The sequence below is a fragment of the Corynebacterium mucifaciens genome (genome assembly GCF_012396315.1).
Classification (GTDB): Bacteria; Actinomycetota; Actinomycetes; order Mycobacteriales; family Mycobacteriaceae; genus Corynebacterium; species Corynebacterium mucifaciens.
The window spans coordinates 110491-165479 of sequence record NZ_JAAXPF010000001.1 but is presented as its reverse complement, the minus strand read 5'-3'; the positions used below and the strand labels follow the sequence as shown (position 1 = coordinate 165479).

At 66.0% G+C, this 54989-nt stretch carries 60 protein-coding genes and 1 tRNA gene (2 of these 61 only partly in view); 36 read left to right on the top strand and 25 right to left on the bottom strand.

Translation table 11 applies throughout. The annotated features are described in order from the left end of the window. Window positions 1-252: the start of a 4-hydroxy-3-methylbut-2-enyl diphosphate reductase gene (locus HF989_RS00870; RefSeq protein ID WP_168683488.1), read on the bottom strand. 726 nt of this gene lie to the left of the window's left edge; the window shows 252 of its 978 coding nt (coding positions 1-252); it begins with the start codon at window positions 250-252; its stop codon lies off the left edge, out of view. Window positions 253-366: 114 nt separating this feature from the next. Here HF989_RS00870 and xseA point away from each other — a divergent pair, with 114 nt between their 5' ends. Further along, window positions 367-1632: an exodeoxyribonuclease VII large subunit gene (gene xseA / locus HF989_RS00865; RefSeq protein ID WP_168683487.1), complete on the top strand. Its 1266-nt coding sequence runs from the start codon at window positions 367-369 to the stop codon at window positions 1630-1632. A gap of 11 nt (window positions 1633-1643) precedes the next feature. Beyond that, window positions 1644-1928, top strand: coding sequence for an exodeoxyribonuclease VII small subunit (locus HF989_RS00860; RefSeq protein WP_168683486.1), 285 nt, complete (start codon window positions 1644-1646; stop codon window positions 1926-1928). Here the strand turns inward: HF989_RS00860 and HF989_RS00855 are convergent. Further along, window positions 1897-2475 carry a DUF4245 family protein gene (locus tag HF989_RS00855; protein ID WP_168683485.1) on the bottom strand — a complete coding sequence of 193 codons (579 nt, stop codon included), beginning with the start codon at window positions 2473-2475 and terminating at the stop codon, window positions 1897-1899. The genes HF989_RS00860 and HF989_RS00855 overlap by 32 nt on opposite strands. Before the next feature lie 120 nt (window positions 2476-2595). Between HF989_RS00855 and glpX the strand changes: the two genes are divergently transcribed. After that, window positions 2596-3606, top strand: coding sequence for a class II fructose-bisphosphatase (gene glpX / locus HF989_RS00850; protein ID WP_168683484.1), 1011 nt, complete (start codon window positions 2596-2598; stop codon window positions 3604-3606). On the opposite strand, the gene HF989_RS00845 is transcribed toward glpX, so the two are convergent. Further along, a complete protein-coding gene (locus tag HF989_RS00845; RefSeq protein ID WP_168683483.1) occupies window positions 3603-4277 on the bottom strand; it encodes a CPBP family intramembrane glutamic endopeptidase in 675 nt (224 codons plus the stop codon). The two genes, glpX and HF989_RS00845, sit on opposite strands and share 4 nt — an antisense overlap. 104 nt (window positions 4278-4381) lie before the next feature. On the opposite strand from HF989_RS00845, the gene HF989_RS00840 reads away from it, so the two are divergent. Genes HF989_RS00840 through HF989_RS00825 form a run of 4 tightly spaced genes read left to right on the top strand, consistent with a single transcriptional unit; the run spans window position 4382 to window position 8539 of the window. After that, complete coding sequence (locus HF989_RS00840) at window positions 4382-5782, top strand: class II fumarate hydratase (RefSeq protein WP_168683482.1); 1401 nt, start codon at window positions 4382-4384, stop codon at window positions 5780-5782. Window positions 5783-5834: 52 nt separating this feature from the next. Beyond that, entirely contained in the window at window positions 5835-6338 is a 504-nt protein-coding gene (locus tag HF989_RS00835; protein WP_168683481.1) for a hypothetical protein, read from the top strand. 27 nt (window positions 6339-6365) lie between these two features. After that, window positions 6366-6974: a TetR/AcrR family transcriptional regulator gene (locus tag HF989_RS00830; RefSeq protein ID WP_343033502.1), complete on the top strand. Its 609-nt coding sequence runs from the start codon at window positions 6366-6368 to the stop codon at window positions 6972-6974. Then, the gene (locus HF989_RS00825) at window positions 6968-8539 is read left to right on the top strand and encodes an MDR family MFS transporter (protein ID WP_168683479.1); all 1572 of its coding nucleotides are present in this window, start codon (window positions 6968-6970) and stop codon (window positions 8537-8539) included. The genes HF989_RS00830 and HF989_RS00825 overlap by 7 nt, the downstream gene beginning before the upstream one ends. On the opposite strand, the gene HF989_RS00820 is transcribed toward HF989_RS00825, so the two are convergent. The 3 genes from HF989_RS00820 to HF989_RS00810 all read right to left on the bottom strand — a co-directional run bounded on the left by HF989_RS00820 (window position 8536) and on the right by HF989_RS00810 (window position 10372). Beyond that, window positions 8536-9066 carry a GNAT family N-acetyltransferase gene (locus tag HF989_RS00820; RefSeq protein WP_168683478.1) on the bottom strand — a complete coding sequence of 177 codons (531 nt, stop codon included), beginning with the start codon at window positions 9064-9066 and terminating at the stop codon, window positions 8536-8538. The two genes, HF989_RS00825 and HF989_RS00820, sit on opposite strands and share 4 nt — an antisense overlap. Before the next feature lie 92 nt (window positions 9067-9158). Further along, a complete protein-coding gene (locus HF989_RS00815) occupies window positions 9159-9737 on the bottom strand; it encodes an LGFP repeat-containing protein (protein WP_168683477.1) in 579 nt (192 codons plus the stop codon). Window positions 9738-9790: 53 nt separating this feature from the next. Continuing rightward, a complete protein-coding gene (locus tag HF989_RS00810; protein ID WP_168683476.1) occupies window positions 9791-10372 on the bottom strand; it encodes a LysR substrate-binding domain-containing protein in 582 nt (193 codons plus the stop codon). Between the two features lie 24 nt (window positions 10373-10396). Here HF989_RS00810 and HF989_RS00805 point away from each other — a divergent pair, with 24 nt between their 5' ends. Then, window positions 10397-10792: a DUF5997 family protein gene (locus tag HF989_RS00805; protein WP_168683475.1), complete on the top strand. Its 396-nt coding sequence runs from the start codon at window positions 10397-10399 to the stop codon at window positions 10790-10792. On the opposite strand, the gene glyA is transcribed toward HF989_RS00805, so the two are convergent. Next, window positions 10789-12081: a serine hydroxymethyltransferase gene (glyA, locus tag HF989_RS00800; RefSeq protein ID WP_343033501.1), complete on the bottom strand. Its 1293-nt coding sequence runs from the start codon at window positions 12079-12081 to the stop codon at window positions 10789-10791. The two genes, HF989_RS00805 and glyA, sit on opposite strands and share 4 nt — an antisense overlap. A 114-nt stretch (window positions 12082-12195) precedes the next feature. Here glyA and coaA point away from each other — a divergent pair, with 114 nt between their 5' ends. Continuing rightward, window positions 12196-13119, top strand: coding sequence for a type I pantothenate kinase (coaA, locus tag HF989_RS00795; RefSeq protein WP_168683473.1), 924 nt, complete (start codon window positions 12196-12198; stop codon window positions 13117-13119). Here the strand turns inward: coaA and HF989_RS00790 are convergent, their stop codons facing one another. The 3 genes from HF989_RS00790 to mca are packed head-to-tail and all read right to left on the bottom strand — an operon-like array spanning window position 13120 to window position 15090. Next, window positions 13120-13917, bottom strand: coding sequence for an isoprenyl transferase (locus tag HF989_RS00790; protein ID WP_210728911.1), 798 nt, complete (start codon window positions 13915-13917; stop codon window positions 13120-13122). After that, window positions 13918-14217 (bottom strand): hypothetical protein, encoded by a 300-nt coding sequence (locus HF989_RS00785; RefSeq protein ID WP_168683471.1) that lies wholly within the window; start codon window positions 14215-14217, stop codon window positions 13918-13920. It lies immediately after the preceding gene. Then, window positions 14218-15090 carry a mycothiol conjugate amidase Mca gene (gene mca / locus HF989_RS00780; protein ID WP_168683470.1) on the bottom strand — a complete coding sequence of 291 codons (873 nt, stop codon included), beginning with the start codon at window positions 15088-15090 and terminating at the stop codon, window positions 14218-14220. A 97-nt stretch (window positions 15091-15187) separates the two neighbouring features. On the opposite strand from mca, the gene HF989_RS00775 reads away from it, so the two are divergent. The 3 genes from HF989_RS00775 (at window position 15188) to HF989_RS00765 (ending at window position 16849) form a co-directional block, all read left to right on the top strand. Then, entirely contained in the window at window positions 15188-15652 is a 465-nt protein-coding gene (locus HF989_RS00775; RefSeq protein ID WP_288864577.1) for a DUF4307 domain-containing protein, read from the top strand. Between the two features lie 106 nt (window positions 15653-15758). After that, complete coding sequence (gene greA, locus HF989_RS00770) at window positions 15759-16280, top strand: transcription elongation factor GreA (protein ID WP_038610754.1); 522 nt, start codon at window positions 15759-15761, stop codon at window positions 16278-16280. Between the two features lie 38 nt (window positions 16281-16318). Then, window positions 16319-16849: a hypothetical protein gene (locus HF989_RS00765; RefSeq protein ID WP_168683469.1), complete on the top strand. Its 531-nt coding sequence runs from the start codon at window positions 16319-16321 to the stop codon at window positions 16847-16849. Window positions 16850-16912: 63 nt separating this feature from the next. On the opposite strand, the gene HF989_RS00760 is transcribed toward HF989_RS00765, so the two are convergent. Further along, the gene (locus HF989_RS00760; RefSeq protein ID WP_168683468.1) at window positions 16913-17728 is read right to left on the bottom strand and encodes a Bax inhibitor-1/YccA family membrane protein; all 816 of its coding nucleotides are present in this window, start codon (window positions 17726-17728) and stop codon (window positions 16913-16915) included. A gap of 173 nt (window positions 17729-17901) precedes the next feature. Here HF989_RS00760 and HF989_RS00755 point away from each other — a divergent pair, with 173 nt between their 5' ends. Next, entirely contained in the window at window positions 17902-18828 is a 927-nt protein-coding gene (locus tag HF989_RS00755; protein WP_168683467.1) for a suppressor of fused domain protein, read from the top strand. A 22-nt stretch (window positions 18829-18850) separates the two neighbouring features. Here HF989_RS00755 and HF989_RS00750 read toward each other — a convergent pair whose 3' ends face one another. Further along, on the bottom strand, window positions 18851-19315 hold the full coding sequence (locus HF989_RS00750) for an S-ribosylhomocysteine lyase (protein ID WP_168683466.1): 465 nt from the start codon (window positions 19313-19315) through the stop codon (window positions 18851-18853). Between the two features lie 29 nt (window positions 19316-19344). Between HF989_RS00750 and HF989_RS00745 the strand changes: the two genes are divergently transcribed. Genes HF989_RS00745 through HF989_RS00715 form a run of 7 tightly spaced genes read left to right on the top strand, consistent with a single transcriptional unit; the run spans window position 19345 to window position 24424 of the window. After that, entirely contained in the window at window positions 19345-20724 is a 1380-nt protein-coding gene (locus tag HF989_RS00745) for an FAD-binding domain-containing protein (RefSeq protein ID WP_168683465.1), read from the top strand. 28 nt (window positions 20725-20752) lie between these two features. Continuing rightward, a complete protein-coding gene (locus HF989_RS00740) occupies window positions 20753-21559 on the top strand; it encodes an ATP-binding cassette domain-containing protein (protein ID WP_168683675.1) in 807 nt (268 codons plus the stop codon). Then, entirely contained in the window at window positions 21556-22200 is a 645-nt protein-coding gene (locus HF989_RS00735; protein ID WP_168683464.1) for an ABC transporter permease subunit, read from the top strand. Before HF989_RS00740 ends, HF989_RS00735 begins: the two co-directional genes overlap by 4 nt. 1 nt (window position 22201) lies before the next feature. Further along, window positions 22202-22879: an ABC transporter permease gene (locus HF989_RS00730; protein ID WP_168683463.1), complete on the top strand. Its 678-nt coding sequence runs from the start codon at window positions 22202-22204 to the stop codon at window positions 22877-22879. A gap of 11 nt (window positions 22880-22890) precedes the next feature. Next, complete coding sequence (locus HF989_RS00725; protein ID WP_168683462.1) at window positions 22891-23817, top strand: ABC transporter substrate-binding protein; 927 nt, start codon at window positions 22891-22893, stop codon at window positions 23815-23817. Further along, on the top strand, window positions 23814-24170 hold the full coding sequence (locus tag HF989_RS00720; RefSeq protein ID WP_168683461.1) for a DoxX family protein: 357 nt from the start codon (window positions 23814-23816) through the stop codon (window positions 24168-24170). Before HF989_RS00725 ends, HF989_RS00720 begins: the two co-directional genes overlap by 4 nt. 23 nt (window positions 24171-24193) lie before the next feature. Continuing rightward, window positions 24194-24424: a DUF3253 domain-containing protein gene (locus HF989_RS00715; protein ID WP_343033500.1), complete on the top strand. Its 231-nt coding sequence runs from the start codon at window positions 24194-24196 to the stop codon at window positions 24422-24424. On the opposite strand, the gene HF989_RS00710 is transcribed toward HF989_RS00715, so the two are convergent. Both HF989_RS00710 and HF989_RS00705 read right to left on the bottom strand, forming a co-directional pair. Then, window positions 24425-24498, bottom strand: a tRNA-Leu gene (locus HF989_RS00710). 102 nt (window positions 24499-24600) lie between these two features. Next, window positions 24601-25755 (bottom strand): NAD(P)H-binding protein, encoded by a 1155-nt coding sequence (locus HF989_RS00705; protein ID WP_168683459.1) that lies wholly within the window; start codon window positions 25753-25755, stop codon window positions 24601-24603. A 51-nt stretch (window positions 25756-25806) separates the two neighbouring features. Here HF989_RS00705 and HF989_RS00700 point away from each other — a divergent pair, with 51 nt between their 5' ends. Further along, a complete protein-coding gene (locus tag HF989_RS00700; protein ID WP_168683458.1) occupies window positions 25807-26427 on the top strand; it encodes a CPBP family intramembrane glutamic endopeptidase in 621 nt (206 codons plus the stop codon). A 131-nt stretch (window positions 26428-26558) separates the two neighbouring features. On the opposite strand, the gene mfd is transcribed toward HF989_RS00700, so the two are convergent. Together mfd and HF989_RS00690 are read right to left on the bottom strand one after the other, a co-directional pair. Next, the gene (mfd, locus tag HF989_RS00695; RefSeq protein WP_168683457.1) at window positions 26559-30191 is read right to left on the bottom strand and encodes a transcription-repair coupling factor; all 3633 of its coding nucleotides are present in this window, start codon (window positions 30189-30191) and stop codon (window positions 26559-26561) included. Window positions 30192-30197: 6 nt separating this feature from the next. After that, a complete protein-coding gene (locus HF989_RS00690; RefSeq protein ID WP_168683456.1) occupies window positions 30198-30872 on the bottom strand; it encodes a TetR/AcrR family transcriptional regulator in 675 nt (224 codons plus the stop codon). A 169-nt stretch (window positions 30873-31041) separates the two neighbouring features. Here HF989_RS00690 and HF989_RS00685 point away from each other — a divergent pair, with 169 nt between their 5' ends. Both HF989_RS00685 and HF989_RS00680 read left to right on the top strand, forming a co-directional pair. Further along, window positions 31042-31686, top strand: coding sequence for a DUF3558 family protein (locus tag HF989_RS00685; RefSeq protein ID WP_168683455.1), 645 nt, complete (start codon window positions 31042-31044; stop codon window positions 31684-31686). A 195-nt stretch (window positions 31687-31881) separates the two neighbouring features. Further along, window positions 31882-33729: a hypothetical protein gene (locus HF989_RS00680; RefSeq protein ID WP_168683454.1), complete on the top strand. Its 1848-nt coding sequence runs from the start codon at window positions 31882-31884 to the stop codon at window positions 33727-33729. A gap of 45 nt (window positions 33730-33774) precedes the next feature. Here the strand turns inward: HF989_RS00680 and HF989_RS00675 are convergent, their stop codons facing one another. After that, on the bottom strand, window positions 33775-35259 hold the full coding sequence (locus HF989_RS00675) for a multicopper oxidase family protein (RefSeq protein ID WP_168683453.1): 1485 nt from the start codon (window positions 35257-35259) through the stop codon (window positions 33775-33777). Window positions 35260-35315: 56 nt separating this feature from the next. On the opposite strand from HF989_RS00675, the gene HF989_RS00670 reads away from it, so the two are divergent. The 10 genes from HF989_RS00670 (at window position 35316) to HF989_RS00625 (ending at window position 45438) form a co-directional block, all read left to right on the top strand. Next, the gene (locus HF989_RS00670; protein WP_168683452.1) at window positions 35316-36533 is read left to right on the top strand and encodes an MFS transporter; all 1218 of its coding nucleotides are present in this window, start codon (window positions 35316-35318) and stop codon (window positions 36531-36533) included. Window positions 36534-36581: 48 nt separating this feature from the next. Next, window positions 36582-38033, top strand: coding sequence for a bifunctional UDP-N-acetylglucosamine diphosphorylase/glucosamine-1-phosphate N-acetyltransferase GlmU (glmU, locus tag HF989_RS00665; RefSeq protein ID WP_168683451.1), 1452 nt, complete (start codon window positions 36582-36584; stop codon window positions 38031-38033). Window positions 38034-38036: 3 nt separating this feature from the next. Continuing rightward, window positions 38037-39014 (top strand): ribose-phosphate diphosphokinase, encoded by a 978-nt coding sequence (locus HF989_RS00660; protein WP_168683450.1) that lies wholly within the window; start codon window positions 38037-38039, stop codon window positions 39012-39014. A gap of 69 nt (window positions 39015-39083) precedes the next feature. Beyond that, window positions 39084-39530, top strand: a complete 447-nt coding sequence (locus tag HF989_RS00655; protein WP_168683449.1) for a hotdog fold thioesterase — start codon at window positions 39084-39086, stop codon at window positions 39528-39530. Between the two features lies 1 nt (window position 39531). Beyond that, window positions 39532-40872 carry an amino acid permease gene (locus HF989_RS00650; protein ID WP_343033499.1) on the top strand — a complete coding sequence of 447 codons (1341 nt, stop codon included), beginning with the start codon at window positions 39532-39534 and terminating at the stop codon, window positions 40870-40872. Then, the gene (gene hisC, locus HF989_RS00645) at window positions 40869-41885 is read left to right on the top strand and encodes a histidinol-phosphate transaminase (RefSeq protein WP_168683448.1); all 1017 of its coding nucleotides are present in this window, start codon (window positions 40869-40871) and stop codon (window positions 41883-41885) included. Before HF989_RS00650 ends, hisC begins: the two co-directional genes overlap by 4 nt. Beyond that, window positions 41875-43209: an MFS transporter gene (locus HF989_RS00640; protein WP_168683447.1), complete on the top strand. Its 1335-nt coding sequence runs from the start codon at window positions 41875-41877 to the stop codon at window positions 43207-43209. Before hisC ends, HF989_RS00640 begins: the two co-directional genes overlap by 11 nt. A 132-nt stretch (window positions 43210-43341) precedes the next feature. Beyond that, on the top strand, window positions 43342-44013 hold the full coding sequence (locus tag HF989_RS00635; RefSeq protein ID WP_168683446.1) for a 50S ribosomal protein L25/general stress protein Ctc: 672 nt from the start codon (window positions 43342-43344) through the stop codon (window positions 44011-44013). A 73-nt stretch (window positions 44014-44086) separates the two neighbouring features. Then, the gene (gene pth / locus HF989_RS00630) at window positions 44087-44638 is read left to right on the top strand and encodes an aminoacyl-tRNA hydrolase (protein WP_168683445.1); all 552 of its coding nucleotides are present in this window, start codon (window positions 44087-44089) and stop codon (window positions 44636-44638) included. Between the two features lie 5 nt (window positions 44639-44643). Further along, entirely contained in the window at window positions 44644-45438 is a 795-nt protein-coding gene (locus tag HF989_RS00625) for a fumarylacetoacetate hydrolase family protein (RefSeq protein ID WP_168683444.1), read from the top strand. A gap of 12 nt (window positions 45439-45450) precedes the next feature. On the opposite strand, the gene HF989_RS00620 is transcribed toward HF989_RS00625, so the two are convergent. Further along, on the bottom strand, window positions 45451-46341 hold the full coding sequence (locus tag HF989_RS00620; protein WP_246233725.1) for an NAD(P)H-dependent flavin oxidoreductase: 891 nt from the start codon (window positions 46339-46341) through the stop codon (window positions 45451-45453). Between HF989_RS00620 and pth (HF989_RS00615) the strand changes: the two genes are divergently transcribed. Further along, complete coding sequence (pth, locus tag HF989_RS00615; RefSeq protein WP_210728879.1) at window positions 46340-46918, top strand: aminoacyl-tRNA hydrolase; 579 nt, start codon at window positions 46340-46342, stop codon at window positions 46916-46918. The two genes, HF989_RS00620 and pth (HF989_RS00615), sit on opposite strands and share 2 nt — an antisense overlap. On the opposite strand, the gene HF989_RS00610 is transcribed toward pth (HF989_RS00615), so the two are convergent. After that, entirely contained in the window at window positions 46915-47454 is a 540-nt protein-coding gene (locus HF989_RS00610; protein WP_168683441.1) for an NADPH-dependent FMN reductase, read from the bottom strand. The genes pth (HF989_RS00615) and HF989_RS00610 overlap by 4 nt on opposite strands. Before the next feature lie 47 nt (window positions 47455-47501). On the opposite strand from HF989_RS00610, the gene HF989_RS00605 reads away from it, so the two are divergent. After that, a complete protein-coding gene (locus tag HF989_RS00605) occupies window positions 47502-49142 on the top strand; it encodes a peptide chain release factor 3 (protein WP_168683440.1) in 1641 nt (546 codons plus the stop codon). Here the strand turns inward: HF989_RS00605 and HF989_RS00600 are convergent. From HF989_RS00600 to HF989_RS00580, 5 genes are all read right to left on the bottom strand, one after another. After that, the gene (locus tag HF989_RS00600; protein WP_168683439.1) at window positions 49139-50017 is read right to left on the bottom strand and encodes a patatin-like phospholipase family protein; all 879 of its coding nucleotides are present in this window, start codon (window positions 50015-50017) and stop codon (window positions 49139-49141) included. The genes HF989_RS00605 and HF989_RS00600 overlap by 4 nt on opposite strands. Further along, window positions 50014-50697, bottom strand: coding sequence for a dethiobiotin synthase (bioD, locus tag HF989_RS00595; protein ID WP_168683438.1), 684 nt, complete (start codon window positions 50695-50697; stop codon window positions 50014-50016). Before bioD ends, HF989_RS00600 begins: the two co-directional genes overlap by 4 nt. After that, window positions 50694-51971 carry an adenosylmethionine--8-amino-7-oxononanoate transaminase gene (locus HF989_RS00590; protein WP_168683437.1) on the bottom strand — a complete coding sequence of 426 codons (1278 nt, stop codon included), beginning with the start codon at window positions 51969-51971 and terminating at the stop codon, window positions 50694-50696. Before HF989_RS00590 ends, bioD begins: the two co-directional genes overlap by 4 nt. Before the next feature lie 61 nt (window positions 51972-52032). Beyond that, entirely contained in the window at window positions 52033-52917 is an 885-nt protein-coding gene (locus HF989_RS00585) for an SDR family oxidoreductase (RefSeq protein WP_168683436.1), read from the bottom strand. A gap of 27 nt (window positions 52918-52944) precedes the next feature. After that, complete coding sequence (locus HF989_RS00580; protein ID WP_168683435.1) at window positions 52945-54054, bottom strand: YihY/virulence factor BrkB family protein; 1110 nt, start codon at window positions 54052-54054, stop codon at window positions 52945-52947. Between the two features lie 27 nt (window positions 54055-54081). On the opposite strand from HF989_RS00580, the gene HF989_RS00575 reads away from it, so the two are divergent. Beyond that, entirely contained in the window at window positions 54082-54474 is a 393-nt protein-coding gene (locus tag HF989_RS00575; protein WP_168683434.1) for a hypothetical protein, read from the top strand. Here HF989_RS00575 and HF989_RS00570 read toward each other — a convergent pair. After that, window positions 54471-54989, bottom strand: the final stretch of a protein-coding gene (locus HF989_RS00570; RefSeq protein WP_168683433.1) for a DASS family sodium-coupled anion symporter. The gene runs 987 nt beyond the window's last position; only the last 519 of its 1506 coding nucleotides appear in the window; its start codon lies beyond the right edge, outside the window; its stop codon occupies window positions 54471-54473. The genes HF989_RS00575 and HF989_RS00570 overlap by 4 nt on opposite strands.

The following is a 54989-nucleotide window of genomic DNA, read 5'->3' as shown; positions in this document are numbered from 1 at the left end:
CGCCGGCGAGACGCCGTGAGCGGAGAAGACAAGGTGCGCGCCTTCCGGCACTTCATCGGTTTCGTCGACGAAGATCACGCCACGCTCCTGTAGCGTTTCAACGACGTACTTGTTGTGCACAATCTCCTTACGCACGTACACAGGGGCGCCGTATTTTTCCAGGGCCTTCTCTACCGTCTCCACCGCGCGGTCGACGCCGGCGCAGTAACCGCGGGGGGATGCGAGGAGGACTTTTTTACCCTGATCTGTCATGGAACCAACACTAACCAATCAGCGTCAAAAACAATAGGCGGGCGATGTCGGCCCGCCAGGTAACGTTGCTGTGGCAAACGGGTCAGCACAACGGGTCGAAGAAAGGAGCGCACGGTGGCGGAAGCATCGGATTCGCGCAACGCGCCGTCCAAGAGTTCGCCGGAGTCTCCGTGGTCGGTGTCCAAGCTCAACACCTCGGTGAAGGGCTGGATTGATCGCCTCGGGTGGCTCTGGATTGAAGGCCAGCTCACCCAGGTCAACACGAAGCCCTCGTGGAGGTTCTCCTACCTCACGTTGCGCGACACGCAGGAGCAGGCCAGCGTTCAACTCACCGCAGAGACGTCGCTGCTTACCGGGATGCAGGTGCCGCTCAAGGACGGTGACCGCGTTGTCGTCCTCGGCAAACCGTCCTTCTACCCCGGCCGCGGCACGTTTTCCATGCGGGTGTCGGAGATTAGGCACGTTGGCGCGGGCGAGTTGCTGGCCCGCATCGAGGCCCTGCGCAAGCAACTCGCGTCCGAGGGGTTGTTCGATCCGGCTCGGAAGCAGCCGCTTCCCTACCTGCCCACCAAGGTGGGACTGATTACCGGCCGAGGTTCCGCCGCAGAGCGCGACGTCGTCACGGTGGCGCAGGGGCGCTGGCCGGAGGTGCAGTTCGAGATCATCAACACCCCGGTCCAAGGCCCAACCACCGTCCCCGCGGTCATCGAGGCCCTCGGGGAGCTCGACGCGGACCCGGATGTCGACGTGATCATCATCGCCCGCGGCGGCGGCTCGGTGGAGGATCTGCTGCCGTTTTCAGAGGAAGCGCTGCAGCGCGCCGTCGCGGATGCCCGCACCCCTGTCATCTCCGCCATCGGCCACGAGCCGGACAACCCAGTGCTGGACAACGTCGCCGATGTCCGCGCCGCAACCCCCACCGACGCCGCCAAGCGCGCTGTCCCCGACGTTGCGCAGGAGCGGATGCTTATCGACGAAGCCCGGGGCCGGATGGCCGCCGCCCTGCGCGGGTGGGTCCGCAGGGAGCGCGATGCCCTGGCGTCGTTGCGCTCGCGCCCGTCGCTCGCGGACCCGATGATGGCCATCAATCGCCACCGCGAGGAGGTGGACCGCGCCGCGGTTTCGATCCGGCGCGATATTTCCCACCTCCTCCAGCGCGAGTCACAGCACGTCCGCGGGTTGCGCGCCCAGGTGTCCGCCCTCGGCCCGTCGGCAACGCTAGCCCGCGGCTACGCGGTGGTGCAGGTGTTGCCCCGCGACGGTTCCGAGCCCGAAGTTGTGACCTCCATCGATCAAACCCCGCCCGGGTCGCAGCTGCGCATCCGCGTCAGCGACGGCTCCATCACCGCCGCCGCCATGTCCACCACGCAAGCAGATTAAGGAAAGCCCACATGAGCGAAAACACTTTCGGATCCGGCCAGGCCAACGAGAACGCATTGCCGGACCCATCCACCCTCTCCTACGAGCAGGCGCGCGACGAGCTCGTTGAAACCGTGAAGATCCTCGAGCTGGGGCAGATGAGCCTCGATGAATCGCTGAAATACTGGGAACGCGGCGAGGCGCTGGCTAAGCGGTGCGAGGTGCTTTTGGACGGCGCTTCGCGCCGCGTCGAAGACGCCATCAGCTCCCGGCAGGGCACCGCCGCTACTGGTCAGGGTGCTGAATCGGAGCAGTAGCGAGCGCGGTAGCGATCAATTCCTCGAACTCCCGGTCTTCACCGGCACCCGTGAGGACGAACCGGGCGTCGCCTGCATCGACCACCCATAAATCCCGCACGTCCTGCTCCTCGGAGGCGAACACTTCAACCGGGTGCCCGTCCACGTCGACGGTGCGATCCAGCGTGCGAGGCTTCGAATCCGCGTTCTCGATGGCAGCCTCGGCGTCAAGCCCCGTCTGGGTGAGCTGGATAAAGCCCCGGTCCGGTGTCACCCAACCCACCACTGGCGCGGGCTGGCCGGCGAGCATAGAGCGGCGCGCCGAGTTGGTGATCCACCCCTCCGGCATCTCCGGGTAACGCACCGGAAAGTCCACCGCGCGGGACTCCAGATCGAGGAAGGTTTCCGCGTCCACTTCCTGCACCGGCCCCTGCTCGGGTGCGCCGGGGTTGAAGGAGCACAGCCCGGTGGCGCCGACTGCCACTAGCATCAGCACGACGATGAGGACGGCGTTGATCGCAATGTCTCGTCCGTCCTGGAAAATGCGGGGTTTCTTATCGCTTGCCACGCGCTTCAGTATTGCACGCAGGGCCCCTCCCCCTTAAAAGGTGGAAATATCAACCTCTTTGCGCAGCGGAAGTGACACAATAGGGGGGTCATTTTTATCGCCACAGGAGGATCTTCTTCGATGACTGCACCGTCTGACCTTTACCCCGACCGCAACCTCGCCATGGAGCTGGTGCGCGTCACCGAGGCCGCCGCACTGGCCTCCGGCCGCTGGGTGGGACGCGGCCAGAAGAACGAGGGCGATGGCGCGGCAGTCAACGCGATGCGCAAGATGATCAACTCGGTGGAAATGGACGGCGTGATCGTCATCGGTGAGGGCGAAAAGGACGAGGCCCCGATGCTGTTCAACGGCGAGCGAGTGGGCAACGGCCAAGGCGCGGCGGTGGATCTCGCGGTGGACCCGGTCGACGGCACCCGCCTCATGGCTGAGGGCCGCCCGAACGCGATCTCCGTAATCGCGGCAGCCGACCGGGGCTCCATGTTCAACCCCCAGGATGCCTTTTACATGAACAAGATCGCCGTGGGCCCGGAAGCCGCCGGCACCATCGACATCACCGCCCCGGTCGCCGCGAACATCGAGGCCGTGGCGAAGGCGAAGGGCATCCGCACCTCGGACGTGACCGTGGTGGTGCTCGACCGCCCGCGCCACAACCAGCTTGTGGACGACATCCGTGACGCTGGCGCCAAGGTTCGTTTCATCATGGACGGCGACGTCGCCGGGGCCATCGCAGCTGCGCGGGATGTCAGCTCCATCGACATTGCTATGGGTATCGGCGGCACCCCGGAGGGCGTCGTCACGGCGTGCGCGCTGAAGTGCCTCGGCGGTGAGATCCAGGGCATGCTCGCCCCGCAGGACGACCGGGAGCGCGAGAAGGTGCTGGCGGCCGGCCACGATCTCGACCGCGTGCTGGGCATCAACGACCTTGTCACGTCCGACAACTGCTACTTCGCCGCCACCGGCGTGACCAACGGCGACATGCTGCGCGGCGTGACCTACCGCAAGTCGGGCGCGACCACCCGCTCGCTGGTCATGCGCTCCAAGTCCGGCACCGTGCGCTTCGTGGAATCCCAGCACCAGCTGGCGAAGCTGCAGGACTACTCAGTGGTGGACTACTCCGACCCGAACGACTAAATCGCGCCCACAACGACAACCTGCACGAGCAGGTTGTTGCAAAAGTGCAAAATGAGCCCGGCCCACAACGACTTATGCCAGCGAGTTGAAAGTGCCAGGGCTATGCCCATGAGTCCCGTATACAGCATCGCCGGCGGGGCGATGTGCGCGAGACCGAACAGAATCGCGCTGCCGATGACGCTCACGGCAGCGGGGGCGACCGTGTCCAGGTAGCCCATCACGAGGCGCCGAAACACGATCTCCTCAAGGAACGGCCCCACCGCGAGGTAGGCAATAAGGGTGAGAACGACGCCGAGGTTGGAGCCGTCGTTGGACGCCGTCTCCGCCGCTGGCTCTAGCCCGAGCAGCGGGCCGATGAGCGCGGCCCCGGCACCCGCGAACAGTACTGCGACTGGGAACTCCCACAGCAAGTGCCACCCCTTCGCACCCAGCCGGTCAAACCCAAGGGGGATCCCGCGCCGCTTGAGGTAGCGCAGCAAGATAATGGTGGGCACTGCCAGCGCCACGAGAATCAACAACGGGAAGAGCGTGAGCAACACCGCGCGCGGGACTTCGAGGCGCAGCAGCGCGAACGCTTGCGCGATGAGCAACCCGTCGGCCACCACCAGCGACGCGCACCCGACCAGAGCGTCCCTCAAAGTGGGGGCTTTACGGGCGCTGTGTTCGGTCATTTCGTCTCCTCGTCGTGTCTGGTTCGTGCATAATCGTCCAATGGACAGGCACGCGCGCACCTTGCAGTGTGGGGCGTGCACGAGATAGTTGCAAAGGACACATGATGGCTGATCAGGAATACCGCATCGAACATGACACCATGGGCGAAGTTAAGGTGCCCGTCGACGCCCTCTGGCGCGCGCAGACGCAGCGCGCGGTGGAGAATTTCCCCATCTCCGGCCGCGGTCTGGAGGCGCAGCAGATCCGCGCGCTCGGCTTGCTCAAGGCGGCCTGCGCGCAGGTGAACAAAGACCTCGGCAACCTGGACGCCGAGAAGGCCGACGCCATCATCGCGGCGGCGAAGGAGATCGCGGACGGCAAGCACGACGACCAGTTCCCGATCGACGTGTTCCAGACCGGCTCCGGCACCTCCTCAAACATGAACACCAACGAGGTCATCGCCTCCATTGCCAAGGCCAACGGTGTTGAGGTCCACCCCAACGACCACGTCAACATGGGCCAGTCCTCCAACGACACCTTCCCCACCGCGACCCATGTCGCCGCGACCGAGGCCGCCGCGAACGACCTCATCCCGGCCCTGAAGGTGCTCCAGGATTCGCTGGCAACCAAGGCCCGTCAGTGGCACGAGGTGGTCAAGTCCGGCCGCACCCACCTCATGGACGCCACCCCGGTCACGCTTGGCCAGGAGTTCTCCGGCTACGCCCGCCAGATTGAGCTCGGCATCGAGCGCGTGGAGGGCACGCTGAACCGCCTCGGCGAGCTCGCCATCGGCGGCACCGCGGTCGGCACCGGCATCAACACCCCGGCCGAGTTTGGCGGCAAGGTCACCGAGGAGCTGAAGAAGCTCACCGGCGTCGAGCAGCTTTCCGAGGCCAAGAACCACTTTGAGGCGCAGGCCAACCGCGACGGCCTCGTGGAATTCTCCGGCGCGATGCGTTCCGTCGCCGTGTCGCTGTACAAGATCGCCAACGACATCCGCTTGATGGGTTCCGGCCCGCTCGCCGGGTTTGCCGAGATCCACCTGCCGGACCTGCAGCCGGGCTCGTCCATCATGCCGGGCAAGGTCAACCCGGTGCTGTGTGAGACCGCGACGCAGGTTTCCGCGCAGGTCATCGGCAACGACGCCGCCGTTGCGTTTGGCGGCACCCAGGGCCAGTTCGAGCTCAACGTGTTCATCCCGATGATGGCGCGCAACGTACTGGAGTCGTCCCGCCTGCTGGCCAACACGGCCCGCCAGTTCGCCACCAAGCTGGTGGACGGTATCGAGCCGGACGAGGAGCGCATGCGCACCCTCGCCGAGTCCTCCCCGTCGATCGTCACCCCGTTGAACTCCGCGATCGGCTACGAAAACGCCGCGAAGATTGCTAAGCACGCGGTCAAGGAGGGCATCACCATCCGTCAGGCCACCATCGACCTGGGCTTCGTGGACGGCGAAAAGCTCACCGAGGAGGAGCTGGACAAGCGCCTCGACGTGCTCTCCATGGCGAACACCGATCGAAACTAGACCGGAACTAGAATCTGCCCCCAGCACATCACTTCGAGCTGGGGGCTTTCTCATGCCTGATTCTTTCTCCGAGCTGCGCACCGCTGGCGGCCCGAACAAGCCGTGGGTTATCGGCGGGGTGCTTGCGCTCATCACCGCCATCATCGGCATCGCGCTCGCGGCCGCGTACTGGTACACCAACCCCCGCCCGACGCCGACCAACGACGTTCCCGCCACCGTGACGGTGACCGCACAGCCTCAGCTGCCTATCGACGATCCTTCGGCCCCCACCGGCACCTACACCGGCACGCTGAACAGTTTGGAGGACAACGCGAAGGTGAAGGCTTGGCCGGCGGTCGCCACGTTTGGTGGCGGCACCGCGTCGGTGACCTACCCCCTGACTGGCTGCACTGCGCTCATCGCCCAGGACGGCACATCCATTCCGTTGACGAAGGGGTGCAATGACGGGCAGGGCCGTTGGGACGTCGAGAAGCTTGAGCCCGGGATAGTAAAACTGAGGTACCTCGAGGGCGCGAACGCCCTGGTAGAAGGGGAGCTTTCAGCGGGCTTGCCATAATGTGCACCGGGTGTAATATTGCACCCCGTGCAAAATGAAGGGATCCGAGAGCAGAAGCGCCGCGAGACGAAGCAGCGCATCCGCGACGAGGCCGGCCGGCTGGTGGAGGAACGCGGCTACGACAATGTCACCGTCGATGACATTTGCCGCGACGCCGGCATTTCGCGGCGCACCTTCTTCAACTACGTCGACTCCAAGGACGAGGCCATCTTAGGGTCCTTCCCGTTCGCGTTCAGCGAAGAATCGTTGACCGCGATCAAGCAGACCCAAAGCGACAACGTTCTCGAGCTCGTCATCCGCTCCATCGAGGTCGCCCCCGGCGGCTTCGACGGGCCGGCCACGGCGTGCCGCAGAGAGTTGCTGGAGAAAAACCCGGGACTCCTGCAGGCGGAGGCGGCCCGCAAGCGCGGCTTTCTCACCCAGGTGGGCCGCGCGGTCTACGACCACTTCGAGCGGTTCCCAGACGACCGGCGGCACACCGGTTCGCTCGAGGACGAAACGCACTTCATCGTCGCCCTCTTCCAAGGGGTTGTAAGCCGCTACCTCTGGCACCCGCCCGACGGCGGCGACCCAGTCGCCCAGCTCATCACATACGCCCAAGATCTTTCGAACTACGCAAAGGACATGCCATGGTAGATACGGCAGAAACGCGCGCAGCCGATACGCCGAAGACCGGCGCTGGCGCCCCAAACGTCGGTATCATTTTTTCCGCCTTGCTGCTCACCATGCTGATGAGCTCGCTCGGCCAGATGATCTTCGCCACCGCGCTGCCCACCATCGTCGGTGAGCTCGGCGGCGTCGACCACATGAGCTGGGTCATTTCCGCGTTCCTGGTCACGATGACCATCGCCATGCCGGTCAACGGCAAGCTCGGCGACGTCCTCGGACGCAAGTGGCTCTACATCACGGGCATCGGCCTGTTCGTCGTGGGCTCCGCCCTCGGCGGCTTCGCCAACACCATGGAGCTGCTCATCATCGGCCGCGCGGTCCAGGGCCTGGGCGCCGGCGGCATGATGGTGAACTCCCAATCCATCATCGCCGAGGTGGTCCCCGCCCGCGAGCGCGGCAAGTACATGGGCGTGATGGGCGCCGTGTTCGGCGTTTCCTCCGTGCTGGGCCCGGTGTTGGGCGGCTGGTTCACTGACGGTCCCGGCTGGCGTTGGGCGCTGTGGATGAACATCCCATTGGGTTTGCTCGCCATGACCGTGTGCGTGGTTGTGCTGAAGCTGCGCCGCGGCTCCGCGAAGGGGATGCACTACGACTACCTGGGCACCACGCTGATGGTCGTGGCAACCACGTCGCTGATCCTCACCACCACGTGGGGCGGCACCCAGTACGAATGGAGTTCCCCCACCATCATCGCCACCAGTGTGATCGCGCTCGTTGCCGCGGTGGTATTCGTCCTGGTGGAGCTTCGCGCGACGAACCCGCTCATCCCGATGGACCTGTTCCACAACCGCAACATGGTGCTGACCACGCTTGCCGGCACCGTGCTTGGCCTGGCTATGACCAGTGGCCTGGCGTACCTGCCCACCTACCTGCAGATGGTGCACCAGCTCACCCCGACCGAGGCAGGTCTCATGATGCTGCCGATGGTCGTGGGCATGCTGGTCACCGGAATGGCTGTCGGCTTCATCATCTCCAAGACCGGCCGGTACAAGATGTACCCGCTCGTGGGCATGCTGGTGACCACGCTCGGCCTGTACCTGTTCTCCACGTTGGAGGTGACAACCTCGCTGACCATGCTGGGTGTGTACATGTTCATCTTCGGCTTCGGCCTCGGGCTGGTCATGCAGGTGCTCGTCCTCATCGTGCAGAACTCGTTCCCGCTCGCGAATGTGGGTACCGCAACCTCCACGAACAACTTCTTCCGCCAGATCGGCTCCTCCATCGGTGCCTCCCTGTCCGGGTCGTTGTTCATCCACAACATGCGCGACAACCTGCAGGAGCGACTGCCGGAGGCGTTGGCGCAACTCGGCCCCGAGGGCGCGGAGTACGCGCAGCGCTTCGGCGAGGGCGGCGCGAACCGCCTCACCCCCGAGCTGGTCGCGCAGCTGCCGGCGCCCGTGAAAGAAGCGGTGCTGACCTCCTACAACGACGGCCTCACGCCGGTGTTCCAGCTGATGGTTCCGCTGGCCATCGTCGCCTTCCTGCTGCTTCTGCCGGTGCGCGAGGAAAAGCTCAAGGAGGACCTGAGCTAGGATTCACGCGACATCGGCAAGATGAGCTCGTAGATGTCGCAATCGCGCCACTGGCCTCGGCGGTCGCCGTAGGCCATCTGGGCCATGTTGTGGAACGTGCCCACCTTTTCAAATCCGCGGGATCTGTGCAGGCCCGCGGATCCCTCGTTTTCCGGGAAGATCCAAGAATGGATGGACCACTTGTGCAGGTCAATGCAGGTCTGAATGAGGTGGTCGAGTAACGCTCCGCCAATGCCGCGGCCGCGCGCGTCGGGGTGCGTGTAGATGGAATCTTCCACCACCCCGTAGAACACCGCCCGGGACGAGGCTTTTGCGGCGCCCACCCAGCCGAGAATTTTGTTCTCGTCTTCCCCATCGACGGCGACAAACACCGTCTCCATGATCTTTTTTCGGGAGAACTGCTCCCAGGTCTGCCCCTGGGTCTCCCAGGAGGCGTTGCCGGTCTGCAGCCCCATCTCATAGATGCTGCGCACCTGCGGATAGTCCTCCGGCCGGATAGGCCGGATGAAAAAGTCCGATTTTTGCATGCGCCCCATTGTCCTGAAGGGCGTGAACGCGCGCAAGCATGCAAAAGCGCCACCCCGCATCCGCAGGGTGGCGCGTAAATCGTCGAGCCGAATTACTTCTCGGTGACGATTGCGGTAAAGGCATCCTCGGTGCCACCGCGGGTCCACTCGATGGTGCCGTTCTCAAACTCCTGGATCCAGCCGGACTGGTCATCCTTCTCGGTCTCCGGGGCAACCGGGAAGCCCAGCTTCTGGTCCAGGCGGACGTCGGTCAGCCACTCGTTGGCAATCTGGCCCCACGTCGGAGCGCCGCCGGTGTTCTCGTTCCAGGTGACGTAGTGCTCGTTGTCGTAGGTCACGATCCAGCCGCCGTCGGTCTCCTCGACCGCCATCGGCTCGCCCCACTCCGGCGTCGCGTACTCGTCCATCGCGGCGACGACGCCAGCCGGCACCATGGCGGTCGCGCCGTCGGCGGTGGTGATTTCCTCGGTCGCCTCGGCGTCATCGGCAGCAGCGGAGGTGGTGGATTCCTCAGCCGAAGTCGTCTCGGTAGCCGTATCGGTCTCCGTCGCGGTCTCGGAGACAACCTCGGTGGAGGTCGGCTCAGCGTCGTCGTCGTTGGAGCAGGCAACGAGGCCGGTCGCACCAATCGTCAACGCGGCAGCGGAAGCGATAATTTTACGGGAAAACATAATCTGTGCCTTTCGTTTGTGGAACAAGTCCATCGTCCATTATGAACATCGCGTTAACCTCGGGTCCGCTTCCCACCTGATCGGGGGTGTTTCTTCCCACGGGAGGAACGGACAGTGCGGCCCCGTGTCACGCCGACGAAGTCCTGCACAGCGTCAGAATCGTCCACCTTGCGCCACACCAGTGCAATCTCGGTCTGCCCAGCCGCCTCCCCGTGCAGCGGAAGGGCCTTGATCTGCTTGCGCGCAAGGTTCTTCAGCAACGGCAGCGGCGCGTATGCCACACCGACGTTCGCGGCGACCACCTGCAGGGCAGACCGAAGGTCGTCGATAGGCGACTGCCCGGAAAAGTTGACGATTTCTTCCGCGAGATCCTCCAGCGTAACCTCCCCCACCTCGGCGTACACCGAGTCTTTCGGCACCGCGACCCCTGGCGCCTCCTCGTACAGGCGGACGACGTGGTGCTCGTCGCCCACCCGTTCATCCGGAAGCCGCATAAGCACGGCCTTCGCTTGCGTGCCGACGAGCGCGAACGGGTCATCGGACGGGACCGCCTCGAGGCGATCCCCGGTGAGCTCCTCGTAGCGACGGAACCACTTGCCCGGTTCAGTGCCGGTAGCAAAGGCGATGGTGAGCATGACGCTCAATGCTACCGTTTTGCTATGACTGATCAGACCCCCTCCGGCACCGCGATGAAGCCGGTGACCGCCGCAAAGAAACTGGGAATTTACCTCCCCGCCACACCGCAGGAGTTCCAAGATGGTGCGGTGACGCACGCGGAGCTGCGCGAGCTGCAGGACAACCCGCCGCAGTGGCTGCAGGAACTCCGGCTGCGGGGACCGCACCCGCGCCCCGAAGTCGCCCGGAAGCTCGGCATCTCCGTCACTGCGCTGAAAAACGCCGGCGTGGAGCAGGCGATGACCACCGACGAGATTCGTGCCCTGCTTGAAGACCAGCCGCAGTGGCTGCAAAAAGCCCGCGCCACTCTCGCAGAGCAGCGCGGGCACGGAGGCTCAAGCGACGGAGCCGAAAACCCCGCCGCTGGCGACGTCGACTAGAGCATCTTCCAGTCTTCGAGGCCCGGGTAGAGCGGGTACTGCTGCGCCAGCGCGCGGACCCGGCCGCGCAGCGTCTCGATGTCGGCGTCCTCGCCCTTGATCAGGGTCTCGGCGATGATGTCGGCGACCTCGCGGAAATCCTCCTCGCCGAACCCGCGGGTGGCCAGGGCGGAGGTGCCGATGCGCAGCCCAGACGTCACCTTCGGCGGGCGCGGGTCGAACGGCACGGCGTTGCGGTTGACGGTAATGCCCACAGAGTGCAGCAGGTCCTCGGCCTGCTGGCCGTCCATCGGCGAATTGCGCAGGTCAACCAGCACGAGGTGGACCTCGGTGCCGCCGGAGACGACGGAGACGCCGGCCTCACGCGCGTCGTCGGCAAGCAGACGCTCCGCCAGCACCTTCGCACCTGCGAGGGTGCGCTGCTGCCGGTCCTTGAACTCCTCGGTGCCCGCGATCTTGAACGCGGTGGCCTTGGCAGCCACGACGTGCATGAGCGGCCCACCCTGCTGGCCCGGGAACACCGCGGAGTTCAGCTTCTTGTGCAGCTCCAGGTCGTTGGTGAGGATGAAGCCGGAACGCGGCCCGCCTAGCGTCTTGTGCACGGTGGAGGACACCACGTGGGCGTGCGGTACCGGGTTCGGGTGCAGGCCCGCTGCCACGAGTCCGGCGAAGTGCGCCATGTCGACCCAGAGGTAGGCGCCGACCTCGTCCGCGATGGAGCGGAACTCCGCGAAGTCCTCGTGGCGCGGGTATGCGGACCAGCCGGCGATGATGACCTTCGGCTTGACCTCCCGGGCCTGCTCGCGCAGCTTGGCCATGTCGATGAGGTGGGTGTCTTCCTCCACCTGGTAGGCAGCCACGTTGTAGAGACGGCCGGAGAAGTTGATCTTCATGCCGTGGGTGAGGTGGCCGCCGTGCGCCAGGTCGAGGCCCAAGATGGTGTCACCCGGCTCAGCCAGTGCCATAAGCACAGCGGCGTTTGCCTGGGCGCCCGAGTGCGGCTGGACGTTGGCGTACTCCGCGCCGAACACCTCTTTGGCACGGTCGCGGGCGAGGTCCTCGACCACGTCGACGTGCTCGCAGCCCCCGTAGTAACGGCGGCCCGGGTAGCCCTCCGCGTACTTGTTGGTCAGCACAGATCCCTGCGCCTGCAGCACGGAGCGCGGCACGAAGTTTTCGGAGGCAATCATCTCCAAGGTGTCGCGCTGGCGCGCCAGCTCTGCCACGATTGCGGCGTGCACCTCGGGGTCGTAGGTGGCCAGATCCTGGTAGCGGAGGTCTTCAGACACTTCGACCGGGTCCTTTCTTCTCGCGTTGGTAACAACATGTCGAAGTATAGGAAACCCGCTGCGCCAAGAAGCGAGATTCATTCCCCTTTTCCCCTGGGTGTAACAATGGTGGCTATGTCTCGAGCCGATTCGTCGCCGTACCTCGACTTCCACCGCGAGGATTGGCGAAAACGCCGCGCCACCATGCCCCAGGTGCTCACGGAGGCGGAACTGGATGCGCTCTCCGGGATCGGCGAGAACCTCGACCTGCAGGAAGTCGAGGACATCTACCTGCCACTGTCGCGCCTGATTCACCTCCAGGTACGGGCGCGGCAAAAGCTGACCAAGGCGACCGAAACCTTCATCGGCGGAGACCCCGGGCACGTGCCCTTCATCATCGGGTTGGCGGGATCGGTGGCGGTGGGCAAATCCACCACGGCGCGCGTGCTGCAGGTCTTGCTGCAGCGGTGGGACTCGCACCCGCGGGTGGACCTTGTCACTACCGACGGCTTCCTCTACCCCAGGGCGGTGTTGGAAGAGCGTGGCATCATGCAGCGCAAGGGCTTCCCGGAATCATACGATCGCCGCAACCTCATGCGCTTTGTCACCGAGGTGAAATCCGGGCAGCCCGTGGTCAAGGCCCCGATCTATTCCCACGAGGCCTACGACATCCTCCCCGACCAGTGCATCGAGGTCCGCCAGCCGGACATCCTCATCCTCGAGGGGCTCAACGTGTTGCAGACTGGGCCCACCCTGATGGTCTCCGACCTGTTCGACTTTTCCATCTACGTGGACGCGAAGACCCAGGACATCGAGCGCTGGTACATCGAGCGCTTCCTCAAACTGCGCGACACGGCATTCCGCGAACCCGGCAACCACTTCGCCGACTACGCGACGATGGACGACGCCGCCGCCGCGTACGCCGCGCGCGAGCTGTGGCAAACCATCAACCTGCCCAACCTGATGGAAAACATCCTGCCCACCCGCGTGCGCGCGTCGCTCGTGCTGCGCAAAGACTACGACCACACAGTCCAGCGCGTGCGCATGCGTAAGTTGTAGCTACTTGCCGAACCTGCGGGAGCGCTGCGAATAGTCGCGCAGCGCGCGCAGGAAGTCAATTTTGCGAAACGCCGGCCAGTAGGTATCCGTGAACCAAATCTCTGAATACGCCGCCTGCCAGAGCAGAAACCCGGACAGGCGCTGCTCGCCGGAGGTGCGGATGACCAAGTCGGGGTCCGGCTGGCCCGAGGTATAGAGGTGTTCCGAGATGGACTCCACGGTGATTTCGGACGCCATGTCCTTGGCGGCGACTCCGGCGTGAGCTTTGGCGTCGATAAGCGAGCGCACCGCGTCCACGATCTCCTGCCGCCCGCCGTAGCCCACCGCGATGTTGACGGTGAGCCCGGGCTTTTCGTCAGTGGCAGCGGCGCTGTCGCGCATCCGCTTGGCGACGTCCTCCGGCAGCAGCTCTAGATGCCCCACCAACCGCACGCGGCAGGTGTAATGCTCCGTGGCGAGGTCTTCGATCACCCCGGAGATGATGTCGAAGAGCAGCTCCACCTCTTCGGTGGTGCGCTGCAGGTTTTCCGTAGACAGCAGGTAGATGGTGAGCACTTCCACGTCCATCTCTGCCGACCAACGCACCAGCTCGCCGATCTTTGCGCCCCCGACGCGGTGGCCGTGCGAGATGTCCGCAAAGCCCGACTCGCGTGCCCACCGCCTGTTGCCGTCCGCCATCACAGCGATGTGCCGCGGGCGCTTCTTGCCGCGGAGCTCGCGTTTCAGGCGCGCCTCGTAGAGCGGATAGAGCGGGTATCGCAGCTTGGAAAGGACAGACACGGTTGCAACTCTAGCCAGCTAGAAGGCGCTTTTCTTTCGCTGGTCCTTAAGTCCAGCCTTTTCCATAGCGGCATCGATGGCCTTCTCATCGAACGGGTCGATGCCACGCGCCTCCGCAAAAGCCTGGCGACGCTTGAAGCGTGAGAACCGGCGGTGGAACGACCAGCCGATGAACAGCACCACCACACCCAGAATGACAAGCAGTAGCAGACCGATCGGCGACGCCTTGCCAAAGTCCGGCCCCACCGGGGTCTCCCCCGGAGCTTGCGCGAGGACCCAGTTGGCGGCGTTTGCGGTGGCGACGGTGAACGTGGTCATTTACTTCTCCTCCTCGATGCCCGCGAACAGGTCCGTCTCCGGCAGTGTCGTTTCCACTCGGCTAGCGGCCAACTCGAACTCCTCGGTGGGCCACACCTCTTGCTGGTCCTCGACCGGGCTGGCCAAGAACGCCCCGGCCGGGTCGATCTGCGTGGCGTGCGCGGTCAGCGCATCTGCGCGCTGCTGGAAGTAGGCGGCGCACTCGACCTGCGTGGTCACGCGGTCGAACACATCGCCCTCGTTTTCCTCCCACCGTTTAATCATCAGCTCGTACGGGCTCTTCTGGCCGCGCTGGATCAACCGCTCCTGCAGTAGCTTCATCCGCTGCAGAATAAAGCCGTGGGAGTAGTACAGCTTGAGCGGAGTCCACGGTGCGCCGGCCTCGGGCGCGAAATCGGGATCCCCCGCGCGCTCCCAGGCGAGCATGGACACCGTGTGCACCATGAGGTGGTCCGGGTGCGGGTACCCGCCGTTTTCGTCGTAGGTGATGATCACGTGGGGGCGAAACTCGCGGATCTGCTCCACGATCTTCACCGCCACGTCTTCCGGATCCTGGACGGCAAACGATCCCTCGGGCAGCGGCGGCAGCGGATCGCCCTCCGGCAGGCCTGAATCCTCGTAACCCAGCCACACGTGCTCCACGCCGAGCGCCGCGGCCGCGCGGGCCATCTCCTCGCGCCGCACGTCCAAGATGTTGTCCAGCACCCCCGGGCGGTCCATTGCGGGGTTGAGCACGTCGCCGCGCCTGCCGTCGGTGCAGGTCACCACGCGTACCCGGTTGCCCTCCGCGGCGTATTTGGCCATGGTGGCCGCCCCCTTGGAGGATTCGTCGTCGGGATGGGCGTGAATTGCCATCAAACGCAAGCCGGTCACTCGATCACTCCAACGTCTGTAGGGCCAGTTCTTTACCTTCGCGTCATCTTAGTACGATCAACCCCGAAGTCCTTACCACCTGCAAGGAGCCGTTTCTGTGAGTACAGCGAGCCCAGCCACCACCTCCCGCCCCTCCGACCGCTACGGCTCGAAGGCCGCATCCGGCTCCATCGGCGGCAAGGTGGTGGCCGTCGTCTCCGTCCTCCTCGTGGGCGCGCTGCTGTTCTTCGGCGTGAGAACAATCATGGACCGCTTCAACGAACCCGTCCGGGCCGAGTTCATTTCGCAGGAGCGTCTCGACGACACCACCGGCAGGCTCTGGATCGACGTCACCCGCAAGCACCCTGACACTCCCGCGTACTGCATTGTCACTGCGGTGGACTACTCGCACGCGGAGGTGGGTCGGCGCGAGGTCATCTTGCCCGCCGGTGCCGAAGAGCACTCCCGCATCGCTGTGGACCTGCCGGTGCGCGAACCGCTCGTGTCAGGACGTATCTACGGCTGCTCCGAGAACCTGCCGTTCTACATGGACCCGGAAAGCACGTTTTACGCAGCACGCTAGCGGGATTCGGCACCGCGCCATGTGGTAATCTTTCGCCCGTATATCTGCACACTTCGGCCCGCTAGCGGCGGGCCTATTTCACGTATCAGGGAAGGTTGAGACCTTTATGGCTGAAACCCAGCAGCAGTACATCACTCCCGAGATGAAGGCCAAGCTCGAGGCCGAACTGCAGCAGCTCATTGACAATCGCCCGGTCATCGCCGCCGAAATCAACGAGCGCCGCGAGGAGGGCGACCTGAAGGAGAACGCGGGCTACGACGCGGCCCGTGAGCAGCAGGATCAGGAGGAGGCGCGCATCAATCAGATCTCCGAGATCCTGTCTAACTCCACCACCGAGCGCTCCGGTGTGGTCGAGGGTGTCGCCCACGTGGGTTCCGTGGTGCACGTGTACTACGACGGCGACGAAGACGACCGCGAGACCTTCCTCATCGGCACCCGCGCGGCCTCCACGGACAACGCGGACTTGGAGACGTACTCGGAGAACTCCCCGCTCGGCGCAGCTGTTGTGGGCGCCTCCGAGGGCGAGACCCGCACGTACACGGCACCAAACGGCCGAGAGATCTCTGTCACCGTCGTCTCCGCCGAGCCGTATGATTCAGACAAGGCCTCCACGCCCCGCGCGAAGTAGCCAAACCTTTTCCCGTTTCCAACGATAGGAATATCCCTGTGATTGCCACCTCTTCCCGCAAAGCAGTTGCCGGAGTCGCCGCCGTGGCGGCGCTCGCCCTGGCAGGTTGCACCCCTCCGCACGAGAACCCGTCCGATGAGAAGGTTGACACGGCCACCGGCCAGGACCCGACCTCCCTCAAGGGTGTCGGCGGTACCACGACCGCTCAGGCGACCTCGAGCGCTGAGGCGACCAACGTCACCGAAGCCAACGAGCTGAGCCAGGAGCGCACAACTGCCGCCGCTGCTGGCACCCCGGCGTTCAACAACTGCGGCGCCACCGGGCTGGTGCGTCCGGAGCGCCTGACCGTGGATTGCCAGAAGCAGGACGATTTCCTCGAGGACATCGTGTGGGATCAGTGGGGCGAGGACCTCGCCGAGGGCACCGCGACCCGCGTGGTGGTCTCCCCCGACAACCGCGAGGAGGGCGTGAAGGTTGTGCTGGGCAACCCGGAGATGGTTGACGGCGAGGTGGTCTTCACCACCATCTCCGTCGACGGTCAGTCGGTGGTCCCTGACAACGAGTACTAAGCCAATACGGGTAAAGCGCCTAGCTCCGGACAACCCGGTGCGAGGCGCTTTGTTGTGCGCTTCCTAGCGGTCGTTGGAGAAGTAGGACAGCAGGCGCAGGATTTCGGTGTAGAGCCAGACCAGCGTCACGGCCAAACCCAGGGCGACGCCCCAGGACGCACGCTCCGGCGCGCCGGTGCGGACAAGCTTGTCCGCCAGGTCAAAGTCCTGCAGGAACGACAGGGCCGCAAGCACAATGCAGATCACGCCAAAGACGATGGACAGGGTGCCGCCGTCGCGCAGCGGGGAGGTTCCGGCGAAGATGGCCAGCAGGAGGTTACCCAGGGCCATGATCGCGACGCCGAAAATGGCGCCCGTGAGCACGCGGTTGAAACGCGGGGTGACGCGGATCGCGCCACGACGGTAGACCACCAGCATGCCGATGAACACACCGACCGTGCCCAGGATGGCCTGGAAGATCATTTGGCCAGCGTCGGCGCCGCCGACGGTGAACCAGCCTGAAACCAAAATTGAGAAGCCGCCGAGGAACAAGCCCTCAAACGCGGCGTAGATGAGGGTGACAACGGGCGAGCCGAATTCGCGGCGGAACGCGTGCACCAGGGTGGTGACGAACCCGCCGATGGCGCCGACGATAGTGAGCATGGAGCCGAGGCCGATGTTGCCGCTGGCGTAGATGGCGAAGTTGACGGCGGCAAACGCGATAATGACGACCAGCGTGATACCGGTCTTCGTCACTACGTCGTCCACCGTCATCGGGCGGTTTTCGTTGATGTCGGGCGCATACCCCGGCAGCGTGGCGGTCTGGCCGGCCTGGTAGCCGTAGCCGTTATTCGCCTCCGCCTCCGGCAGATTGCGCAGAACGGGGTTAGTGCTTCTCACGTCGCACAGATCCTTTCCAAAAAGTTGCGTACCGTCATTCCCGGACCGGGATGCTGTCCCGGGGTCTTAAAGAACAGCCGGCCCAAAGAGTTCAATGTCTACAACGTCACACGTTGTTAAAAGGTTCCCACAGCTGCGTCGCCCGTACATCCAGGCGGCGATATGGTGGGCCCATGGGTGTGTTTGAGAATGCGCGGCACGGTCCCCGCACAGGCGGCGACGCGGTGCGCGAGCACATCCGCAACGTCACCGGCAGCGAAGACGCGTATGTGTTTGCCTACCGCAGCCTTGAGGTCCACGCCTACATACTCGCAGAACCGGTCCCCCACGTCCTGTACACCACGTTCGGTGTGTCCCGTGTCGCCTCGTCGCAGCCGTCTGCGGGCACGCAGACGGAGCTGACGATGCGGGTGCCCGGCGCGCCTGCGCTCCCGCAGCAGTGGCCGGCGGACGTGCTCGCCCGCGCAGCGCGCGACGAGATCGAGCCCGGCCACTACCTGTCGCTAGATGCTCCTCGGGGAACGCTGACGGGATTCGTGTTCGTCACCGACCCGCTCCTCGGCGTGCTGGACGGGCCGACCGGCTTCATCTGCTTCACCTGCGCCGTGGGCCTAGCCGGAGACGACTTCGAGCGGATGCTGTCGTGGGACCCGCTGAAGTTTGCGGCACTGATAGGCGACCGCGTCCCCTTATCCATGACGTCCACAGATCGCGCGCCGCTCAGTGCACATCCCGGCGACCGCGAAATGCTGGACAGGGTGGTGGGGGCCGAAGGGTCGTCGATAGGTGCTATGCACGCGCGCTTCCTCGACGTTGATGCGTCGGGCCGCGTGGACATGGACACCGCGGCCGCTCGGGCGGTGGTGCGGGCCGCGCGCCACCGCCTGCTACACGGCCGGACGTTCGCTTTGCTCAACGGCGATACGTGGCTGTTATTCGATCCCCACTGCCCCACTGCCGAGCTCGCAGACGACCACATCATTGTGCCCGCGACCACGGCGTTCGGGCACGAGCTGCTGGCAGTATTCGACGCGGCGCCAGGCGTGTACCGTCTGCGCACCGCGCCCCTTGAGATCCGCGTGGTGGATCCGAATACCTAACACCCCGGCTGCGGGGGCCGGTTTACTTGAATACGGTGCCCCACTCGGCGCGCTTGTCCAAGAACGCCTGAGCCTCGCGCTTCGCGGCGGCGAGATCGTGGTTTGCGCCCCAACCGCACTGCTGCTCGTTGGCGGCTGGCACCTCGTCTGCCTGGGTGATGTCCGTCAAGGTCTTCTCGACGAGCTCCGCCACCTCAGCCTCGGACGGGTCACCGGAGAGCAGGAGGTAAAAGCCGGTCTGGCACCCCATCGGGCCGAAGTCGATCACGTTGTCGGCGTGGTTGCGCGCGTGCTCGGCGAACATGTGCTCAATCGAGTGCACTGCTGGCATCTCCAAGTGCTCCACGTTGGGCTGCTTGAAGCGGATGTCGTACTTCACCAGCGTGTCACCGTGGGGCAGCTCCTTGCGGTCCGCCAGGCGGATAAACGGGGCGGCTACCTTGGTGTGGTCCAGGTTGAACGATTCAACATTCATACGATCAGTCATGGCCCCAACTGTACTGAAGGGACGCACCCGTGCCCACCACCCCAACGACGCTCGTCTGGTTCCGCGACGACCTCCGCGCCACCGACAACCCCGCCCTCGCGTACGCCGCGTCGCGCGGCGATGTTGCCGGTGTGCTTATCGACGACTCCTCCGCTGCCCGCCCCCTCGGCCGCGCGGCCGCGTGGTGGAGAGAGCGCAGCGCCGCAGCCCTCAGCGAGAAGCTGCCCCTCATCCGCGAGGCGGGCGACCCGCGCGAAATCGTGCCACGCCTCGCCCGCGAGATGGACGCTGAGGTGGTGTGGAACCGCCGTTACGACGCGGTCGAGCTCGACGCCGAGGTCAAGCGAGCCGTCGACGCACGCACCTTCCCCGGGTTTTTGCTGGCGGAGCCGTGGGACATCGCCACCGGGTCCGGCACGCCGTACCGGGTGTTCACGCCGTTTTACAAGGCGATGCAGCAGCACTTAGCGGCGCATCCCCCACGCCCGGTGGCTGCGCCGTCGCTCCCCGGGGGCACGCGACTGGAGGTTCCGGCCCCGCCGTCGTGGGCGGAGGAACTGGCTGCGCACAACACACCGGGCGAGGACGCAGCGTTGCGCCGATTCCATGAGTTCCTGGACGGCCTGGCCGACGGGCACAGATACGACAACAACGACCTGACCCCCGGCGCGACGTCCGGGCTGAGCGCCCACCTGCGCTTCGGCGAGCTCTCCCCGGGCTACGTGTGGGCGGAAACCGTGGCGTTCGCCGAGGAGCACCCCAACGCCGCGCCAGATGCGTGGGCGTTTCTGCGCCAGCTCGTGTGGCGCGACTTCGCCTGGCACCGCTACTACCACCTTCCGGATCTGGCGGTGCACAACGTGCGCGAGCAGTTCAACCGCTTCGAGTGGGCGTGGAGCGCCAACGCGGCACCGTGGGAACATGCCGCCGCGTTTGCGAGTGCCGCGATGGAACCGGATGCAGACGCGGCGCAGCACTTAGACCAACTCGCCCAGTGGCAGCGGGGAGCTACCGGGGTGCCGCTTGTCGACGCAGGCATGCACGAGCTGTGGCGCACCGGCACCATGCACAACCGGGTGCGCATGGTGGTGGGATCCTGGCTCACCAAGAACCTGGGCATTCACTGGCGCCACGGCGAGGAATGGTTCTGGGACACGCTCGTCGACGCGGATACCGCCTCCAACCCCTTCAATTGGCAGTGGGTGGCGGGCTCGGGCGACGACGCCGCGCCGTACTTCCGCATCTTCAACCCGCTCACGCAGCAGGAAAAGTTTGATCCCGCCGGCGCGTACGTGTCGCGTTGGGCGCCGGAGGCGCTGCTGCCCGGCTACCCGGAGCCGATGGTGGACATCAAAGCGTCGCGGAAGACCGCGCTCGCTGCATACGACGACATCAAGACTGCACGGTAGGGTCGGTGCGGTGAGCGAAGTGGCCGAAGTGATCGAATTCCGTTCCGTGTCCAAGACCTACCCGGGCGCTGGCAACGCGGCCGTGGACACGTTCAGCTACACGGTCAGCGAGGGCGAAACCACCGTTTTCGTCGGCCCCTCCGGGTGCGGCAAAACCACGCTGCTGCGCATGGTTAACCGCATGGTCGAGCCCACCGCCGGCCAGGTGCTCGTCCGCGGCCGCGATGTGGCCGATGCGGATCCGGTGGAGCTGCGCCGCTCCATCGGCTACGTCATGCAGCATTCGGGCCTGATGCCGCACCGCACCGCCCTGGACAACGTCGCCGACATCGCACGTCTGGCCGGGGCTAGCAAAAAGGACGCGCGGGAGCGTGCTCTGGAGATGCTCGAGCTGGTCAACCTCGACCCCGCGCTCGCGGATCGCTACCCCGGCGAGCTCTCCGGCGGCCAGGCTCAGCGAGTCGGGGTGGCCCGCGGCCTAGTCAACCGCCCAGACATCATCATGATGGACGAGCCGTTCGCGGCCGTCGACCCGGTGGTGCGCCGCAAGCTGCAGGACGAGATTCTGGGCATCCGCGACCGCCTCCACACCACCGTGCTCATGGTCACTCACGACATCGACGAGGCCTTCAAGATGGGCGACCAAGTCGTGGTGCTGGGCGAGCGAGCTGCGGTCGAACAGGCGGGCAGCCCCGAGGACATCATGGCCCACCCAGCCAGCGCACGTGTCCGGGACTTCATTGGGCTGGACGGGCGCGAGCTAACCGTCGTCAAGCGGGACGGCGCGAACGTGCTGGTTGACGGGTCCGGCACCGTGAAGGGAGTTCTCGCGTGAACTGGGCGTGGCTGAGCGCCAATGGCGGCAGGATTTTCCACTTGGCGTTGGACCACCTGCTCATTGCCCTGCCCGCGGTCGCACTCGCGTTTGTTGTCGCGGTGCCGCTTGGGTGGTTGGCTAACCGCTCGGGCGCCGCGCGAGAGGTGCTGGTCGTGCTCACGAGTTTGATTTACGTCGTGCCGTCGCTCGCCATGTTCATCCTCATGCCCCTGGTTTTGGGGACCTCGATCCTGTCTCCCCTCAACGTGGTTGCGGCCATGGTGCTCTACGGCATCGCGCTCATGGTGCGCTCCGCCGCCGACGCCTTCGGTGCGGTTCCGCAGGACGTGCGCCAGTCGGCGGCTGCGGCCGGGTACCCGCCGTTCAAACGCGTCGCCGCGGTGGAGTTGCCGCTCGCGGGCCCCGGTCTCCTCAGCGGGTTGCGGGTGGCCACAGCATCCACCGTCAGCTTGGTGTCCGTTGGGGCGTTGATCGGTGTGCAATCGCTCGGCACGCTGTTCACCGAGGGTTTCCAGCGCTCGTTTCCCACCGAGATCCTCGCTGGCCTGATCGGCACCGTCGTCCTTGCCGTCGCCGTCGACGCCGTCCTTGTCATCCTTGGCCGCGCCACCATGCCGTGGACGAAGGCGAGGTCCTAACATGCAGTTTCTCCTCGACGCGTTGCACTACCTCATGGACGGATCCCACTGGGCCGGTCCCGCGGGGCTCGGTGCGCGCATCACGCAGCACCTCGGCTACACGGCGCTCGCAGTGCTGGCGACCGCACTCATCGCGGTGCCGCTGGGCCTGTGGGTAGGCCACACCAAGCGCGGCGCGTCTGCAGTGCTCTCCGCCGCCGGGGCGCTGCGCGCGCTTCCCGCGCTGGGGATGCTGACGTTTCTCGCTGTCGTCCTCCCGTTCGGCGTCACCGCGCCCCTTGTGCCTGCGGTGATCACGCTGGTGTTGTTGGGGGCCGCGCCGCTTGTGGCCGGCATCGTCGCCGGGTTCGACTCGGTGGATGAGCAAGTCGTGCTCTCCGCCCGAGCCGCCGGCTACAGCGAGAGGCAGATCCTCTCCCGTGTAGAACTCCCGCTCGGGGCGCCCGTCATGATCGGGGGCCTGCGCTCGTGCGTCGTGCAAATCCTCGCCACAGCAACGGTCCTCGCCTACATCGGGCTCGGCGGCCTCGGGCGGTTGCTTATCGACGGCCTCGCGGTCCAGGACTATCCCCGCATGGTCGCCGGCGCGCTGGCGGTAACCGCGTTGGCCCTCGTCGTCGACGTCGTGCTCGCGCTGGCGCAGCACTATTCGCGGCCGAGGTTGCACTCCCGCGGCTAACATTGGTGGGCATGCATACGAAACCCATCACTCCTGCTCTCCTCGCGGCCGCGGTGCTCACGCTCACTGCGTGCGCCAACGAGGACCCCACAACGCCCGCCGACAACGCCGCTGATGCGGATGGTCAGACCGTCACCATCGGCACCGCGAACTTCCCCGAATCCGAGATCATCGGCCAGATCTGGGCCCAGGCCCTGCGCGACGCGGGTTACGAGGTGACGGTGAAATCCGGCATCGGCTCGCGCGAGGTGTACCTGTCGGCCCTCGAAGACGGCGCGATCAACGCTGTACCCGAATACGCGGGAAATCTGACGCAGTTCTACGGCGAGCTGGAGCAGGGCGCGGACGAATCCGCAGTGCGCGAGACGCTTAATTCCGTCCTCCCCGACAGCCTGGAGGCAGGCGACTTCAGCCCCGCCGAATCCAAGGACGCCTACCGCGTCACCCGCGAAACTGCGGATGCGAACGGGCTGTCCAGCATCGCTGACCTGGCCAAACTGGACACCGTGACCATCGCCGCCCCGCCGGAATTCGCTGAGCGCCCGTACGGGCCGACAGGGCTCTCGGATGTCTACGGCATCGACGCGTCGAAGGTGACCGTCACCCCGATCTCCGACGGCGGCGGCCCGCTCACCGTTGCGGCACTGGTGCAGGGCACGGCCAACGTGGCCAATATCTTCACCACCTCCCCCGCCCTGCTGGACAGCGGTGAGGAAGCCGACTTGGTCATTCTCGACGACCCGGAAAACCTCATCCCGCCGCAAAATGTCGTTCCCGTTATCCGCTCCGGGCAGCTGCCCGACGGCGCCCTCGCCGTGATCAACGACATCGACGCGAAGCTGACCACCGAGGACCTCGTAGAGATGAACCTGCGCAACGTGGGTGAGGAACGCGCGGAGCCGGCGCAGATCGCCCAGGACTGGGTGAGCGAACAGTGAGGCCGCTTGAGAAACTCCTCGTCCCCCTGTTCGCCGGCGCGGGCGTGCTGCACTTTGCTAAACCGGAGCCGTTCGATCGAATCGTGCCCGACGCGTTGCCGGGCAGCGCGCGCACGTACACCTACGTCTCCGGCGTCGCCGAGCTCGTCGTGGCGGCGCTGCTGGCGAATGGAAAAACTCGCGCAGTCGGCGGCCCGCTGGCCGCAGCACTGCTCGCCGCCGTGTGGCCGGCAAACTTCAACATGGCCTGGCAGTGGCGAAACAAGTCGTTGCCGCTGAAGGCCATCGCCATCGGCCGCTTACCGCTGCAAATCCCACTCATCCAGGCGGCGCTGCGAATCGGGCGCCGATGACAGGGGCGGCGAAATACCGTGAGGTGATCGTCGAGAAGCTTGCTGCCCGCGCCCCTTCCTCCTCGATCTGCCCGTCCGACGTGGCCCGCGAGCTGGGCGACGAGCACTGGCGCGACCTCATGCAACCGGTCCGCGACGCGGCGCAGCAGCTTGTCGACGCCGGTACCGTCATCATCACCCAGGGTTCCGAAACCGTTGATCTTGCCACCGCGAAAGGTCCTATCCGAATTCGCCGCGGACCCCGCTTCTCATAGTGCCCCCAGTCGGACTCGAACCGACACTGCGCGGATTTTAAGTCCGCTGCCTCTGCCAATTGGGCTATAGGGGCGATGGGGAACCATGGTACTTCCCCGTTATTGTTGGGCGAGAATCGGTGGGGGAATTCTCGCCCAGCGAAGTTACCGCGGCACGCCCGACGACACCGAGATGATCATCTTCTCCGTGAAGTAACCCGCGAGATCGCAGAGGCGGCCGCAACCACCGTTGCGGCTGCCGCCACCGCAGGCCACGGCGAGCGGCCATCTTCCCGAGCATTACCCGCGACGATCGTGCCTGCTACCGCCGCCGCGAGGTTGACCGGCACCTGCACCAACGGGCGGCCACTCAACGCGCCGGCCACCACGGCGGCAGCATGCAAAGGAGTGGCCGTTGCGCCGTACCAGCCCGGGTCGGTGCTTTTGGCGGCCTCGCGCACGGCGTCGTCGAACTTCTGGTTGCCGCCCTCCGGGGTGCCCACGAGCGCTTCTAGGTCGCGCTCCTTCACCACCGTGTCCACGCTGACCGATTCGAAGATGGGCAGAATCTGTTTGTAGGCCAGTGGGGTGAGCACGCCCAGCCCCCACGCTGCCAACTTGCGGGTCATGATCGGGGCGGTGACGTACGGGCGGCGGTGCAGCCCCACCGCCTCGGCGTAGCGCTGCATCATCTCCACGTACGGCATCGAGTCCGGCCCGCCAACGTCGAAGGTGCGGTTCATCTCCGCCGGGAGATCGGCCGCCGCGACAAGGTAGAAGGCGATGTCGCGGGCGCCGATCGGGGTGATCTTGTTTGTGATCCAATTCGGCGCGATGAACGCGGGGACTCGCTCGGTGACGTGGCGCAGCAGCTGGAACGACAACGAGCCGTCGCCGATGACAACGCCCGCCTGCAGCACCGCGGTGGGCACGCCCGAATCCATCAAGATCTTGCCCACGCGCACGCGCGAAGCAAGGTGCTCGGACATTTCCTCTCCCTGCGGGTGCAGCCCGCCCAGGTACACAATCCGGCCGACTCCGGCGCGCTTGGCTTCTTCGCCGAACTGGCGCGCCATGTCGGCTTCTTCCTGGGCGAACCCGGCGCCGTCGCCCATGGAGTGCAGCAGGTACCAGGCGCAGTCCGCGCCCTCAAGCGCAGCAGCAACGTCCGCCCGTTCGCTGGCGTCGCCTTCGACGATCTCCACCTCATCGCCCCAGGTCTTGCCCAGCGCCTTGTCCTCGTCTCTGGCGAGGATCTTCACGCGCCAGCCGTCGTCAAGCAGTTTTTTCACCACGAGACCACCCACGTAGCCTGTGGCGCCAGTGACCAGACCGGTCCTTGTTTCAGTCATGCCGGTAATCTTGCTCCTGCACGGCCGGTAATACTTGGACGGAGTTCTGACTTGACCAGGCAATGGCTTTTCCTCGTGCCCTGCGCACTCGGCGCGCTCGGACTGTTTCTGTCGCGCCGCGCCGGCGACGGCACCCCCGGCTTCTACTGGGCCACCGCTCTTACCGCTGTGGTCTACGCGGCGGCGTGGTGGGTGTGGGGAAACCACAGGGCCTTTGCCGGGCCACACAAGCTTCTCGACGTCCTACGGGGCGCCCTCATCGGCGCCGCCCTCGCCCTCGTCTTCGTACTCGGCGCGGTGGTGGTCAGCCGCATCCCCGCGCTGGCGGGGCCGGCTGCCGAGCTGCTGAATACCCCGGACAAGGGCGGTTACCTGCTCACGCTGCTGGTACTCGTGGTCAACGGCGCCGGTGAAGAGCTCGTGTACCGCGACATGGTCCCGCGGCAGTTGCGCGCCCACGGCCAGTCGGTGGCCCAGGCCGGGTTGTGGTCCACGGTCATTTATGGCCTGGTCACCTGCGCAATGGGCGTGCCGCTGCTGGTGTTCGCGGCGGGCGTTCTTGGCGCGGTGACGTACTACGAGTCCGTCAAGACCGGCAGGCTGTACTCCCCTATCGCGGTGCACCTGACCTGGAGCATCGGGATGCTGTTCATCCTGCCGCAGTTCTTCTAGATCGGAACCACCGCCCGCTGTCGGCTACTCCCCCTCCTCTGCGCGGATCCAGCTAGTAGGAGCCAGCTAATGGGCCCGTGGGGGCGAATAGCTGGCTCCTGGTAGCTGGATCCCGAGTGCGGAAACCGCTCCTACTCGCTGACCGAGAACACCTTCTTTTTCGGTTTGCCCTCCGCCACCGTCGATCCGGCCACCGAGACCTTCGGCGCATCCAGCATCTCGGACATGAAGTCCGCCACCCACTGCAGCAGCTCCAGGTCCCGCAAGTTGGGTGCGTTGATCGCGCGCTTGTTCCCGCCCTCGCGCGGCATGGGCACCTGCAGGGTCTTCGCTGCGGCCCGGTAGTTCGCACCCGGGTACAGGCGCTTCAGGCGCACCTGCTTGGAGTCCGGCAGCTCAACCGGGTGGAGCTTGATGCGCGTGCCCTGGGTGAGGATGTCGGCGACGCCCGCCGCACGCGCCTGGTTACGCAACCGCGCGACTGCCATCAGGTGCTCAACCTCGGTGGGCAGAGCGCCGAAGCGATCCACCATGTCGTCGGCGGCGGCGGTGAGGGCATCGTCGTCGCGCGCCTCGGCGAGCCTGCGGTAGACCTCCAGGCGCAGGCGCTCGGAGTTGATGTAGCTCTCGGGGATGTGGGCGTCGACGGGCAGATCCACGCGGATTTCCTTCGGGCCCTTGTCGGTGGCGTCGACGGGGTCGCCGCTCATGAGCCCCTTGAAGGTCTCCACGGCTTCACTGACCAGGCGGACGTACATGTCGAAGCCGACGCCCGCAATGTGGCCGGACTGCTCCGCACCGAGCACGTTGCCCGCGCCGCGCATCTCCAGGTCCTTCTGCGCCACGGCCATACCAGCGCCCAGGTCGTTGTTCTGGGCGATGGTGGCAAGGCGGTCGTAGGAGGTCTCTGTGAGCGTCTTGTCTTTGGGGTACAAGAAGTACGCGTACGCGCGCTCGCGGGAGCGCCCCACGCGTCCGCGCAGCTGGTGCAGCTGGCTCAAGCCCATGTTCTGCGCGTTTTCCACAATCAAGGTGTTGGCGTTGGCGATGTCCAGGCCGGTTTCCACGATGGTGGTGCACACCATCACGTCGTAGTCCCGGTTCCAGAACCCCTGCACGGTTTGTTCCAACACCTGCTCGCTCATCTGCCCGTGGGCGACGACGATGCGCGCCTCTGGCACGAGCTCGCGCAGCTGGCGGGCGGTCTTTTCAATGTCGGAGACCTTGTTGTGGATGTAGAAGACTTGGCCGTCGCGAAGCAGCTCGCGCCGGATCGCTGCGGCAACCTGCTTGTCCTCCTGCGGGCCCACATAGGTCAGCACCGGGTGGCGGTCTTCCGGCGCGGTGGTGATCGAGGTCATCTCGCGGATGCCGGTCAACGACATCTCCAGGGTTCGCGGGATCGGCGTCGCGGTCATGGTCAGCACGTCCACGTGGGATTTGAGCGCCTTGATGTGCTCCTTGTGCTCGACGCCGAAGCGCTGCTCCTCGTCGACGATGATCAGCCCCAGGTTCTTCCACTGCACGCCGGTCTGCAGGAGGCGGTGGGTGCCGATGACCACGTCGACCGAGCCGTCTGCAAGACCGGCCATGATCTTCTTCGTGTCCGCAGCGGTGGTGAAGCGGGACAGCTCCCGCACGGTCACGCCGAAGCCGTCCATACGCTGGTTGAAGGTGGTGAAGTGCTGCTGGGCCAAAAGCGTGGTGGGCACGAGCACGGCGACCTGCTTGCCGTCTTGAACTGCCTTGAACGCCGCGCGCACGGCCACCTCGGTTTTACCGAAGCCGACGTCGCCGACAATTACCCGGTCCATCGGGGTGGGCTTTTCCATGTCCGCCTTCACGGCTTCGATAGCGGTGAGCTGGTCTTCCGTCTCCACGAACGGGAAGGCGTCTTCCATCTCGTGCTGCCACGGGGTGTCCGGTGCGAACGCGTGGCCCGGGGCGGCCTGGCGCTTGGCGTACAGCTCCACCAGCTCGCCGGCGATCTCGCGAACCGCCGCGCGCGCTTTGCGCTTGGTGGATTTCCAGTCCGAGCCGCCCATTTTGCTTAAGCTGGGCTTCTCGCCCCCGGTGTACTTGCTCAGCAGATCAAGCGACTCCATAGGGACCCACAGTTGATCGCCGGGCTGGCCGCGTTTGGCGGGCTGGTACTCCAGCACGATGTACTCGCGGCGGGAATCCTCGTCGCCGGCTTTGACAGTGCGCTCGGCCATTTTCACGAATTTGCCGATGCCGTGGGTGTCGTGCACCACGAAATCCCCCGGCTGCAGCGCCAGCGGGTCGACGCGGTTGCGGCGGCGCGGAGCTCGTCGCTTAGCACCCGCGATGTCGCCCACGCGGTTGCCCGTGACGTCAGTTTCCGTGACCACCACAAGGTTCGGGCCGCCAAACACGAGGCCAGCGTGGGACAACGCCTGGTAGAGGGTGACCGCCCCGTCCACGGGCTCGAGGCCCGGCGTGGCCACGCGCGCGGAAATGCCGTGTTCCCGCAGGCGATCCGCCATGCGGTCGATCGTGCCCTTCGCCGGCGCCACGAACGCCACCTTGCCGTGGTTTTGCCCGATGTGCAGCTTCAGCGTGGCGTAGAACTGCTCGATCGCCTTCGGGTCGCCCTTCGGTGCGGGCGCTGCTTCGAACTCCAGGGGCAGCGTTGCGGCGTCGTCGGCAGCGAACATGCCGGGCGGGGCGAAGGTCCACCAGGCGTTGCCTGCCTTCCGCGCGGAGATTTCGAGCGACTCGTAGGACCGATACGACGACGCGGAGACGTCCAGCCCCTCCACCGCGACGGGACCGTCGGCGCCCATCGCGGCGGCCTCCCAACCGGCCTCGAGAAACTCGCGGTCCGTGGCCTCCAAGTCGGCGATACGCGCGCGGACCTTCTCCGGGTTTGTCACCAGCACCACCGAGCCGGGCGGCATGAGCTCCGGGAGCACGGTGTACTGCTCCTGCGTCAGCGCCGGGATGAGCGCCTCCATGCCGTCCGCCGGCTGCTTCTCCGCGATGCGGGTGAGCAGCGACGTCAGCGTCGGGTTGGAGGGGAACTTTCGGGCGAGTTCGTCTGCCTTGGCGGCCACCGCATCGTCGATAAGCAGCTGCCTCGCTGGGTGCAGCTCGACGGAGCGCACCTCCTCGATGGTGCGCTGGTCCGCGACTGCGAAGGAGCGAATGTCCGTCACTTCGTCGCCCCAGAACTCGATGCGCACGGGGTTGAGCGCGGTGGTTGGGAAGACATCGATGATGCCGCCGCGGGTGGCAAATTCGCCGCGCGCCGCGACCATATCCACGTGGTTGTACGCAAAGTGGACGAGCTGCTCGGTCAGGGCCTCGAAGTCGTGCTCCTGGTCCACCTCAATGCGCACGGGCTCCACCGCCGGCAGCACAGGCTGGCACACAGCGCGAGCCGCGGCGACAATCACCCGCGGCATGTCCCACAGCACCTTCGAGCGACGTCCCACGATGTCCGCGGCCGGCGAAAGCCGCTCGTGCGGCAGCGTCTCGTACGCGGGGAACTGCGCCACCTTTTCCTCGCCAAGGATCGCCTTCAGCTCTGCGGCGAGGTCTTCCGCCTCGTGGCCGGTTGCGGTGACCAGCAGCAGCGAGGTCTCACGCGCGATGGCGCCCGCGGCCCACGAGCGGGTCTGGTCAATGCCAGTGATGTGCAGCGCATCCTCGCCCACGTGGGTGACAAGCCCCTTGAGCTTGGGGTCCGTCAGCGCAGCGGTAAGCAATCCGCCGAGAACGGGAGGGGTGCTTTCAGTCATGTCCTTTTACGCTTCCTTTTCCTCGACGGTTGCATCCGCAGCGGTCACCGCCGCGCCTTCTTCCTGCTCCGCGGCATCGCCTGTGTACACCCGAGGCTGCGCTTCCATCCCCCGCAACCCGTTCCAGCACAGGTTGGAGATGTGCGCCGCTACAGTGTGTTTGTCCGGAATGCGCTCATCTAACCACCACAGTGCGGAGTTGGAGACGGTACCGACAAGCGCCTGACCGTACAGCCCCGCCATCGCCTCGTCGAGCCCGCGGTGCTTGAACGCCTCCGCCAACAGGTGGGACACCTCCGCCGTGACCCTGTTGAGGATGGTCGAATACGTCCGCCCCTCCCCCGGCAACTGGCCGTGAGCGAGGATGACAAACCCGTCCGTATCTTCCTCCACGTACGTCAGAAGCGCCAGCACGCCGCGTTCGATGCGCTCGCGCCAGCGGCCGGTCTGGATGGATGAGGTAATCGTCTCCTCCAGGCGAGTCATCTCGCGACGCACAACTTCCTGGTACAGCCCCTCTTTGCTGCCAAAGTGCTCGTACACCACCGGCTTGGACACGCCAGCGCGGGCAGCGATCTCTTCCATGCTCACGCCGTCGAAACCGCGCTCCGCGAACGCCTGGCGCCCCACTCCGGCCAATTGGTCCCTGCGCTGGGGTGCTGTCATCCGCGTTCGAGCCATGCGACTTAGCTTAGAGCGTCACCCCGGACACCCCGTCTTTGGCAGCGGACGGGTCTGGTCTACAATCATCGTTGCTGTTCCCCATGGTGTAATCGGCAACACTACGGTTTTTGGTACCGTCATTCTAGGTTCGAGTCCTGGTGGGGAAGCTTTTTCATTGGAGGGGTAGATGAAACGCCACATTGCCTGGCTTTTGTCGTGCGGCTTGTTGGCGGGGTGCGGTGCTACGCCCCCGCCTATCGACGAACCTTCGGCCCCCACCCCAGCCCCAACCCAAAACGATTCAGATCCTGCCCCCTCCAGCAGCTCGCCTTCCGACGCTGCTAACGCCCCGGCCGCGTTCCACTTCAACAGCGGTGTCTTAGAGATCGGCGACTTCGATCCCTACACCCTGGGCGACAACATTTTCGATCCGTGCACCGAAATCTCGCCCGAGGAGTTCGCCGCCGCTGGTTTTGACAACGTGGAGCCGCTGCCGGAGGAGTACGCGGGGCTGGCGAAGGGGTTGAGTGCTTGCACGATTGACGGCGGCAACGCACAATTCGCCATGAGTTTCAGCAATAGTGAAGCTGATAAGTCGATGGTCTCGATAGAACGCGAAATGCCCGATACGCCGCGTTCGGCAATGCTTCCAACACTTTTCGTATATGGCACCGGTCGCCCCGAAGATGTTGACTGCTATGCCCAAGTCGATACACATAGGGGCGGGCTAGTTTCCTCGGTATCGGGCTTTCAGGGGCAAATCACCTTTGAAGACACCTGTAAATTGGCGATTTCGAACTTAGAAGATCTTTTCCGAACGCACGGTACTTAAGCCCGACGGTGTCCATTTAAATGGACATACTGTTTACTGCGATATTTCCCCCACCTAAGCTCCGTCACGTAGGCCACGATCAAATGGGGGATCAGAATGGGAATCCAGCTGGAAGTAGACCGAATCGAGAGTGCAATTGACCAGCTCAGGAAACAATCACAGCTGCTTCAATCATCCCGGCAACTCAGCAGGCAGGTGGCTCTCTCCTCTTTCTCCCGCGCCAGTGGCTTGGACGAAGCGGGCGGTCGTTTGAGCCCGATCGGCGATGAGCGCGCCCCGGAAGCGAACCAGGCAATTGCGCTGTATCTGAAGCAGACTGCCGACAGCCTGTGGCTCGCTCTGACGAACACGATGCAAACCGACGAATCGTTCTCCGGGATATTGGGTTCGGTGCTCTCGCCCCTGCCAGTCCACGCAGATGCGCTTACGTCGTTGTACGCAAAGGGGTTTCAGCAGCTCGGGCCCGCAGACCCGAAGACGGATACGTTCGATAACTCCGCCGTTGCTTCGGCGTCTGAGTCGTCGCTCTTGTCCGCTGAGTCCAAGCTGGTCGGTACCAACACATCTCTCGCGTACTCAGCGTCGGACTTTTGGAATTCCAACGCCAAGCTCATCGAGGATGCAATGGATGAGCTCAATGGTGTGCACCACTCGCTGAGCTCATCCGCCGAGACGCAGTGGATCGCGGAGGCGATGAAAAAAGTCACCCAGATCCAAAACGCCGGATTGGAATATGTGGCCAATTCTCGCTCACTCGCCACCCACACCGATGCACTCGGTATGGCGGCAGATGCTGAAAGCATCCTCGCTTCGGCAGCGACCGCGGCGTATCTGGCGGCCGAAACCCCCGAGATGAAGCAGCAGATCGAGTCGGAGTATCTGCGTTCTTATTCTGGCCGTATGACGGAGGGGCTGCGCCCGGCAATCCCGGCGTTCAACCGTCTCCTGCCGGAGGCTGGCAATCTGCCTACGCTCCCCTACGCCAGCACCGACGTCCCAGCCTCGGCCGCACCGTCTTACACGCCGACAACGTTGCCGCAGGGCTTGCGAGAGACTTTGACTAGCCGCGGCTTGGGCGATCTGGCTCACGCGACGTCTCCGGCCGAGGTCATCCAGCAATACGGTCGGCCAACGTCAGAAACGTACGAACGCATTGCGGCTGGCTCAGCACCCACACATGCGGCGACTGCAGTCCTCGCACCGCCGAATCCCACAGCGGCAGGCGGCGCCGCAGCAGGCGGCACCGCCACCCCTAGCAGCCCATTGACGCCCGCGGCTATCGGCGGGTTCGGGCAGCCATCCGGTGGCGCCGGTATGCCCGGCGTGGCCGCAGCCACTAGCCTCGGCGGCGCTGGCGGCACCCGAACCGCGGCCGCAGGAGGAGCCGGTGGTGCAAGCACCAATTCCGGGGCGCGGAACGCGGGCACAGCCCCACGGCACGGCGTAAACACCGGTGGTGGCACCCGGGTTGGTGCCGGGGCGCTTAACGGTCTCGCCGCGGCCGGGCAAGCAGGCCGCGGGACCAGCGGTCCTGGTGGCGCAGGGGCGCCAATGAACAACGCGCGCGTCGGGGCAACCGGAGCACCAGGGAGCCCAGGTGGCCAGCGCGCAGGTGCGCTACTTGGGTCAGGAATGTCTGCCGGGCCGGCAAGCACCGGCCTGCGCCCCGGTTTCGGCCCAGGGGCTAGTTTCGGCACCGGCGGCGGGGCGGGTTTGGGCACCGGTGCCGGTAGCTTCGGCAGCGGCGCCGCTACCGGCGCGGGTAGCCCCGGTGCCGGGCCGGGCGCTTACAACACAAACAACACATACGCCGCCGCTGGCTCCGGCGGCGGCGCTACCCAGCACAACCAGGGCGGGCGGGGCGCTGCGGTAGCTGTCGGCCCAGCGGGTGCAGCGAGCAATCGCAGCCGCGGCCGGGAGAAAGCCAGCACGAAGGTCCGCACTGTCACCAGTGCGGTCGAGCGAGACGGGAATCTGAAAGCGCTGCTGGGCGATGCCCCGCTACTGCTGCCCTCCATCATCGGCCACAACGTGAAAGGCTAAGCCCAACGCCCCGAGGCCACACCCGGCGAAAAATCCCCGGGGCGGCTAGTCCATGGCGTAGGGGCTGGGCTCGGCAAGGTCCGGCTGTTGGCCGGGCTCAACCACCACGAACTGCCCCATCATGCCCTGGTCCTCGTGGTTGAGCATGTGGCAGTGGTACATGTACGGCAGCGTCGGGTCCGGGTAGTAGCCGATCTCTACGAGCAGGCTCACTGTGGCGAGCGGGGGCACCGTAATGGTGTCGTGCCAGCCCGAGGTGAACTCGAGGTCTCCGTTTTCCACCCCGACGACGGCAAACCGCGCGTCGTGGATGTGGAAGTTGTGCATCATGTCCTCGTTGTCGTTGGACACATGCCAGATTTCCGGGCCGTTGTGGTCCACCACCTCGTCCACGCGGAGCATGTCCATCGTCTTGCCGTTGATTTCCATGTTCTTCATGCGGAACTCGCGCTCAACGGTGACGGTGTCGGGGCTCGGCACATCCACCGGCACGAGCGCACCGGGCAGTGCCGGGTAGGCGGGCGCATCCTCGGGCGGTGCGGCGATCTCGAGCAGGTCGAATTTGTCGGTCAGGCCGAACATCTGCGCGGTGTCCTTATCCGGCAAGCCGCCGAGATTCGGCACCCCGTCGCTGCGCAGCTTGAGGTCCTTGCCGGGTTTGAGGTCGACCACGATCTCCACGCGCTCGCCGGGGCTGAGCAGCACGCCGTCGACTTCCACCGGCGCATCCAAGAACCCCTGATCGGTGGCGACGATTTGGAACGGCACCCCCAGGGACAGGTGGTGGAAGCGCATAGTCGCACCGTTGAGCACGCGCAGGCGCAGGCGGCGCGTGGTGGCCTCGAAGCGGGTCTTCGTCATGCCGTTGACTAGCACGGTGTCGCCGACCCAGCCGTGTTCGGCATCGAGCTGGCCGTCTTCGGTGAAGTTCGCGTCGGTGATGATGACGGGGATGTCGTCCACGCCGTAATCATTGGGCAGGCCGGGGAAGGCGGAATCGTCGTCGTCAAGCACGATGGCCCCTGCGAGCCCGCGGTACGCGTGCACCGCGGATTTCCCGCGCGGGTGCGGGTGGTACCAGCAAGTCGCGGCGGGCTGGTCCACGGTCCAGGACGGCGACCACGACTCGCCCGGCGGGAACATCAGTGCAGGTCCCCCATCGGCGGATGCAGGCAGGTGCAGGCCGTGCCAGTGCACCACGGTCGCCTCCGGGAGCTCGTTGCGCACTGTCATGTCGATGCGCTCGCCGCGGCGCATGAACAGCGTCGGTCCCTGGTACGGGCCGTTGAAACCCCAGGTCTTGGTCATGGTGCCGGGGACCATCTCAAACTCGCCCTCTTGGGCGGCGAGCTCGAAGCTGCGGACATTGCCGTCGAGCGTCCCCTCATACAGCGGCGGGATGCGAAGCGGGCGCGCGTCAGCGTCTGCCCCGCGCGGCGTCGGCTGGTCCGAGCACGCGGCCACCCCCGAAGCCGTGGCCGCCATCGCTGTAGCCACGACAGCGCCCTTGAAAAACGTTCGCCTGCTCATCCTCATTTCGCCTCCAAGTTCGCCGAATTGCCACAATGATCCTACTATCCGCAGGTATGCGTAACGAGGAAGCGAACGCCCGCCGGTTCATCTGGTCCAACGGTTTGCAAAACATCGGCGACCAGATCGTGGCGCCAAAAACGGTGCTGCCGTGGCTGTTCAACGCGGCCGGGGTGCCGGCGGTACTCACCTCGTTCCTCGTCCCCATCCGCGAGTCCGGCTCGATGCTCCCCCAGGCGTTCCTCAGCCCGTGGGTGACCTCGCAGCGCTCCCGCAAACGGGTGTGGCTCATCGGTTCATGGGGGCAGGCGCTCGCCGCGATGCTGATCGCGGTCAGCGCTTTGCTTCTCGACGGCGTTCCGCTCGGCGCCGCAATCATCGTGCTCCTCGCCGCGCATGCGCTGTTCCGCTCGCTGTGTTCCTTGGCGGGCAAGGATGTGCAGGGGCGCACCATTTCGAAGGGCCGCCGCGGGGACATCACCGGCCGCGCTACCGCCCTCGCCGGCGGGTTCACCCTCGCAATCGGTTTGATACTCACCTTCCTGCCCAACGAACTGCCGCAGTGGGCGATTGCCGCGCTGCTCGCGGGAGGCGCGTCAACGTGGGCGCTCGCATCGTTAGTCTTCGCAGGCATTGACGAGCCCGAAGCGGAACCGGAGGACACAAACGGGCAGAGCGCCGGCGACATGTGGGCGCTGGTGAAAAGCGACCGCGATTTGCAGCGGTTCCTGCTTGTGCGCTCGCTCATGCTGGTGACCGCGCTGTCCACCCCGTTCATCGTTGTTCTGGCCGGCGACGAGGACGCGGACCTCACCGGCCTTGGCGCGTTCATCATCGCCTCCGGCGGCGCCTCGCTGCTGGGAGGAAGGATTTCGGGCAGGTTGTCCGACAAGTCGTCCAAGAACACGATGGCGTGGGCTGCTGGGGTGGCTTCCACGGTGATCGTGCTGCTCGTGCTCAGCGCCCGGGTGGCGCCCAGCGGCGTCAACGCGTGGGTCATGCCGCTCGGATTTTTCCTGGTCAACCTCGCGCACACGGCCGTGCGCGTGAGCCGGAAGACGTACCTGGTGGACATGGCGGACGGCGATAAGCGCACGATGATCACCGGCGCGTCCAACACGGTGATGGGCGTGGTGCTTCTTGTCGTCGGCGCGATTTCCTCGGCCATTTCAGTGCTCGGCCCGCAGGCCGCGCTGCTTTTTCTGGCCGTGGTGGGTTACGCCGGCGTGGTTGGCGCGCGGAACCTGAAAGAAGTCTCTTCCGCCTCCGCGTAACCGTTATGCTTGTGGCCGACAAATCCGCAATTTCCAAGGAGCTTTCGAGTGCCTAACCACTCCGAACGTGCCGTTGTCGTGCTCGCGGCCGGTGCAGGAACCCGCATGAAGTCCGACCGCCAGAAGACGCTGCACGAGATCGGCGGCCGCAGCCTGTTGTCCCACTCGCTCCACGCCGCCGCCGGCGTGCACGCCGAGCACCTTGTTGCAGTGGTCGGCCACCAGCGCGACCAGGTCGCACCCGCGGTGGAGCGGATCGCCGAACAGATGCAGGTCGAGATCCGCCAGGCTGTCCAGGAGGAACAAAACGGTACGGGACATGCGGTGCAGGTGGGCCTGTCCGCCATCCCCGACTTTGAGGGAACGGTGGTGGTGACCAACGGCGACGTGCCGCTGCTCACCCCCGATACGCTGCAGGCGCTCGTGGACAAGCACGAGGCGGAGCGCGCGGCGGTGACGGTGCTCTCGCTCGAGTTCGACAACCCCGCCGGCTACGGCCGCATCATCCGGGGCGAGGCGGGCGACGTGGTTGCCATCGTGGAAGAAAAGGACGCCACGGACGAGCAGCGCAAGGTGCGCGAGGTCAACTCTGGCGTGTTCGCGTTCGACGGCGCGGTGCTGCGTGACGCGCTCGAGCGCGTGACCCCCGACAACGCCCAGGGCGAGTTCTATATCACCGACGTGCTGGGCATCGCGCGTAACGACGGCCTCCGGGTCACCGCGCTGACCGCCCCGGACGCCCGCGAGCTGGCAGGCGTGAACGACCGAGTGCAGCTGGCGGAGGCTGGCAAGGAGCTCAACCGGAGGCTCGTCGAGAAGGCGATGCGAAACGGCGCAACCGTGATCGACCCGGCCACCACCTGGATCGGCGTCGAGGTGGAAATCGGCCGCGACGTGGTCATCCACCCCAACACCCAGCTGTGGGGCTCCACCGTCATCGGCGACGGCGCCGAAATCGGCCCCGACACAACCCTGACCGACATGGAGGTCGGTGCCCGCGCCACCGTCGTGCGCACTCAGGGCGAGCTCGGCGTCATCGGCGAAGACGCAACCGTCGGCCCGTTCACCTACATCCGCCCCGGCACGGAGCTGGGCGCCGGCGGCAAGCTCGGCGGTTTTGTGGAGGCGAAGAACGCCACAATCGGCGAAGGCTCCAAGGTGCCGCACCTGACCTACATCGGCGACGCCACGGTGGGCAAGCACTCCAACATCGGCGCGAGCTCCGTGTTTGCCAACTACGACGGCATCAACAAGCACCACACCACCATCGGTGACTACTGCCGCACCGGCTCCGACACCATGTTTGTCGCGCCGGTGACCATCGGTGATGGCGCCTACACGGGCGCGGGTACTGTAGTCACCGAAAATGTGCCGCCGGGGGCGCTCGCCATCAAGGAGGGCCGCCAGCGCAACATTGAAGGCTGGGTGGAAAACCGCCGCCCGGGCACAGACGCGGCCGAGGCAGCGAAGGCCGCGAAGAACGCGAAGCGAGAGGGTTAATTCATGACTGGTTACTCCACCGAAAACCATAAGGACCTCAAGGTCTTCACCGGCCGCGCTCACCCGCAGCTGGCAGAAGCCGTTGCGAAGGAGCTCGGCATCGACCTGGTGCCCACCACCGCGCGCGACTTCGCCAACGGCGAAATCTTCATCCGCTTCGAAGAATCCGTCCGCGGCGCCGACTGCTTTGTCATGCAGTCCCACGCCCAGCCGCTGAACAAATGGCTGATGGAGCAGCTCATCATGATCGACGCGCTCAAGCGCGGCTCCGCCAAGCGCATCACCGCGATCCTGCCGTTTTACCCCTACGCCCGCCAGGACAAGAAGCACCGCGGCCGCGAGCCGATTTCCGCCCGCCTGATCGCGGACCTGCTCACCGCGGCCGGGGCCGACCGCATTGTGTCCGTCGACCTGCACACCGACCAGATCCAGGGCTTCTTCGACGGCCCGGTGGACCACATGCACGCCATGCCGATTCTGGTGGACTACATCAAGTCCCGGTATTCCATGGACAACCTCGTCGTGGTCTCCCCGGACGCCGGACGCGTGAAGACGGCGGAAAAGTGGGCCAACATGCTCGGCGACGCGCCCATGGCGTTCGTGCACAAGACCCGCGACATCGATGCGGCGAACAAGGTCGTGTCTAACCGCGTCGTCGGCGACGTCCAGGGCAAGGATTGCGTCCTGCTCGACGACATGATCGACACCGGCGGCACCATCGCCGGCGCCGTTGGGGTGCTGAAGGAGGCCGGCGCGAAGTCCGTCGTCATCGCCTGCACCCACGGCGTGTTCTCCGACCCGGCCCGCGAGCGCCTCAACGACTGCGGTGCGGAGGAGGTCATCACCACCGACACCCTGCCGCAGGACACCGAGGGCTGGAACAACCTGACGGTGCTGTCCATCGCGCCGCTGTTGGCCAAGACCATCCACGAAATCTTTGAAAACGGCTCCGTGACCACCCTCTTCGAGGGCCAGGCCTAAGCCGCCAGACCGCGACAGCCGGGGCAGCGACACCGCTGCCCCGGCTGTCGCGCATACGGAAGGATTTGCATGTGCAACCGCTATGCGCCGTCGGTGGACTTCACCCCCGACCTGGAGCACACGAAGGCCATGTACGACAACGACGCCACCCTGGAGTTCCTCGGCGCCACCATCACGCGCCTCGAGCCGGGCCTGGCAGAGGGCGAGTTCACCGTGGAACCGCGCCACGCCAACGGGTTCGGCGGGTGCCAGGGCGGCATCTTGTTCACCTTCGCTGACGCGTTGTTCGGCGGGGCGGCAAACTCCAGGCGCACGGACCCGACAGTCACGGCCCAGTCCGAGATGATCTACCTCACTCCGGCGAAGATTGGCCGCACCATCCGCGGGGTGGCGCGGGAGCGCCACACGTGGGGCCGCAACGGCCTGTCGGACGTCACGCTTTACGACGGCGATACCGTGATCGCCGAGTACCGCGGCATGTCCCGCACCACCTCCCGACCCCCGACAGGAAATTAACGTGAGCCTTACAGACCAGGGCCTCAAGCGGGGCGTGAAAAGCCGCCAGTTGATGATGATTGCCTTTGGCTCGTCGATAGGCACGGGCCTGTTTTTGGGCTCCGCGGGCTCGATCCAGTACGCCGGGCCGGCGGTGCTAATCTCCTTCGCCATCGTCGGCGCGATTGTGTACCTCCTCATGCGCATGCTCGGGGAGATGGCCGTGGAGCACCCAGTATCCGGCTCGTTCGCGGCGTACTCGCGCGAGTACATCTCCCCCGCCGCGGGCTTCATCACCGGCTGGAACTGGTGGTTCACCACCGTCGTGGTGGGCATGCTGGAGCTGACCGCGATGGGTACGTTCATGGATTACTGGTTCCCGGGCCTGCCGCATTGGCTCACCGCGCTGATCACGCTGCTTTTGGTGGTGGGGCTAAACCTGCTGAACGTGCGGGTGTTCGCGGAAACGGAGTACTGGCTGTCCCTGGTCAAGGTGGCCGCGCTGGTGCTCATGATCGTGCTCGGGTTTGCCCTTGTCGTGGGCATCGGGCCCGAACCGGCGATCGGGCTGACCAACATCACCGAGCACGGGGGGTTCATGCCCAACGGCGTGACCGGCGTACTCTTCGCGCTGGTGGCGGTGACGTTTACCTTCGGCGGCATCATGTCCGTGGGTACCGCGGCGGGCGAGGCGGACAACCCGACTACCGCGATTCCGCGCGCGGTGAACTCGGTGGTGTGGCGCATCCTCGTGTTCTACCTGGGCGGCATCGGCACGATTGTGCTGCTTGCGCCGTGGAACGAACAGGAGAGTAACGAAAGCCCGTTCATCCGCGTACTCACCGGCGTGGGCTTCGGCCCCGCCGCTACGGCCCTCAACGTCGTGATCGTGGTGGCGGTGTTCTCCGTGCTCAACACCATGACGTATTCCGGCGCGCGGATGCTGCGCGACCTGGCCCGCAACGGCCAAGCACCGCGGGCCTTCGCCGCAACCAGCGCGAAGGGGCTGCCCACGAGGGCGCTGCTGTTCGACGCGGCGCTCATGGGCATCGTGGTCATCCTGAACTATTTCTTCGAAGGCAAGATTTTCGCGGTCCTGCTGGCCATCATTGTGGGCACCGAGTTGATCACGTGGGCGGGCATTTGCATCTCCCACCTGAACTTCCGCAAACACGAAACGAGCGAGACGTTTCCTGCGCCGTTCTACCCGGTGGCCAACTGGGTGTGCATCGCCTTCTTCGCCACCGTGCTCGTGCTTATGGGTATTCTGCCTGAATACCGTCTGGGCCTTGCCACGCTGACCGGCTGGATTATCGTGCTGGGCCTGATTTCGCTGACCACCACAAGGAGCCGCCCCGCATGATCCGCCCCGACCTTGATTCGCTGCCCGCGTACGTCCCAGGCGTGCGCGACGAGCGCGCCATCAAGCTGTCTTCCAATGAGAGCGCCGAGGAACCCCTGTCGAGCGTGATCGAGGCCATGCGGGCCGCGCTCGGCGGCGTCAACCGCTACCCGGACTTGGGCGCGGTGCAGCTGCGCGCGGCGCTTGCCGAGCACCTCGGTGTTGCTGCGGAGCAGGTCGCGGTGGGCACCGGCTCGTCCGCCCTGTGCCAGCAGCTGGTCACCGCCGTTGCGGGGCCCGGCGATGAGGTGGTGTTTCCCTGGCGCAGCTTCGAGGCCTATCCGATCTTCGCCCAGATCGCCGGGGCTACCCCGGTGCCGGTCCCGCTGACCGATGACCACCGCGTGGACCTGCCCGCGCTCGCCGCGGCGGTGAACGACCGCACGAGGCTCATCTTCGTGTGCAACCCGAACAACCCCACCGGCACGACGGTCACCGACGCCGAATTCGCCGCCTTCATGGACGCGGTGCCGGCAGGCGTGCTGGTTGCGCTGGATGAGGCCTACTTCGAGTACAACCAGGCCGCCGACACACCCGTGGCCACCGAGGCAATCACCCGCTACCCCAACGTTGTGGGACTGCGTACCTTCTCCAAGGCGTACGGTCTCGCCGGGGTGCGAGTGGGGTACGCCTTCGGCCCGCAGACCGTCATCGAGGCCCTGAACAAGGTCGCGGTGCCGTTTTCTGTCAGTTCGATCGGGCAGGTGGCGGCGCTCGCGTCGCTCGCGGCGACCGATGAGCTGCGTGCGCGTATCGACGGCACCGTGGCGGAGCGGGAACGTGTCGTCGAGAAGCTTCAGCTCGCCCCGTCGCAGGCAAACTTTGTGTGGTTGCCCGACGCGGACCACGCGCTCGCGGACCGCCTCGCAGCAGAGGGTGTGCTCGTGCGGGTGTTCCCCGAAGGCATCCGCGTGACAGTGACCAACTCAGAAGAGACCGACGAACTATTGGAGGCTTGGAACCGTGCGCAGTGAGCGGCGCCGCGTCATCGCGGCTACCACCATCGGCACCGCGGTGGAGTGGTACGACTACTTCCTCTACGCCGCTGTTGCTGGCCTGGTCTTCAACAAAGTGATGTTCGGGCCGCTCGGGCCGGCGGCGGCGACCATCGCCAGCTTCCTCACCGTGGGGCTGTCCTTCTTATTCCGCCCCCTTGGCGCGGTGCTGGCGGGCCACTTCGGCGACCGGCTGGGGCGCCGCGGCGTGCTCATGGTCACGCTGTTCACCATGGGCACCGCAACGGCGCTGATCGGCCTGCTGCCTACGTACGAGACCGCGGGGTGGTTCGCGCCCGCCGCGCTGGTGGTCCTGCGCATTCTGCAGGGCACGTCCGCCGGCGGCGAGTGGGGCTCCGCGGTGCTGCTGGCGGTGGAGCACGCGCCGACGGACAAGCGCGGCCTCTACGGCGCGGGGCCGCAGGTTGGTGTGCCGGCGGGTCTGCTCTTATCGTCCGGCGTGCTGGCGCTGATGACCGTCATCGCTCCCGGGGACGCGTTCATGCAGTGGGGCTGGCGCGTGCCGTTCCTCCTCTCCGTCGGCTTGACGCTGCTTGGATGGTGGATCCGTACCGGCGTTGACGAATCGCCCGTGGTGGAAGAGATGCGCGAGGTCGGGGCGCGCAACCCCGTGGGCTCGCTGTTCAAGCGCCACGCCGGCGTGGTCGTTGCCGCCGCATTGATTTTCGCGGCCAACGGCGCGGTCGGATACATGACCACGGGCGGCTACATCCAGAACTACGTCACGGACCCAGCCGGACTCGCGGTGGAGCGCGGCGACATCCTCTGGGCCGTCACCGCCTCGGCCGCGGTCTGGCTGTGCACCACCGCGTTCGCCGGCTGGGTGTCGGACTACATCGGGCGCAGGCGGACGCTCGTCATCGGCTTTATCGTGCAGGCGGCGGGCGTGGCCGCGCTGTTCCCGCTGGTCAACACCGGCTCGGTGGCGAAGATTACCGCGGCGCTGATCTTCCTCACCGTGGGTCTGGGACTCACGTACGGCGAGATCGGGGCGTTCTACGCCGAGCTCTTCCCCGCTTCGGTGCGGGCTTCCGGGGCATCCATCTCGTACGCGCTGGGCGCGATCCTCGGCGGCGCGTTCGCCCCCACTATCGCGGCGGCGCTGCGAGAGGCAACGGGCGGCACGGCCGCGATCACGGCGTACTTGATGGCGGCGACGCTGACCGGGCTCGTCGTCTCGCTCCTGGTGCGCGACCGGCGCGGGATCCCGCTTGGCCACGAACACGAAGCGCTGCAGGCCAGCGGGCATTTTGTGTGGCAGGACCGCCCTGCTACCCTGTAGCAGTCTCGGCGAGGGCCCACGTGGGGCCGTTATCGACGCGATGAAGATCCTTTTGCGATCACTCGACGAGCACCTACCCGTTCAGTGGTCGCAGGCAAGGCCTGTGGCCCTTCCACGAAGAAGGAGTACATCATGGCTATTACCCCCACCGCCATCAAGGGCGAGCGCCGCGAGGAGTTCGGCAAGGGCTCCGCACGCCGCCTGCGCCGCGACGGCAAGATCCCGGGCGTTCTGTACGAAAAGGGCATCGACAACGTCCACTTCGCCGTGGACCGCATCGAGATGACCGCGGTCGTGCGCAACGACGGCACCAACGCCATCGTCGAACTCGAGCTCGACGGCGAGAAGCTGCTCGCCATGGTCAAGCACGTCGACCAGAACGTCCTCTCCCTCGACATCGACCACATCGACCTGCTGGGCATCAAGCGCGGCGAGAAGGTCACCGTCGAGGTCCCGGTTGTCACCGAAGGCGAGGCGGCCCCGGATGCAGTGGTGCTGCAGGAGGCCGACGTGGTGGAGATCGAGATCGACGCCCTGTCCATCCCGGACGAGCTGACCATCTCCATCGAGGGCAAGGAGATCGGCGACACGCTGTACGCATCCGACCTCCAGCTCCCGGCCGGTGCGGAGCTCATCTCCGACCCGGAGACCCTGCTGGTCAACGTCACCTACCAAGAGGTCGACGAAGAGCTCGAGGCTGCCGCTGCGGAAGCCGAAGAGGGCGGCGCCGACGCTGGCGCTGACGCCGACGAAACCGTCGAGATCGCTGACGGTGGCGAGGGCGACGAGGGCGCAAACCAGTAAATCCCCCGCCTCCCCCAACGGCCACAGGTGCCTCACCTGTGGCCGTTGTTTTGTGCCGGTTATCCTCGTCCGCGTGACTATCTTGATCGTCGGCCTGGGCAATCCAGGACCGCAGTATGCCGGCACGCGGCACAACGCCGGCGTGTTCGTCGTCGAGGAGCTGCTCGGGCGTGCAACGCCGATGCCGGCGCAGCTGGCAGTGCACAAGCGCACGAACGCGGAGATCGCGGAGCTGTCGAAGGGCCGACTGCTTGACGACGACCTGACGGTCCTCGCGCGCACCCGTTCCTTTATGAACGTCTCCGGCGGCCCTGTGAAAGCGCTCATGGACTACTTCCACGTGCAGCCGGAGCAGTTGTACGTGGTCCACGACGAGCTTGACTTGGAGCTCGGCGAGGTGAAGCTGCGCCTCGGCGGCGGCGACCACGGGCACAACGGCCTGAAATCCATCACCAAATCCCTCGGCGGCAAGCCGTACAACAAGGTCGCGGTTGGCATCGGCCGCCCGCCCGGCCGCATGGCGCCCGCAGATTACGTGCTCAAACCATTCAGCGCGAAAGAGCAGGTGGACCTCGCCATCGCCGCCGCGGACGCGGCCGACGAGATCATGCGCGCGATAGGCTAGCCCGCATGAGACTCGCAACAATCAGGACCGGTGACACCACCACGGCAGCGCGCATTATCGGCGACGGGCGGGCTGTCGCGCTCGGCGCCGAGGACGTCGGCGCGGTCCTCCGCACCGGAGCGTACGAGGAGGGCGAGGAGTTCACCTTCGCCCCGGCTGACCTCGCCCCCGTCATCCCGCGCCCGGGGAAGATCATTTGCGTGGGCCTGAACTACGCCAAGCACATCGCGGAGATGGGCCACGAGCAGCCGGACGTGCCCACCTTATTCATCAAGTTCCCGGAGGCGCTCATCGGCGCCCACGACGACGCAGAGGTGCCCGACTTCAACGCCGACGCCCTCGACTTCGAAGGCGAGCTGGCGGTCATCATCGGATCCCGCGCACGCCACGCCACTGACGGGGCGAAGCACATCGCGGGCTATAGCGTGATCAACGATTGCTCCCAGCGCGAGTATCAAAACCGCACGAAGCAATGGCACCAGGGCAAGTCGCTGGAGAAGACGGCCGGGTTCGGGCCGTGGCTGGACACCGAGTGGCAGCCGGGGCCGACCATCACCACCACGCTCAACGGTGAGGTGATGCAGCACGCCCCCACCGACGACCTGGTGTTCACGCCCGCCAAGCTGGTGGAGTTCATTTCGCACCTCTACCCGCTTGAGCCGGGCGACATCATAGCCACCGGCACGCCCGCCGGCGTGGGCCACGCGCGCGACCCGAAGCGGTACTTGCGCGACGGCGATACGGTGCGGGTGGAAATCGAGGGCCTCGGCGCCATCGAGAACACCATGCGCGTGTACTAGGCCAGCACGCCGCTAACCTGTGAGCATCCGCTCGATCTCCTTCGCCGGCGCGGTGAGCAGCTCGCCGCGGTCTGCGCCGACGAGGCAGTAGTCGTTAGCGCTGGTCATCGGGCGCAAGTAGGGGTACGTCGGCGGGAGGTCCGGGTGGGCTCGCGTGAACGCGGTTTTCACCCCGCTCGCCCACCGCCCTGAGAATGCCCGCGTCACCACCGCCGGCGCGTCCGACCTCAGCAGCTCGCGGTTGCGCGGGCTCGTGCCGGCTTCGTCCGCAAGCAAGAACGCGGTGCCGCACGCGACAGGCACGCCTGCGGCTGCCACGTCCTCCGGCCCCCGCACCCCTCCCGCCGCGATGACGGGTCCGTCGACAAGTGTGAGCAGCGCTTCCAGCGAGTCTTGCGCGGGGTCGTCGTGCTGGCTCCAAGTGGCACGGTGGCCGCCGGCTCTCGGGCCCTGGACGATCATGCCGTCGACGCCCCGGCGCGCGGCCTCTGCGATCTCGGCGGGGCTGGTCACCGTTGCCCACGCCTCCGAGCCGACCGCGTGCAACTGCGCGATCTCGCTGCGCGTGAAACATCCGAACGTAGAGGAGACGACGGCGGGGGCGGCGTCGAGGACGAGCGCGAACTTCTCCGCGTAGTCGGACCGCACTGCGGGGACCGGCTGGCCGAGGCGGCGGGCGACCGAACGGACGTCCGCAGGTGCGGGAGCTGGCTGAGGCACAAAAAGATTTGCGCCGAACGGGGGCTCGCACGCGTTAAGCCAGGCCCGGGACTGCTCGACGGTGCAGGTGCCGAGCGCGATGAACCCGAACGTCACGGCGTTGACCAGCGCGGGCGTGGACGGCCCGCCCGCCATGGGTGCTGCGATCACACTGGGAAACTCCATGGCTAGAGTATGCGTCATGCTCGGATTCTTCAGGCGCACACCCCCGCCCCCGCTGGACGCGGATTGGCTCGTTGTGGGCCTGGGCAACCCCGGGGATAAATACGCCGGTACCAGGCATAACGTGGGCTACATGGCGCTTGCCCAGCTCGCTGGCAACCTCGCTCCGGTGCCCGGGGTCAAGGCGCTCGCGCAGGTACGCGACGGTGTCGCCTATGCCCGGTCCACCACGTACATGAACACCACCGGCGAGGCCGTCGGCCCCCTAGCGGCGCAGCTCGGCGCGGCCCCGGAGCGGGTGATTGTCATCCACGACGAGCTGGACCTTCCCGCCGGAACTGTGCGCCTGAAGTTCGGCGGTAACGAGAACGGCCACAACGGGCTGAAGTCCATCACTGAGCACCTGGGCACCCGCGACTACCTCCGCGTGCGCGTGGGCATCGGGCGCCCACCCAGTGGCGTGCCGGTGCCCGATTGGGTACTCGGCCCCGCAGGCGAAGAGGTGCGGGCGACCGCCACAGGGGATGCGGTGGACGCAGTGCGCCTGCTCACCTCAGAGGGGCTGCAGAAGGCGCAGAACGCGATCCACGCGCGTTAGGCAGTCGCGCGCTCAAGATCGCTGAGCGCGCGCAGGAGCGCGGCCTGCTTGTGCTCGCGCGGGGCGAGATCCGCGCCCTCGGCGTCCTCGCCGTAGATGTTCAAGGCAACCTGGTTGCGGATGTCCGTCATGGACAGGTTGCCCACGATCTGGCGCCAGTGCTCCACCGCGCGCACGCCGCCGTCCGCGCCGTAGCTGACAAAGGCCACCGGCTTGCCCGCCCACTCCCCGAACAGGGAGTCGAAGGCGTTCTTCATTGTCCCCGGCACAGAGTGGTTATACTCGGCAGAGACAAAGACGTAGCCGTCGCACGCGTCCACCGCCTCGGACCGGCGGGTCACCGCCGGGTCGTCGTACTGCTTGTTCGCCGCGCCCGGCACGACCTCCGCCACCAAGTGGGGCACGTCGAATTCCGCCAGGTCCAACAGGCGGTACTCAGCGTCGCGCTCGCCCGCGGCATCCATCACCCAGTTGGCCACCTGCTCGCCGATGCGGCCGCGTCGTACCGATCCAAGAAATACTCCGATTGTTGTCATAGACACGACTGTACTTGGCCGAAGGTGCGTCGATAAGCTAGCTGCCCATGAGCCCTTCGAGCACCGTTTCTGAGGCCGCGCGCCGCCGCACATTCGCCGTCATCGCCCACCCGGACGCCGGTAAGTCGACCATCACGGAGGCGCTCGCGCTGCACGCGCACGTGATCTCGGAGGCCGGTGCGGTGCACGGCAAGGGCAACCGCAAAGCCACGGTCTCGGACTGGATGGAGATGGAAAAGGAGCGCGGCATCTCCGTCGCGTCATCCGCCCTGCAGTTCGAGTACGCGCCGGACGGGTTCGAGGGTGAGCCGTACGTGATCAACTTGGTGGACACGCCCGGCCACGCGGACTTCTCGGAGGACACCTACCGCGTGCTCTCCGCCGTCGACGCCGCCGTCATGCTTATCGACGCAGCCAAGGGCCTCGAGCCCCAAACCCTGAAACTCTTCCGCGTGTGCAAGGCGCGCGGTCTGCCCATTGTCACCGTGATCAACAAGTGGGACCGCGTCGGCCGCGAGCCGCTCGAGCTTGTGGACGAGATTGTCACGGAGATCGACCTCCAACCCACGCCCCTGTACTGGCCCGTGGGCGAAGCGGGCGACTTCCGGGGCCTCGCCCATGTCGATGCCGCTGGCTCCATCGACGGCTACGTCCATTTCACGCGCACCGCCGGCGGTTCCACCATCGCGCCCGAGGAGCACTACACGCCCGCCGAGGCGGCCGAGCGGGAGGGCGACGTATGGGACACCGCGGTGGAGGAAGCTGAGCTGCTGCTTGAAGACGGCGCGGTGCACGACCAGCAGCTCTTCGAGCAGTGCATCACCTCCCCGATCATCTTCGCCTCCGCGATGCTGAACTTCGGCGTGCACCAGATCCTGGACACGCTGTGCGCCATCGCCCCGGCGCCGGAAGGCCGCGCCTCGGACCCGAAGGCCGTCGAGGCGTCCACCACCGCGATGGACGAGCAGCGCGAGGTGGGCGACGACTTCTCCGGCGTGGTGTTCAAAGTGCAGGCCGGCATGGACAAGAACCACCGGGACACGCTTGCGTTCATGCGCGTGGTCTCCGGCGAGTTCGACCGCGGCATGCAGGTCACGCACGCGCAGTCTGGACGCAGCTTCTCCACCAAGTACGCGCTGACGGTCTTCGGCCGCAGCCGCGACACGGTGGACACTGCGTTCCCGGGCGACATCATCGGTCTAGTCAACGCTGGCGCGCTCGCCCCGGGCGACACGATCTACGCCGGCAAGAAGGTCCAGTTCCCGCCCATGCCGCAGTTCGCTCCCGAGCACTTCCGCACGCTGCGCGCGAAGTCCCTGGGCAAATACAAGCAGTTTCGCAAGGCGCTGGATCAGCTCGATGCCGAAGGCGTCGTGCAGGTTCTGCGCAACGACCTGCGCGGCGACGCCGCCCCCGTCATGGCGGCGGTGGGCCCCATGCAGTTCGAGGTCATGCAGGCCCGCATGGAAAACGAGTACAACGTGGAGACCGTCACGGAGCCCATCCCCTATTCCGTGGCGCGGCGCACCGACGCCGAGTCCGCCCCAGAGCTGGGCCGGCAGCGTGGCGTGGAGATTTTCACCCGCACGGACGGCGAGCTCATCGCGCTCTTCGGCGATAAGTGGAAGCTCGCGTTTGTGGAGAAGGAGCACCCGGAGCTGACCATCGAGCCGCTGATCGCGGACTAGCGCCCCCTGTCGCGGGTGAGGAACTCGCGCATGGCGGGCCACTCGCGCTCGATCTGCTCCTGCCCGGCCGCGTAGTTGGCCCGCAGCTTCTCCGCGTCGAGCTCGGTGGATTCAACCCCCATCGCTTCGGGGAAGAAAATGTACGCGTTGCCGGCGTCAGCTTCGTCGATAAGCGACTGCTTCGCAGCGTTGTAGATGCTTGGCCGGGCCACCATGGCGTCGGCAACCTTCGGGGTGCTGCGCAGGACGCGGCGCACGGCGCGCTCGCGCTTTTGCGGCCCCTTAACGTAATCACGCGGGCGGGTGAGCACCGCGACGAAACGGGTGTAGCCGGCGGCGCGAGCGGCGTCGATAAGCAGACCGCCCGAGGTGCCGAGCGCACCGTCGACGTAGGGCACGCCGTCGATCTCTCGCATTTTCATCAGGATCGGCAGCGTCGACGACGTTCGGGCGGCCAGAGCCACGTCGTCCAGGGTGCGCAGGTCCTCGCGGTTGAACGCCACCGTCTCCCCCGTGTCGGCGCGCACCGCCTCAACGTGGACCTCCTCGGTGGTCCGCGAAAACGCGTCGAAGTCGAACGGCAGGACGTCCTCGGATTGCTCGTACGCCCATTCGCCGTTGATCAGGCCCTTGCCCCGCACGACGGAGCGCCAACCGCCGAATTTGGGGTTGCCCACGAACTCCGTGAACGCGTTTTCGGAGCGCCACGTGTCGCGGGAGGCGAAGTTCAGCGCGTGGACCGAGCCGGCGGAAATGCCGCCGACCCAGCCGAATTGCACGTCCTCAGCGATGAGCTTTTCCACGACGGGGGCGGTGTACGAGTTACGGGTGCCTCCGCCTTCGAAAATGAGGGCGGTGTCGCGGGCGTCAATCATGCCCGCGAGCCTACGCGCGCGGCCACTGCCTCCCCGATAGCCTCCCACGCAACCTCCGCGAATGCCTCGGTGCCAAGTTTGCCGCACCCGTCGGGCAGGTGGCCGAAGTACTCCGCTCCGGTGACTTCTGGCAGCTCCGCCACGTTCAGGCGCGTGGGCAGATCCGGGTCGTCCGGCATGCTGCCGCCGATGAGCCCCAGCACTTCCAGCCCCGCCGCGCGCGCCTGCACGCACGTCAGCTCTGCGAGGTTTAAGCTGCCCAGGCCGAGGGAGGTCACGACCACCAGCGGGGCGTCGACGGCCTTTGCGATGTCCACGAGCGTGTAGTCGTCCGCCAGACGGACAAGCAACCCGCCGGCGCCCTCCACCAGCACGACACGGCCGGGTGCGTCGAGGCTGCGCACCCACTCCGCGACCTCCGCAAGCGGCGGTGTCGCAATCCCCGCCCGCCGCGCCGCCAAGTTCGGCGCGAGTGGCTCCGGGTAACGCCACCGCTCAAATGTGCGCACACCTGCCAGCTTGGCGACGGCTGACGCATCGCCCTGCCCAGGCGCCTCGCCGGTCTGAATGGGTTTCGCCGCCACGACGTCGATGCCGCGGCGCTGCAAAACGCTCGCGATGGCTGCGGTGGCGACGGTCTTGCCCACATCCGTGTTGGTGCCAGTAATGGCGATAATCATTTCCCGTTCTCCTTCGCTGCGGTGTGCACCGCCTGTGTGATGCCCCGGCAAATCTGCGCCACCTCGTCATCGGTGCAGACGTACGGGGGCATGGTGTAGATGAGCCGTCCGAATGGGCGGACCCACACGCCCTGCGCCATCGCTGCCTCAGTGGTCTCGCGCATCGGCACGTCGTCTTCCATCTCCACCACGCCGATGGCCCCGAGGACGCGGACATCTGCCACGCCCGGCGTGTTAGCCAGCGGGCGCAGGCCCTGTTCAAGCCCGGCCTCGATCCTGTTCACCTGTTCGCGCCACTGCCCCTCGGCCACCATGGCGACGGATTCCGCCGCCACCGCGCACGCCAATGGGTTGGCCATGAACGTCGGGCCGTGCATGAGCGCTTTCGGCGCCATGCCGGAGGCGATCTTTTCGGTGGCCAAGGTCGCAGCCAGTGTCATGAACCCGCCGGTCATGGCCTTGCCCACGCACATGATGTCGGGCACCACGCCGTTGCCCAAGGTGGTGAACAGGTCGCCGGAGCGGCCGAAGCCGGTGGCGATCTCGTCGGCGATGAGCGGGATACCGGAGGCGTCGCAAAGCTGGCGAAGGCCCTGCACGAGTTCGGGGTCGTGGAAGCGCATGCCGCCCGCGCCTTGGACGACGGGTTCGATGATGACCCCGGCGATGTCGTCTGTGATCAGCGAGGCGAACTGCTCCAGGTAGGCCGAGCGCTGCGCTTCGGAGGCGCCGCGCACGGGCGGCGCGGGCGCGAATACCTGGGGTTTGAGTGCGTCGCCCCACATGGCGTGCATCCCGCCCTCCGGGTCGCACACGCTCATGGTGGCAAACGTGTCGCCGTGGTAGCCGGAGCGCCAGGTAAGAAACGTGGTGCGCTCGGGATGGCCCTGCCCGATGGCGTACTGCAGCGCCATTTTCATCGCCACCTCCACCGACACGGAGCCGGAGTCGGAGTAAAACACCTGGCTGAATGCGCCGCCGGTGATGTCGAGCAGCCGCTTGGTCAGCAGCGCTGCCGGTTCGTGGGTGAGACCGCCGAACATGACGTGGCTCATTTTCGCCAGCTGCGCTTCAGCCGCCCCGACGAGGCGCGGGTTGCGGTGGCCGTGGATGGCGGACCACCAGGACGACATCGCGTCGATGAGCACGCGGCCGTCGTGGAGCGTGATGCGCGGGCCGGACGCGCTTTCGACGGGGTACGTGAACTGCCCCGGCTCCGCGTATGGGTGCCAGATGTGGGCGGCGTCGATTTCGGCGATCTCGCTAGGGTCCATGGGAGAGGACCCTAGCACCGCCCGTCACTGTTCATAGCCGTTTTTGAACAGTGCTCAACCGCTATGGCGTCAGCGCGCCACCGGTAACTGCGAGCGTCTCGCCGGAGATGTAGGAGGCGGCCTCCGAGGCGAGGAAGACGTACGCGCCGGCGAGCTCCGCAGGCTGGCCTGGACGGCCGATGTCGGAGTCCTGCGCGAAGTTGTCCACGACTTCTTCCGGCTGGCCCTCCGCCGGCTGGATCACGGTCCAGATCGGACCCGGAGCGACGGCGTTGACGCGGATGCCCTTGGACGCCAGCAGCTCGCCGGAGAGGCCCTTGGCAAGGTTGTTGAAGGCGGCCTTTGTCATCGCGTAATCCAGCAGCTCCTTCGACGGGCTGTACGCCTGGACGGAGGTAGTGAAAATGATGGAGGAACCCGGCTCCATGTGCTTGACCGCCTCTTTGGTCACGCGGAACGCGGAGTACAGGTTGGTCCTCATAGTTGCGTCGAAGTCCTCGTCGGAGACGTTGAGCAACCCGTCGTTCCACACCTGGCGCGAAGCGTTGTTGACCAGGAGGTCGATGCCGCCGAGGCCCTCGACGGTTTTCTCTACCGCGGCCACGCAGTTGTCCAGCTCCTTCAGGTCGCCGGGGATGGCTACGGCCTTGCGGCCGGCGTCCTCGATGAGCTTCACAATGCGGTCTGCATCTTCCTGCTCTTCCGGCAGGTAGGCGATGGCCACGTCCGCGCCCTCGCGGGCGAACGCGATGGCGGTGGCGGCACCGATGCCGGAGTCACCGCCGGTGATCAGGGCGCGACGGCCCTCGAGCTTGCCGGAGCCTACGTAGGTGTCTTGGCCCAGATCGGGCGCGGTTGCCATCTTGGTTTCAAGGCCGGGATTGTCCTGGCGCGGCTCGGAGGGGAAATCGGAGGGGTGCTTTGTGCGGGGATCAATAAGTGCCATGGCGCCACCCTACCGGCCCTGAGTTAATCAGCCGTCCAGGATTTCCTCACCCGCGCGGTCGGTCCACCGCTGCATCTGCAGCCGCCAGGCCGCGCCGCTGTTGGACCGCGGCGGCGCCTGGATGCACCGGCGCGAGTCGAACCCAGCCTGCAGCTCCTTCGCCCGCAGCACCTCGGCATCGATCTTCACCCCCATGAGCAGCACGACGTTCATGGCCCACACCAGCACCAGCACCGCCAAGACGGTTCCGAACGCCCCGTAGGTGCTGCGCACGCCGACGTAGCGCAGGTACCAGCCGAAGCCGACCCAGAGCGCGCTGGCCGTCGCGAGCGCCAGCGTGGAGCCGAGGGTGAGCACCCGGAAGCGCCCGGGGCGCACATTCGGGGTGAAGTGGTACAACACGCTGACCAGTGCCACCGCCACCACCGCGATGACCGGTCCGCGGAGGTAGTCCCACACGGGCAGGAAGATCGACGTGAGGTATTCCAGCTCGCTCTCCAGCTGCAGCGGGCGGGCGACCGGGCCGAGCACGGCGGTCACGATGCCGTCGGTAAGCAACGCCCCCAGGATAATCACCACCGCGCCGACCACCAGCACGAGGGTGACCAGCCACATCGTTATCCACGTCACGGCGATCGGACGCCCTTCGGTGCGCCCGTACATCAGGTTCGCAGTGCGCGAGAACGAGCGCACGTACCCCGAGGCCGACCAGAGCGAGAACACCCCCGAAACCACCAGCGCGATCGTGCTTTGCGACGGCGTTCCGACAATCGTGAGCAGCAACCTCAGCGCGTCATCCTGCAGCTCCGGCGGCACGTAGGTCTGGATGAGGTCCGCCAGCAGCGAGTCGGGCGCGTCCTCCTTGCGCGGCATGAGCAGGCTGAAAACGGAATACGCGGCGAGGAGCATCGGCGCGACGGAAAGCAGCGAGTAGTAGGTCATGGCCGCGGCGCGGTCGACCACGCCGTCGTTGGAGAAGTCGGTGACGATGCGCCGCAGCACCGACCGCCAACCCGCCTTGGTCAGCCGGTTGCCGCGCCGAAGCGGGGATTCGTAGTCGTGCGGGGTGACCACCACGTCTCCGGTGCCGTACGGCATGATCAGCTCTGCGCGGTACGTCGTGCCGTTTTCTGCCATATCCGGCAGCTTATACACTCGGCCACCATGGGACTTCTCAGTCGCGCGCGTCAGCTGCTCGGCCTCGGGCACACTCCCCTCGTGGATGTGCCGGATCAGTTCACACCGTTGGACGTCGAGAGGCTGCAGGTGCACACCGCGAAACTCTCCCCGGACACGGAGGAGAAGATGGTGATTGTGACCACGTCGGCGGACGCGCTCGATCTCCTCGCCACCGGCGACGCTGTGCAGCTGCGGCACCCGGGGGCGCGCGACGTGACGTTTGTGCCGGTGGACCGAGAGTCTGTGCCGGTGCTGGACCCGAAGCTCGGGTGGATCATTCCCGTCACCCCGGCCACGGCGGACGAGATCGCCGCGCTGCCGAAAGGCCCAGGGGAGCACGAGCTGCACGCGCTGCACCTGGGCCTCATTCTGGTTTAAACCAGCCCGATCCAGCTCCAATACGTAGCCGAAAGGACGAGGATGAGCAGGTAGCCCACGACCGTCAGCGGGATTCCGGTGCGCAGGAACTGCTTGGACGTGAACGCGCCCGTGCCGTAGGCGAGCATGTTCTGCGGGGCGGAGACCGGCAGCAAGAAGCCGAAGCAGATGACGAACTGCTGGATGATCACAAACCCGATACCGCCGTTCGGCACCTCCAACGTTGCCGCCAGCGCGATGAACACCGGGATGAGCGCGGACGCCAGCGAGGTCGCCGATGCGAATCCCAGGTGGATCAGGATATTGAACAGGCTCACCAGCGCGATCGCCGCGAGGATCGGCATGGAGGCGAGACCGATGGCGCCGAAGGTGGATTCCGACAGCCAGGACGCCGCGCCGGTGTCCAGCAGGAACTTGCCCAGCGAAATGCCGGCCGCGAACACCACAAGGGTGCCCCAGTTGATGTGCTCCTGCGCGTACTTCCAATCCATCACGCCGATGCCGGGCGTGAGCAT

What these genes read in the sequence shown, in the direction of transcription:
- HF989_RS00655 (WP_168683449.1), top strand. Translation starts at nt 39,084, where the DNA reads ATGTGCAACCGCTATGCGCCGTCGGTGGACTTCACCCCCGACCTGGAG.
- greA (WP_038610754.1), top strand. Translation starts at nt 15,759, where the DNA reads ATGGCTGAAACCCAGCAGCAGTACATCACTCCCGAGATGAAGGCCAAG.
- HF989_RS00670 (WP_168683452.1), top strand. Translation starts at nt 35,316, where the DNA reads ATGCGTAACGAGGAAGCGAACGCCCGCCGGTTCATCTGGTCCAACGGT.
- HF989_RS00725 (WP_168683462.1), top strand. Translation starts at nt 22,891, where the DNA reads ATGCATACGAAACCCATCACTCCTGCTCTCCTCGCGGCCGCGGTGCTC.
- HF989_RS00815 (WP_168683477.1), bottom strand. Translation starts at nt 9,737, where the DNA reads ATGTTTTCCCGTAAAATTATCGCTTCCGCTGCCGCGTTGACGATTGGT.
- HF989_RS00705 (WP_168683459.1), bottom strand. Translation starts at nt 25,755, where the DNA reads ATGACTGAAACAAGGACCGGTCTGGTCACTGGCGCCACAGGCTACGTG.
- HF989_RS00575 (WP_168683434.1), top strand. Translation starts at nt 54,082, where the DNA reads ATGGGACTTCTCAGTCGCGCGCGTCAGCTGCTCGGCCTCGGGCACACT.
- HF989_RS00685 (WP_168683455.1), top strand. Translation starts at nt 31,042, where the DNA reads ATGAAACGCCACATTGCCTGGCTTTTGTCGTGCGGCTTGTTGGCGGGG.
- HF989_RS00785 (WP_168683471.1), bottom strand. Translation starts at nt 14,217, where the DNA reads ATGACCACGTTCACCGTCGCCACCGCAAACGCCGCCAACTGGGTCCTC.
- hisC (WP_168683448.1), top strand. Translation starts at nt 40,869, where the DNA reads ATGATCCGCCCCGACCTTGATTCGCTGCCCGCGTACGTCCCAGGCGTG.
- HF989_RS00675 (WP_168683453.1), bottom strand. Translation starts at nt 35,259, where the DNA reads ATGAGCAGGCGAACGTTTTTCAAGGGCGCTGTCGTGGCTACAGCGATG.
- HF989_RS00580 (WP_168683435.1), bottom strand. Translation starts at nt 54,054, where the DNA reads ATGGCAGAAAACGGCACGACGTACCGCGCAGAGCTGATCATGCCGTAC.
- pth (WP_210728879.1), top strand. Translation starts at nt 46,340, where the DNA reads ATGCTCGGATTCTTCAGGCGCACACCCCCGCCCCCGCTGGACGCGGAT.
- HF989_RS00620 (WP_246233725.1), bottom strand. Translation starts at nt 46,341, where the DNA reads ATGACGCATACTCTAGCCATGGAGTTTCCCAGTGTGATCGCAGCACCC.
- HF989_RS00845 (WP_168683483.1), bottom strand. Translation starts at nt 4,277, where the DNA reads ATGACCGAACACAGCGCCCGTAAAGCCCCCACTTTGAGGGACGCTCTG.
- HF989_RS00835 (WP_168683481.1), top strand. Translation starts at nt 5,835, where the DNA reads ATGCCTGATTCTTTCTCCGAGCTGCGCACCGCTGGCGGCCCGAACAAG.
- HF989_RS00610 (WP_168683441.1), bottom strand. Translation starts at nt 47,454, where the DNA reads ATGACAACAATCGGAGTATTTCTTGGATCGGTACGACGCGGCCGCATC.
- HF989_RS00750 (WP_168683466.1), bottom strand. Translation starts at nt 19,315, where the DNA reads ATGACTGATCGTATGAATGTTGAATCGTTCAACCTGGACCACACCAAG.
- HF989_RS00820 (WP_168683478.1), bottom strand. Translation starts at nt 9,066, where the DNA reads ATGCAAAAATCGGACTTTTTCATCCGGCCTATCCGGCCGGAGGACTAT.
- HF989_RS00840 (WP_168683482.1), top strand. Translation starts at nt 4,382, where the DNA reads ATGGCTGATCAGGAATACCGCATCGAACATGACACCATGGGCGAAGTT.
- HF989_RS00600 (WP_168683439.1), bottom strand. Translation starts at nt 50,017, where the DNA reads ATGATTGACGCCCGCGACACCGCCCTCATTTTCGAAGGCGGAGGCACC.
- HF989_RS00690 (WP_168683456.1), bottom strand. Translation starts at nt 30,872, where the DNA reads ATGGCTCGAACGCGGATGACAGCACCCCAGCGCAGGGACCAATTGGCC.
- mfd (WP_168683457.1), bottom strand. Translation starts at nt 30,191, where the DNA reads ATGACTGAAAGCACCCCTCCCGTTCTCGGCGGATTGCTTACCGCTGCG.
- HF989_RS00755 (WP_168683467.1), top strand. Translation starts at nt 17,902, where the DNA reads ATGGGTGTGTTTGAGAATGCGCGGCACGGTCCCCGCACAGGCGGCGAC.
- HF989_RS00590 (WP_168683437.1), bottom strand. Translation starts at nt 51,971, where the DNA reads ATGGACCCTAGCGAGATCGCCGAAATCGACGCCGCCCACATCTGGCAC.
- HF989_RS00730 (WP_168683463.1), top strand. Translation starts at nt 22,202, where the DNA reads ATGCAGTTTCTCCTCGACGCGTTGCACTACCTCATGGACGGATCCCAC.
- HF989_RS00585 (WP_168683436.1), bottom strand. Translation starts at nt 52,917, where the DNA reads ATGGCACTTATTGATCCCCGCACAAAGCACCCCTCCGATTTCCCCTCC.
- HF989_RS00825 (WP_168683479.1), top strand. Translation starts at nt 6,968, where the DNA reads ATGGTAGATACGGCAGAAACGCGCGCAGCCGATACGCCGAAGACCGGC.
- bioD (WP_168683438.1), bottom strand. Translation starts at nt 50,697, where the DNA reads ATGATTATCGCCATTACTGGCACCAACACGGATGTGGGCAAGACCGTC.
- HF989_RS00805 (WP_168683475.1), top strand. Translation starts at nt 10,397, where the DNA reads ATGACTGATCAGACCCCCTCCGGCACCGCGATGAAGCCGGTGACCGCC.
- HF989_RS00810 (WP_168683476.1), bottom strand. Translation starts at nt 10,372, where the DNA reads ATGCTCACCATCGCCTTTGCTACCGGCACTGAACCGGGCAAGTGGTTC.
- HF989_RS00605 (WP_168683440.1), top strand. Translation starts at nt 47,502, where the DNA reads ATGAGCCCTTCGAGCACCGTTTCTGAGGCCGCGCGCCGCCGCACATTC.
- HF989_RS00635 (WP_168683446.1), top strand. Translation starts at nt 43,342, where the DNA reads ATGGCTATTACCCCCACCGCCATCAAGGGCGAGCGCCGCGAGGAGTTC.
- HF989_RS00625 (WP_168683444.1), top strand. Translation starts at nt 44,644, where the DNA reads ATGAGACTCGCAACAATCAGGACCGGTGACACCACCACGGCAGCGCGC.
- HF989_RS00660 (WP_168683450.1), top strand. Translation starts at nt 38,037, where the DNA reads ATGACTGGTTACTCCACCGAAAACCATAAGGACCTCAAGGTCTTCACC.
- HF989_RS00860 (WP_168683486.1), top strand. Translation starts at nt 1,644, where the DNA reads ATGAGCGAAAACACTTTCGGATCCGGCCAGGCCAACGAGAACGCATTG.
- coaA (WP_168683473.1), top strand. Translation starts at nt 12,196, where the DNA reads ATGTCTCGAGCCGATTCGTCGCCGTACCTCGACTTCCACCGCGAGGAT.
- glpX (WP_168683484.1), top strand. Translation starts at nt 2,596, where the DNA reads ATGACTGCACCGTCTGACCTTTACCCCGACCGCAACCTCGCCATGGAG.